The organism is Rhizobium subbaraonis, from assembly GCF_900220975.1.
GTDB lineage: Bacteria > Pseudomonadota > Alphaproteobacteria > Rhizobiales > Rhizobiaceae > Mycoplana > Mycoplana subbaraonis.
In genome coordinates this window covers 1-54,310 of the sequence record NZ_OBQD01000016.1, presented here as the reverse complement: position 1 = coordinate 54,310, position 54,310 = coordinate 1, and the positions used below count along the sequence as shown (strand labels likewise).

Here is a 54,310-nt window from a genome sequence, read left to right as displayed (position 1 = left end):
CTACGCGCTACGACAGATGCCCAATGGTCTTCCTCTCCGCCATCGCTCTCGCTGCAACCGTTATCTTCTGGCTCTGATCAATGAGTCCTGACCCTAACGAGAGAATTACCTTCGTTATTTCGCCGGTCCCGCAGGCAAGCTCGAGAATCTTCTTTTCCCCGTCCCCGAGAATGTTCTGGATAGACGCCATCCACGCATCCTGTTCGGGTCCGGGAGCGATGCGATGCCCGAAGGCGAGGTCAAAGGTCTCCGCTCTGAGGGACCAGTACTCCCGGATGTCTTCTTTGAGATCGTAGTTGCGCGGGTTCACCGGTTTCATTTCCTTAACTAGCGGCCCTGAATCGGCTCTCGCGAGCGTGGTGAATCCGACTGCGCGGGACGAAACGTATGTTACAGCTGCCTTGTCCAATGGGTTCCACTTCGGCCTCGACCCCGAAGACCTCGCGGATACAATCCACCGTCAGAACTTCGGACGGTTTGCCGAGCGCAACCAGCGACCCGTTTTGCATGAGCGCGATCCGGTCGCAGAACAGGGCCGCATGGTTGAGGTCGTGCAATGCCGTGACTACGGTAAGGTCGAGTTTCCCGACAAGATCGAGAAGGTCGATCTGGTGGCCGATGTCGAGATGGTTGGTCGGTTCGTCGAGCAGAAGCACCTTGGGTTCCTGTGCAAGAGCCCGGGCGATGTGAAGCCTCTGGCGCTCGCCGCCCGAGAGAGTGTGCCAGTATCGTTCCGCGAGATGATCCATGTCCACGTTTCGTAGCGCCCGATTCACGGTTTCGGTGTCTTCCTGCGTCCAGGGTGAGTATGCGCCGAGGTGTGGTGTGCGACCAAGCTCGACCGCCTGCCGCGCTGTGAGGCGTTCGCCCGTTTCCGCCTGCTGCTCTACGAGAGCGATATTTCGTGCGACATCGCGTCTTCCGATTTTTGACAGGGGTTGTCCATCCAGTGTCACGCTGCCGACCTGAGGCTTCCGAATTCCCGATAGAAGGGACATGAGCGTCGTTTTTCCCGATCCGTTGGGGCCGACGATGCCGAAAAACTCTCCGTTCGCGACCTCGAAAGAAATAGACTGGAGGAGGGTGTTGCCACCTATGGACCAGGAGAGATCAGTCGCCGATAGCTTCATGCCCGTTCTCTCTTTTTCGATAGAATGACGGCGAACACCGGCGCGCCCACCAGCGCGGTCACCACGCCGACTGGCAGAACCTGTCCGGGGATGAGGGTGCGTGAAAATATGTCCGCGAGGATCATGAAAACCGCCCCGATGAGCGCCGACGCGGGCAGCAGCACACCGTGTCTCACACCTACCAGCATGCGTGCGGCATGGGGTATTACTAGGCCCACAAACCCTATCGAGCCGACGATAGACACCATCGTCGCGGTCATAACGGCTGACGCGCCGATAACGACGATCTGGGTCCGGAGCACGGATATGCCGAGTGACGCCGCCGAGTTCGAGCCGAACGCGAACGCGTCAAGCGCGCGCGAGTGCCTTAGACAGATCACGAGGCCGAGTAGTGTTGCCGGAATAGCCAGGTACGCGTCCGGCCATCTTACGCCGGACAGATTTCCAAGAAGCCAGAACATGATTCCACGCGCCTGCTCGGCGGTAGCTGCCTTTGTTACGATAAAGGACGTCAACGCGTTGAAGAGTTGTGAACCGGCGACCCCTGCCAGGATGATGGCGGTCGTTCCGGTGCCGGTTTTCATGGCGAGGAGGCTTATCAGCAAGAATGCCGTCAGCGCGCCGAGGAAAGCACCGAGGGGCAGGCTCAGCATGCTGGTGCCCAGCCCGAGGATGGCGACACTCACCGCTCCCGTAGAGGCTCCTGCAGAAATACCGAGGATATAGGGATCGGCCAGAGGGTTGCGCAGGAGGGACTGAAGCACTACCCCGGAGATAGCGAGCGCGGAACCGCAACATGCGGCCACGACTGCGCGGCTAAGCCGATAGCTCCATACGATGCCTTCATCGAGCGGGGACACGGCGTATCCGGCCCCCCATAGCCTGTTGGCTATCGTCTGCGCGACGGTCGCAATGGGGATCGCCGTCTCGCCGATCGCGGCCCCCATACAGACGCTTATCAGAAGGATGGCGAGCGCGCCAAGGGCCATTCCGGTCTTGAAGAAAGGCGAGCCCGGACTGGTCATTTCGACAGTCCGGCTTTCTGGACCGCATCCGCCAGTACTTCGATGCCCTCGATGGTCCGTATTGTCGGATTCATGGCCTGCGCATCCATTGGAAAGATGTGGCCTTTCTCGACGGACGGCATCAACTTCGTCACGGGATCGCTTTTGAGGAACGACACCTTCGATTTCAAGCTGTCCATCGGATAGCGACGCCGTTCCATAGATCCGGCGACAATGACAGTAGGGTTCTTCTTGGCGATCGTTTCCCAACCGACCGTCGGCCATTCATCATCGGTCTCAATGACGTTCTTGATACCGAGCGCGGACATTATGTAGCCAGGGGCACCATTTTTCCCTGCGACGTAGGGGTCTGCCTGCGCAGCGCTCGAGAACCAGAACACGGCCGACACTTTTCCGTCCAGTCCGGCGACTTTTGCCCGTGCCGTTTCCTCTCTTTTCTTGAGGTCTGCGACAACCGCTTCTCCCTTGTCGTGGATATCGTAGATCGCGGCCAGGTCACGGATTTCCTGATAGACGAGGTCCATGGTGAAGACCTGATGTCTGACCCCGTCACTTGCCGCCGAATTCTCTTTACCCACACAATCCGAGGGAGATGTGTAGACCGGAATTCCGAGTTCCTCGAACTGTTCGGGTTTCGCCACCACACCTTCAGGTCCCACCTGCCATTGGAATTGGACGGTGATCAAATCCGGCCTTTTCGAGAGAACACTCTCGAAACTCGGATCGTTGTCCGCCAGACGTTCGATCCTGGAGTCGATTTCTTCATATCCTTTGAGAACCGGACCCACCCAGAGAGCGGTACCAACGACTTTGTCCGCCAGACCCAGTTTGTAGAGGATTTCGGTGCTGCTCTGGCCGATCGACACCGTCCTGGTGGGGGCGCTCTTGATCGTGATATCACGCCCGCAATTCTGTATTGTGAGCGGATACGACGTCTCGGCCGCATGCGCTGCGGACGTGAGCGCGCTGGCGAAAAAGATGGGGCAGAGGGCGCGGATAAGGATGTTCACCGAGTTCCCCTTGTCGGTTTTTATGACGCCGTTCCCGGACGCGAGGCGCTTTCGTGCGCCCGCATGCAGAAACAAAAAAACCACGTTCCGCAAAGCGAAAAACGTGGGGCGTCATTACCTTTGATTTGGATGGCATTATTGCCAGCAGAGAAAAGTTAGCTAACACGTACTATGACGTCAACAACTTTTGTTGGCGCGTAGCTTGTACCTCCCGAACGCTTTTCCACTCTATGCCTGCCAACTCGTTGTTGACTCGGGCCAATCTGTATCCTAGTCTTTACCAGATCAGAATGGCAAAGATGCCATCGAAATACGGGTGATGTGACCCCACGCTTTTCGCTTTGCGGAACGTGGGTTTTTTGTGTTCGGTTCTCGCCGGGCAGCTTGTCGGCAACAGAGCCGAATTACACAGGAGGCAAAAAGGCCCCGGAACGGACTGCTCGCGAGCAGGCCGTTCCGGGGCCTTTTTTATTCCTGCAGGGGAGAATGAAACGAAGGCGGAGCGACCGGTCGAACAGGACTTAACGAAGTCCAGTCTACCGCCCCAATCGATGGTGAGGGTCCCTTTCGGGGCGTGAACCCACGTTGGCGCTCCGCAGCAGCAGACGACCGTTTCGCGGGGCGGGCCTCCCACCGCTTCGCGTCCACCGCAACCGAGGCCTGCGTTAACTAGAAATGCAGGCCTCGGAAAACGACCATCCACCAAACCCAGAAATATCAATGTGAGGAGAACGACTATGTACCACGGCGATATCACCAGCAGCAAAGACACGGTCGGCGTTGCCGTCGTGAATTACAAGATGCCAAGGCTTCACACGAAAGCCGAAGTTCTCGAGAACGCGCGCAATATCGCGAACATGATCGAGGGAATGAAAGTCGGCCTCCCGGGCATGGACCTCGTGATCTTCCCGGAATATTCCACCCACGGGATCATGTACGATTCCAAGGAAATGTACGAAACCGCCTCCCAGATTCCCGGCGACGAAACCGCGATCTTCTCCGAGGCATGCCGCAAGGCGAATGTGTGGGGCGTCTTCTCCCTGACGGGCGAACGTCACGAGGAGCATCCCAAGAAGGCTCCCTATAACACGCTCATCCTCATGAACAACAAGGGTGAGATCGTCCAGAAGTACCGGAAAATCATGCCCTGGGTTCCGATCGAGGGCTGGTATCCGGGCGATTGCACATACGTCTCCGAAGGCCCTAAAGGCCTCAAGATCAGCCTTATCATCTGCGATGACGGAAATTATCCCGAGATCTGGCGTGACTGCGCGATGCGCGGCGCGGAACTGATCGTCCGCTGCCAAGGCTACATGTATCCGGCAAAGGACCAGCAGGTCCAGATGTCGAAATCCATGGCATGGGCTAATAACGTCTACGTCGCAGTGGCGAATGCTGCGGGTTTCGACGGCGTCTATTCCTACTTCGGTCATTCCGCCATCGTCGGCTTTGACGGCCGGACGCTCGGCGAATGCGGCACCGAGGAAAACGGCATCCAGTATGCCCAGCTCTCCGTGTCGGCGATCAGGGACGCCCGTAAGAACGGTCAGTCCCAGAACCACCTCTTCAAGCTTCTCCACCGCGGCTACACGGGCCTCATCAACTCGGGTGACGGCGACAAGGGTACGGCTGCATGCCCGTACAACTTCTATGCGAAGTGGATCAGCGATCCGGAGGGCACGCGCGAAATGGTCGAGGCCATGACCCGTGGCACTGTCGGAACGGAGGAATGCCCGATCGAGGGTATTCCCAATTCCACGACCGCCCATCGTTGATGCCGTGAGCGGCACTCTCCCGGCGGGCGGCCTGCCCCCCGGGAGAGTTCATACAAGGATATCAGCATGCAGCCCAGGAACAACCTCGATCAAGCGTCCGTCATACCCGACGCCCTGAAGGATTTCACGATCGTTGAGGAGCCGTTTTACCGAGCTTCGGGTGAGGAAGTCGCGCTGTTCGAGGCCGCTTACCGGATGCGCATCCCCGTCATGCTCAAGGGGCCGACCGGATGTGGCAAGACCCGTTTCGTGGAACATATGGCATGGCGTCTCGGCCAGCCCCTGGTGACCGTTTCCTGCCACGAAGACATGACGGCCGCCGACCTCGTAGGGCGCTTTCTGCTCGACGCCGACGGCACCAAGTGGCACGACGGCCCACTCACCATGGCGGCCCGCCTTGGTGCGATATGCTATCTCGACGAAATAGTGGAAGCGAGGCAGGACACTACCGTCGTTATCCATTCTCTGACCGACGACCGTCGTATTCTCCCGTTGGAGAAAAAGAACGAGGTGGTCCGCGCTCATCCGAATTTCAGGATCGTCGTGTCCTACAATCCCGGATATCAAAGCGTCCTGAAAGACCTCAAGGAATCTACGAAGCAGCGGTTTTCGGCGATCGGCTTCGATTATCCGGACGACTTGGCGGAAGCGGAGATCGTGGCGAAGGAAGCGGGCGTGGACTCCGCTATAGCGAGCGCACTGGTTCGCGTCGCGCAGCGGTCGCGCAATCTACGCGGTCACGGTCTCGACGAGGGGGCATCGACGCGAATGTTGATCCATGCCGCCATGTTGACGAGACAGGGCATTCCGATCGCCCAAGCCTGTCGGATGGCGATCGTTCTCCCTATCACCGACGACCCCGACGTCCGCGAAGCGTTGACCGCCGCCGTATCGGTCTGTTTCTAATGGCTTCGCACGCTGACCTCCTGAATGCCGGGCGATGGGATGACGAGTGGAAGTCGGCTCACGAAAGAATCGACCAAGCCGGGTACGGTGATCTCGTCGCCAGCGCCTACCGTCAACGGGGACCCGAGCTCGCGGATATCGTGGGGCTCGAGCCCGTACTGAGGTTGGGTCGTGCAGTCTCGGAGTTCGCGATCCGGACGGACAAGCGGACCACTTCCATTTTACCGGACAGCGCCGTCGCCGTAGCGGAACTCCTTTACCGACCGGACGCAGTCATCGAATGGCTGCTCATCGTGGAGAATGCGGCGAAGGCCGCTCCCTCAGCGGTCGTCGTGCTGCTGGAGAACAGCGCCAAAATCCTCGACAGGGTCGATCTCGCCGGGTTCAAAGCGTTCGTGTCGATGGGGCTCGCCATCGGACGTCGCCACCCAGAAAGGCAGGCGGCATTCTTCAAAATGGAAGACCCGGAGGCGAGGCGCTTCTTCGATGTCGAGGAGGGTGCAGATCGATACGCCGCCCTGCAGGGAACGCTTAGACCGTACCTACGCGCCGTGTGGGGCATAGAGCCACCCATGCAGGTCGCCGCACCCGACATGCCCGAGCCGATGCGACGCCGCGTGGGGTTCGGCGGCGGAGGCATCCGCATGCCTCCCTCGTTTGCCGGGTTCGACGGTGAAGAGTCGCGTCGTATCTATCGCGCCGCCGTCGCTCACGTAGGCGCTCATCATCACTACACGGAGCAGCTTTTCCCAGTCGGAGCGTTAAAGCCATTTCAGCTCGCCGTCATTTCCGTGATCGAGGACGCTCGCGTAGAACGCCTGGCGATCCGCGAGTTGCCGGGTCTCGCAGAACTTTGGCTGCCTTTTCACGTCGCCAAGCCCGGCGGCCCGCCCTTGGCCACGGCGCTCCTGGCTAGGCTTGCGAGAGCCTTGATCGACGGCGACTACCGCGACCCAGATGGCTGGATCGAAAAGGGACGAACGCTGTTCGAACAAGCAGCGGACTTCGATCTGTCCGACCAGTCACTCAGCAGGACCATCGGCGGTCTCCTCGGCAACGACCTCGGTCAGATGCGTATCCGGTTCGATGCCAAGGGGTATGTCGTCCAGCCCGCATATCGCGACGACAACATCGGTATCTGGGATTTCGGCGACGCCGCGGAACCGGCAATCGAAATGCAGGACATCGTCGAAGGCGCTCGGGTCGAGCAGCAGCAGCGCGACGACGGTAAACCGGATGATGAAGCCGAAGACATAAACGATAGCGAGGCTGTCGGGAAGGTCTCCCTGAACCGCGATGCGTCCGAAGGGATTCTGGTCGCCCGGTATCCCGAATACGATTACCTCGTGCGCAAGGATCGCACCGAATGGTGTTCCGTTCGAGAACACCGGGTTCCGGAAAAGCCGGCCGATGCGATCATTCTCGCCGAGAAGGCACATGCCGATATCTCGTCGAAGCTGGCGAACATGATCCGTGCCGCGCGGACGGGCCGAACCGAACGCTTGCGACGGCAGGCCGACGGCGATGTTATCGACATGGACGCCTGCATCGACGCCGCGATTTCCAGTCGGATGAACGTAGCTCCCGATTTCAGGGTCTACAGCCGCTACGAACGGAGAAGTCGAGACCTTTCCGTCCTGATCTTGCTCGACGTGTCGAACTCCACCGACGATGCCGTTCAGGGCGGGTCGAGGAAAGTCCTCGACGTGGAGCGCGTTTCAACTGCCCTGCTTTCAAGCACGATAGCCGGGCTAGGCGACAAGTTCGCCTTGGCGGCATTCTGTTCGGACACACGTGAAGATGTCCGGTATTTCCGGATCAAGGATTTCGCTGAGCCCTACGATCTCAGGACCAAGATGCGTCTCGCGGGTCTGGATAGCGGGATGTCCACCCGGCTCGGAACGGCTATCAGGCATGCTGCCGAGGACCTTTCGCGGCAACGAAGCTACCGACGCCTGTTGCTCGTGGTCACCGACGGGGAGCCCTCGGATATCGACGTGGACGACGAACGTTACCTCGTGGAGGACGCCCGGGTCGCGGTCCATTCAGTCAATCAGAAGGGCATCGACACGTTCTGCGTGGCGCTCGGCTCCGACGCACCGTCCTACGCCGACCGGATTTTCGGTCGCAAGGGAGCGACGACGGTAACGAGGGTCGAGCAACTGCCGTCCCACCTTCCGGCGATTTTTCACAGGCTGACCCGATAGGGGCGAGCCTGGCCAACACATCAAGAGCATAGTGAGGAGGAGTACCGATGTCACAGAAGGTTTATCCGGTACAGCAACCGGTCAAGGACCGCGCGCTTATCGATAGGACCAAATACGACCAGTGGTACGCGGCAAGCGTTGGCGACCCTGCATTCGCCTGACGCTCCCGGCTCGATTGCAAGGCTCGGGAATAGTGATGACGAAACAGTGGATCAACATGCCGTAAGCCCTGTGCAAAAAAGCGGGCTTCGTGCCCGAACCATTTATTGGGAACGGCGTGTGCGGATCTCATCATGGCCTGGCTGCAACCGCAGCCCACTCGCGAGAGGCCGGATACATTTATGCAACTGGAATCGTCATTTGCGACGTCGCGAACCCTTGCACGGACGGGGCGGACCATACATTCTTTCCCAAAAGGTCTTTCAAAGCCGCATTGTCGAGCATCGCGTCCGCCAATAGCCGCTTCAGCTTCGTGTTCTCGTCCTCCAGCGTCTTCAGTCGTTTGGCTTCCGACACGTCCATGCCGCCGAACTTCGCCTTCCATTTGTAGATGCTGGCATCGCTGACGCCGTGTTTGCGGCAAAGATCCGAGACCGGAGTACCCGCCTCGTGCTCTTTCAGAATGCCGATGATCTGTTCTTCTGTGAAACGGTTGCGCTTCATTCTCTGGTCCTCTCGATGGCCCAGAGCTTACTTCAAAATGGATTAGCTTAGCGGGGCAAGGTCAGCATCCTTGCTGTCATCTAATAAGACGGCAGCTGACAAGCTATAAGACGGGCCAATATAAGTTTTCTTAAAGCTCAGCGTCGCCACTAACGACGGCGCTCGGCGTGCGCACCAGTGCATCCCAGCATCCGCGGAAAAATGCATCCATTGACTTGATAGACCACGTCAGTTACGAAAGTGCGCATATACTTTGGCACTAACGCTACCTGTATATCGATAAAGTGGCCCCGCGTTTTTTTAAAAATCTGGAACGTGGGAATTCTGTGTTCTTGAACAATCGCACCTGATGCGGCAAAAATGCCGTATTAAAATATGGCAATAACGGCCTTGGAACGACCTGTTTCTGACAGATCGAGTCAAGGCTTTTTTATTTTGCAACGACGGAGTTCTTTCAAAATTTACTGCTCCATCGAACGAGCAGTGACGGCCTTTCGACACTACCTTGGCCGGGCAACAGACCGCCTTGTCGTCAGCCTATGTTATGCCATTCAAGTTTGATAGCAAGGAGACAATCGAAGTGCAGCAGCCGAATCGTGTGGAGAAGCTAGTTAGAGATATCGGGGCGGCACCAACAGTCGCAGATGCCCTGCCACTTTTCCAACGTGCGTACGATATCGACTTTGTGACCTACCATCTGGCGCTGACGGTTGCTGATGTCGTGGACACCCCATTTGTGCGCACCACCTACGACCCCAAATGGGTGTCCCGTTACCTTCTTCGTGACTACGTCAAAATCGATCCCATACTTCGTGAAGGTCTCGTCCGACAGATGCCTTTCGATTGGCGCGAAGTCGAAATTCCAAACTCAGCACACGGCTTTCTGCTGGACGCGCATAATCACGGTATTGGCCCGAACGGTTTCTCGATCCCTATCGTCGATAAGGCGCGTCGAGCTCTCTTTTCTGTCAATTCGCACAAAGCCGCCGACGAGTGGGGCGTAACTGTCAAACAATACCGCAATGAATGGCGCGAGCTTGCCGTTCTTATCCATCACAAGGCCATCTTCGAACTTCACGGCGAGCACGATCCAGTGCCGCAGCTATCCAGTCGTGAAATCGAGTGCCTGCATTGGACTGCACTGGGCAAAGACAGTATCGACATTGCGGTGATGCTGAAGCTGTCTGAGCATACGACAAGAGCCTACATCAAGTCGGCTCGCCACAAACTGGGGGGCGGTTCGATCACCTTTACGATCGCGCGAGCGATGCAGCTGCGGCTGATCAATCCATTTGGCAATACCCCCAACTGAGGGTACCATTCTGGGGAATTTATCGGCTCTCTTGAAATCCTCATGGTGCTTTTCATCAAATGATGGAGGCAAACATGTATCTTCTTGTTCAGGCTCACGAATATCATAAGCATGCCGAACTGCTCGATCAATCGTTCCGGCTGAGAAAGCGGGTTTTCGCCGACCAGCTCCGATGGGATGTGGCAGTGTCCGGCCCTTATGAAAGGGATCGCTACGACGACCTTCATCCTGCCTATCTCATATGGTGCAGCGACAATCGACAGATACTCTACGGTTCTGTCCGGCTCATGCCAACCACGGGCCCTACTCTTCTCTACGATGTATTTCGCGAGACATTTCCGAACGCCTGCGATCTCGTTGCGCCCGGCATTTGGGAGGGAACTCGCATGTGCATCGACGAAGACGCTATAGCTTGTAGCTTCACCGATATGCGTCCGGACCGTGCTTTCTGCCTTCTCCTCCTTGCGCTATGCGAAGTGGCTCTCGACAATGGCATTGATACGCTGATCTCGAACTACGAACCCCACATGCGGAGGTTCTACAACCGCGCCGGCGCGGAGTTTGACGAGCTTGGTCGAGCAGACGGCTACGGAAGGTTTGCGGTATGCTGCGGAGCCTTCGAAGTCTCGCAGCGCATCTGCAACAAAATGCGGTTGAGCTTGCAGATTGCCCAGCCCCTATATGCGGGCCGCTCTTTTGCGGCTCGCGAAGCCGAGGTCCCTGTGCTGTTGACCGCGTGAACAAAAGACTGTGGCGAACTGCGCGACTCCTGGAAGGAGTCTCGGCTCGAATAAAGCAAGACAATTCACATATTGGTCATCAGACAATGAATAGCAATGAACGTGCATTTCGAAGGATCGGGTCTATCGGCCTTGTCATTTTCGAGAGAGATGGCACCCTTTTGAGACGGAACAATCCGCCTCGGGATTTCATGTTGGGAGATATCAGCAACGACTTCGTCCTAATGCTACAGCATCTGCGAGGGATCGGCGTAAGGTTCGGGTTCATCTCGGATGCAAGGGGGATGGACGTCGGCTCTCACAGCCCGGAAGAATTCGCGGCCCTCACCGGAAGACTCGACAAATTGCTGCAGATCCGAAACGCGATGCCCGATTTCTGGATGACATGGGGTATTTCTCCACAAGTAAGACGAGAGATACCCCAGGCAGACGAGGCGCAACGAGAAACGGAGGGATTGATCTCCGCAATGATCTTACACGCCGTTGAGTGGTATGGCGTAGACGAGAAGGACGCCATATTTGTCAACAGCACTGCTGTTGGGCTGCTTGCGGCAACCAGCGCCAACATATCGTCTATCCAGTATTCTGGATTGCCCGCGGATCGAACGATCCCGGCTCGGAGAAAAATGGAACGACAATATTTTAATCCGTCCGCGACCGTGAACGCGCAACAGCTTAACACTGAGATTCAACGGGCTTTGGGACTGAGCTGCGAGTCAGCCAAATGCAGTGAACAAGGATGAGTATCATCCACTCAGCGGCTCCGGTCGCGATCCTTTTCCTGAGGCGGACGAAGTTTTATCGATTTCTGCGACTCGTTAGACTGTCGCTGAGCCTTTTCGCGCTTTGGATCTGGCCGATCCGCTTCCGACCTGTCATGTTCGGCGTTGGAGCGCGCGATGCGTGATTGATCGAGCGATCGGTTGTTCGAACTCTTGTTGACGACACCCTGCTCCGCAACATGATCGCGGCCGGCCGCCGATTTCGTCGCCAAACTGTTCACGCTGCTTTTCTGTTGACCCGCGGCATCACGATCGCGGTTTTTGACCACCCGTGAGTCAAGCTGGAGCCCAACGACCTTCCCAATAATTTTCGTCGCCTGTTCGAAGATCAGTCGATCGGAGGGGTTGGCGATCTTCGTGGCCAGACTCACTGCGGTGTTCGCCAGTGTCTCCTTCGCAGCCTTCGCCTGGGCAGCGCTGATAGGTGTCGATCTCAGCATGTGCTCTTCTCCTTTCTCGTTTGTTGGGTCACGACCGGCGCGGACGGCTGTCTCAAGCCGCCGGTATTCACGTTGGAGCCCTATCGACAGGTCCTGGCTAAGTTCGCGCGCCGTGCTGGGCGCCGACCGATTCTTCCCTATCTCTTCCAACATTTTCAGAATGAGCCCAACTGCGCGCCGGCTCTGATCAAGCCGCTTTTGTGCATCCTGCAATCTGGGGGCTGTCGGCGTATCGCGGACCTTCGCCAGAACTTTGTCGACGACGTTACTCGGAGCCGTGGCTCCCATTCGCCGAAACATCTCCCACTCCCAGCGCTTGACGGGCGGTGGGCCAGCCCGCTCAAGACGTTTCTGACGGTCGATCGAGATGCCCCGTTCACGTGCCTTGTCGGCGAAACGGTATCGCCATTCGGTAAAGTCGCGGATGTTGGGATTGAGCATCTTGCCATTGGAGTTTCGTAGAGCAACGATCACATGCATGTGTGGATGCTTGTCGAGAGCATTACGATTATGGACGGCATAGGCATAACGGTGCCCGGCGAATTGTTCTCTTAGAAAATCACGCCCGGCATAGACAAGCTGATCGCGATCGACATTTGCCGGTCCTGACAGCAACAGGTGCATGAAATCTCGTGGCTGACGGGTTTGCATGAGGGCACCGACGACTTTCCCTTCTGCCGTCAGTTGCCTGTGATCCGCTGTGGTGATTTCCCGCTGCCCAGTGCCATGGAGGTAACGTCCGCTCCTGCCTGGACGCTCCTCGACATGCGTCGTCGTCGAAAGCGTTACCTCCGCGCCCCTGCGCTGCATGGCGTGCAGCGTTGCCGTTAACCCCTTTGGACCTGAAGAAAACTCAGCGGGGTATCGGGAAATCGGCGTAATTCCCTCGTTCCGGAGAGCTCGATCCAAGCGTGTGTCGATCGCATGCGCCACGTCGAGTTCTCCTGGAATGCGATTGCTGCTGCTTCGATCCGACCTGTCTTTCTTCTCGTGAGCAATCACCAGGGCGAAATGCAATCTTGTTTGCCCGTTTACGCCGTCGCTCACACTGAAGGCGTAGGTTCGTACAGGGTCGCCGGCTTTATGGAAACCGTCGGCGGCGAGTGAAGCAAGTGCGCGGGCTACGCCTTCCCGGCGGGTGTTTTCAAGCTCGTAAGTCAGACGCAGCACGTCGCTGCTCCCCTTGCGATTGCCGAAATCCCTCTCCCATGAACGCACCGCCTGGTTTAGATCCGATACTTCGCGGCCATCCTGATCGAGCGCCTTTTCTTCCTTGCTCTGGTAGGCGAGCACGTTACGGGCCGAACCCGCGCCGGCGCCATAGGAAAGGACCTTGACCACCACTGCATTGTTGCCTGTAGCCCGACTGATCGCCGAGGCCGCGCCGGCATGTCTCGTCGACGGGCGTTTGCTCTTGCCGGCCGCCGGTCGTTTTCCCCCTCCTCCGCCGCCTCCTCCACGTCGGTGCAGATCGTCTTCGATCAAATCAAGATAGCTCGGCAGTCGCCGACCTTCGGGTCTAGGCTTCGAGGGATTTCTGGAGACCTCGTTCATCGTGTTTCCTGATGAGCTCGACAATGTAAGATGACGGCCGAACAAAGGCGGCATCGCGGACAGCGTCGATGGCCCCCATGACGTCGTCCAGCTTTTGTGCAATCAGCCTGGTACCCTCGGCATGCCTGACCTCTTGTGCGAGAACCGCCTCGTTGCGCCAGGCAAGTTCGCGGAGAAACTGATGCATATTAGCCATTTGCCGATCATGCTCTTCGAGCATCGCCGGAATATGCATGATCTCCCTGGTGACGATCAGCTTGGCGATGATGTTGACGGAGATATCGAGCCGTCCGGCAAGAGCCTCGACATTGCTGAGGATGTGATCAGGCAGACGGAACATGATGGGTGGCTGTCGCATGCGATCTACAACCCCCTCGCCTTCAGCGCCTCGAGGATGAGCCTGTGCGTCGCCGACGACAGTTGCTCATGTTGCTCCAACGAAACTTGGAAGATCTTCGTCAACACGTCGTCGTCGATATAGAGCGATATCCGTTTTCGTTTGCCGGACACGCCAGCCGCCTTTGCGGGCGCCGTCGCCACAGGTCGCTCCTTGCGTTCTTGCCTGGCTGGGGTGTGGGCCTTAGGTACATTGGCCGCAGAAGGCGCGGTTCCCTCTCCCTGGGCATCACCATCAGGCATGAGTGTGTCGAGGTCGATGGTCGTCGGCATGTACGATGTCGCGGCCTCCTGAACATCCTTAGACTCCTCTTCACGGGATCGGGCGAGGGCGAGAATGTTTCCGGCAAGCGTTCTTTCCCTTGGCATCGTTTAGGCGGCCTCCGTCTGCAGAAGTCCGATGAACTCATTGTTGATCCTCTTCACCAGATCGATTGCGTCAAGCACGCTTTCCGACGCCCTGCGCTTGGCCGACGGCGTCAACGACGGATTGTCTGCGATGCCCGCCAGCTTGGAGTAGAGGGAACCATAACCGGCCCCGACATCGCTAAAATGATTGCTTTTGCGCACGACCGTCTCGACCATGGGTATCCGGCCGCTCGTCAGGATGGCGTGAACCTCGGGAAGGGATCGATTGTGTTTGAGGGCGATCATGTCCACGTAGTTCCAAATCGCTGCGTAAGGGATCGGTCCCCTGTCCCGCTTCCGGCCGATCTCGGTCAGGATCGTGGCCACCTTGATGGCTGAGGTCGCAGCCGTTGGTTCGGGAATGACCGGGATGAGGATTGCATCGCACTCGTGGTAAACCTCGATCGCGCGCTGATGCACGTAGCCGCCGACATCGTAGATCCGTATGTCCGAGTCCGGGGCCTTGTCAAGCCGTTCACGAAACCTGTCTCCGGGCGCTACGCGCAAATGTAACAACGTTCCGTCGGTCGGCAAAAGCCCCCGCTTCATGGAGACATTATACCAGCGCGTCGATGATTCCTGCTCGTCGCAATCGATCAGAAGCGTCCTGTGGCCTTGTTGCGCAAACTCCGCAGCAAGATTGACGTTCAGAGTCGACTTTCCGGCGCCGCCCTTGAAGGTCGATATGGCGAGCGAGAGAGGTTTGACAGTCATAAAATCCTCACCCTTTTGAGCCGAAGCCGATGTTACGATCAACCGATTCCGCTCACGCGTTCGAAAGCGGAAGATCGAAATCCGTTCAATTCGACAAGTTGCTTTCGTTCCCCACATGACAAGAGGGAAACGCGTTCTTTACCGGCCGCGAAGCTTTGCCAGTGCTTCATCCTGACGTCGGGCTGCGATTACTCCCTCATTGAGCCGCATCATTTCGCGCTTACGTGCTGCCTCGACAATTGAATCTTCGCCCGGCCAAAACCGAAGGATCGGCAGAATGAGCAGCAAGTACGCGACGATCGTCGCGGCCTTGAACCATACCGATTGCTCATAAAGATCGGACGCCCACTGCCAAATGTTCTCGGTCGTTTCAAGCGGCAGAAAGGCATAGGAAAGCGTCAAGACTACCCAGTAGCCGACGAAGGCCGCAACTAGGATGCATGCCGCTGACACCAGTAAAAAACACGCAATCTGTATCAACAACCAGACAGCACGGAATGGAAGAGTGAAGACCGTGAGTGCCTTCCGATACATCGCCATCCTCTTATCCCCACACACAAATCGAACGTCTGAACAACCTTACCTCAATTTTCAGAACTTTTCCATACTTGCACTACAGTACAATTTCGTGCATATTCAAAAAAGTCAACAGATGACGGATGCGAACATGAAGAATGGCGCATGGCGATCTTCTCGCCACCTCATTTACAGCCTTTTGGGTGCTCTGGTCTCGTTGCCCGAGACGGTTAGGGCGGACACGACTGAAGAGTTCGTCAGCCACTACCAGCAGGCTTATGTGCAGGGGCGAGACCTGATCCCCGCGTCGCCAACACCATTCGACACGTCCTCGATCACAACGCGACTTGATCTTGAAAGTGTCACCCCAAAAGCCGCGTTGAGCGGCAGCGCATTTTTTGCGGCGGATGGAACGATCATCAAACTTGCAGGGGTTCAAGGCTGCCTTTCGACCGAGCCGCTCGAATATGCGAGTGTCATTGCCACCTGTACCATTATCTCACTTGCAGCGATGACGGCGACCATCGGTGAGGTACAGGCTATCGCTGGCACTGCATTCCCCTGCCATGAACTTGGACGGAACTCCGGCCAGCCGACGGTACGATATGCGGAATGCTTTTTCATGGACGGAGACACGGTGCGGTCGCTCTCTGAGGAACTCATTCGCAAAGGCGTAGCGTTTGCTTTCCGTGATCGTGCTGGCCAGCCGATCTTCCCGGAATATGCTCGGGCGGAACAAGTCGCGCGAGAAGCGAAAGCCGGCATCTGGGCCAGCGCCCATTTCTTCCATCCCTACGGTGAGCGTTACCGCGCCAATCCGACAATGCACTGATGCAGATCGGAACATTGATGCTCATTTCCACGATCGCAGTCTCCGGCTTCTACGCAGGCTTCGTCATAATGCCGATGCTGGCCGGCAGTGAAGTCCCACATACGCAACCGCCTTGGCTGCCGGTCGTCCCCGTTCAGACGTCGCAAGCTGACGCTCCTGCCACGGAAGACGTGGCGCTTCCGCCATCTTCCGCCTTCGCACCATTCCCGACGCATGCAGAGTTCGAGACCGGCGATAGCTGGGTCTCAAACGGGCAACGGTATCGGCTCTATGGCCTCCAGTCATGCCTTCGCGGGACCGCCGTTACCGTATCCCAGGGAAGCTCGCGCGACTGCGGTGAATTCAACGTGATCATGATGCAGGCGCTGGTCAGGGATACAAAGCCCGTCTGCGCCACCATTCAGATGATCGACCAGAACAATGCCGTGGTTGCATGCCAGACGACTGCCGGGGAGCACCGATATGATCTTGCGACCTACGTTATCGCGCAAGGATGGGGATTTGCGGCAGTCGACAGCACCGGCCAAGTCATTGTTCCCGGATACAGGGTTGCTGAGGAAAGCGCCCGCACCGCCCGCGCGGGTCTTTGGGACTATCCAGATATGCCGCACCCCGTCTCTGTTCTGATGCAACAAGCCGGAGTGTCGCGATGAAGCTTGCCACCATCTCGACGATTGTCGTCGCTCACATCCCGACAGGGACGCTGGCGCAAGCCCGCCCATCCGATGTTCCCCGTCAGATATACGGCAAGGTTCAGGTCATTGATGGCACCACATTCGAGTTTATCAAGACCCGTCAGCTCGTCCGTCTTGCTGGTTATGAAGCTCCTCAGCTGTTGCAGAACGCGACGACCGAAGGTGTGACATGGCCTGTCGGTCAGGTCTCGCGCGCGTGGATGATCCTTCGAACGCTCGGCCAGAATGTCAATTGCGCACCGGTCGGGCGCGACGACAACAAGCGCCTGATCGCCCATTGTTTTGTAGGCGAGACCAATCTGGCGGCGACGGCGGTAGCCGAAGGGATCGGCTACGCCTTCAACTATCCCAACGAGCCCCCGGTTCGTGCCTATTTCGACATTGAGAGGAAGGCGAGAGGGCTTGGCTTTGGCATCTGGTCGTCGCCGGACTTATCTCCGCCCTGGCTTTACAACGGATCGCCAGAGTCCGGTGAGAAATCTGATGGCCCCACGCCAGCCACCCAAGAGGGGCTTCCCCTGCCCCTGCCCGTCACTCCCGACAAAGCACTGTCGTTCACGCAGGTGCACGGAGGTTAAATGAAACGCCCTTTCGAAACTTCGACCATTATTGCCATTCTACTGGCTGTTTCTCCGGTTGCCGCCGGCGCGCAGGACGGCGCCACGCAAACCCAGGTCGAACAACGCGATCCGGACTTTTGCGGTGCGGGCGGTGCGGGCTGCGATCCGGCAGACGTGCAGCAATGGAAGGCGGTTGGCAACAGGCTTGCAGACCTGTCTTCGGCAGACCTTAGCCAATACGCCTACGCCTGCGCCAAGCATCGCGAATGGAAATCGGAGTGCGAAACCAATCCGATCGCGATCCTGAAACGCCTCGGGATCGAAGGATATTAAGGTTGCCGATGAAGAAGCTCGACTACGGATCGCTTGTCGCCGCCGGTATTGCTTTCGTCGTGGGATCTGCTGGCGGGTATACGATCAACGAGTTTGAACGGGCCGACAGGATAATGGAACTTGAACAGGAGGTCGCGCGGCTCGAGAGTGAGCTTCAACGGCAGCCGGCGTTTGACTTTCCCGACGACAGGCAAGCGAGTGCAGCGATCGCCAAATCGGGCCGCACGATCCGTATCTCGGAGTGCAAACCTCGTCAGGCCGTACCCGGTGTCACCTGCACCGGCATCATCACAACAACAAGCGGTTCCTTCGCGGGTACGACGCAGCCCGGCACCCTGTCGTTCGCGAAAATCGACAACACCTGGGTACAAATCCAGTAGGCCACTCAAAGGAGACGCACTGTGAAGGCGATCATGTTATTGTCCGCTGGCTTGATAGGCGCGCTTTCGGCGGCGCCAGCAAAGGCCGAAGACGCCGAATGGGGATGTCAGGTTCTGCTGTGCGCCGCATCGAAAAACCCATCCTGGCACGGTGTCTCCTACTGCGTGCCGCCAATGCGCAAACTCATCACCGCCATGTCCAGACCCGGCTTCTCCTGGCCCATCTGCCATGAGGCGAAGGCGGGAAAGCCTGGTCGTGAAACCTACGAGGATTGCCCTGCCGGCACCACGGTGGGCTACTCCTCGCGAGGTGGCGACAACAATTGGCGGGGAGAACCTGATCAATGCATCGAAACGGTCAATGTCTGCCGGGCGTCGGGCCAGTACGATGGCAACACCAGCTCAGCAGGGTTGACGATCAATCGGCGCTTCGGCCGAGATGGCGAAAGCTGCATCCAGCAGATTGCCACTCCGCGGCCTCGCCGCGCGGATCCCTACTATTTCGATATTCCGAACGACAACGGGGTGAAAGAAAGGTTCTGGTTTAACCTGAACCACTAGGGCTTTTCCTGCCACCGCTGGGGCGACCTCAGCATCACGAGTCGGTCGCGGCGCCTCTCTGTTTCTTTCGGCGGGCTTTCCAAACCGCTATCCGATGGAGGTCGGCTTCGGTGATCCTGAGCAAATCCTCGATGACAACATTCCACTCGCGCTGCATCTTGTCGAGTGTCGATAGCTTGACGTCTCGCATGGCACGCGTCACCTGCGATATGTATGCTTCGTGTACGCCGAGCTGCTCAGCAAGCTCCCGATTCGTCAATTTGCGTTCGGCCTTCAATCGTTCGAGACCGATAGCAAGCCTCTCCTGGAAAGACAACGTGTCGATCGTCGAAATGTCCACGGCCTCCACCGGGGGCTGGCGTTTCAGACGGGGCATTGGTCGCCATCCCCAGCCCCGATCGGACTCACGCAGCGACAGTCAAACATGCCGCCAAGGTAATGGCAGGGCGCACCACGATGGCGCATTGAAACTCTCCTTGAAACTCTTTTGCTCATCCGTCACCCGATATCGACTACAAACTACACCACCCAAGCGTAAACCAATTGTTGTCCATAGTTCAAATTGGGCATTTCACAACCCCTTTACGCTTCGTACACCGGCGCGATCCGCCCATGCAAGCGGGGCTGCTCGGACCGCAGGGCCGGAGGAAGGTCTGCATCCTCCTGTTTCGCAAAATTCATGCGCATAGTTGTCAGAAACGGCCCCGCTCACGGCCTGGCAGAGCTTACCGAGGAAGAGGCGGCTGCACTTCGGGCGTGGTATGGTAACGCTGCTTCCAATGCTGAGAAGTCAATCGCCCTCGCTGTGATCCGGCAAGCCAAGGTGATGAACGGCTGGATCGAGTGCGATTGCCTCACCGGTCGGCTCCAGCCCCTCCTCGCCCCGATCCGGCAACAGCACACCTATACGCTGCGGCGACTGACGTCGAAAGACGAAGACCCTGTTCGCCATAAGGAGCGGCCAAACCACACAATCAGTTGCCCATTTCACGTGGATAAGGACGCCACGCCGGCGCTCATCGATCGTAGCTACCACATTCGGCCTCTGCGAAAGTCCGATCGGAGTTATATCGACGCATTGCCGGCCATCCCCGACCGTCTTGCTGACGTCGCCGACCACGACATCAACCGCTCGACCGAGCGAAACGACAGACCGTCGAGGCTCGGCGGCATCCTGTGGCGGTTGCTCGACGACGCTGGCGTGAACGTCGTTTCTCCCCTGCAGGATGAGTACGGTCTCACACTGCGAAATCAGTTGTCAAAGCTGCGCGCCGCCGCCAAAGAACTTCGAGTCTTGAGAACATGGTCATTCAACGCTCTTCTGTCGACGTGGGCGGCTGACTACCAGGAGGCTGACAGCCGCTGGCAACGCCTGCTCGAAACATCGCGTCCAGACTGGCCCGGAACGCTTCGTCGCACGGGCTTCATGCTGCTGTTTGCGAAATCCATATCCGTTCAGACAATCTTGCCGGCATCGTCCTCGCGACCAATCGACGTGATCGGGAAAGTGCGACAGCCGCTGCGCGGCGACCCGGCTCGTCGCGGCCCATTCCTTACTTTGCTGAACGTGGACTTCGGCGACGATGACGAGGGACCAGCCAGGGCTGTCCAGGCCTATGCCCAACCGGTCTACAATGGCGACACGTTATATCCGGTGGAATCCGGTTTTGAAAGAGATGTGTGCCATCTCCTGTTCTGGCTTCAGGGGTCCCTGTTGGAAGGCGTTCCTGATCTCCGCGTCAAGATCACCAAGCCGCTTTTTGCGACCGAAACACCGCTCGGCCCGTGCCGGCCGGATTTCATAGTGGAGGCAACCTACAAGGACCATACGCCCGCAACTTTGATCGTCGAGGCCTTCGGCATGGAAACTGATGAGTATCGCGAGGCCAAGGAAAAAACCGTTCCGCGCATGAAGCAGCTCGGACCGATATTCAGTATCGTTCCCGAGGATCTAACGGAGGCAAATGCGCAAGCGACAGCGAAGCGCCTGCAAGGTTGGGTCATCGACAATGTCCGGCACGTATGAAGCGCAATAGTAAGCGTATCAGGGCATGCACAACCAACCGAAAAACAGGCTATGGGCTGATTTTCATCGTGACTATATCAGGCTATAGCCGTAGTTTAATACATTCCATTTCATGTTATAAACTGATCTCAGGTTCGTGGAAATCAGCTGGTAAGGCCCTGGGCGGATTCGCACTGGGAAACTATCCCTTGTAAGTAATGTCCAAGCCTGTGCGCCACGAGTTCGTCCAACCGCTATCAATGCCTGTAGGTCAGTCCGAAACGAACTGGTCGGCTCTACGGATACTCATCCAGTTCGCGCTTTGCCGCAGCCAGCAGGGCATTCTGAACCGGCACCAGCATGTCTCGAGGGCAACTCCCGAACATACGCGTTACAAGCTCGTCCGCGAGATCAGAAAGTGTTGGCTTAAGCCTCTTCGGAGACAGATGGTCGATTTCGCTGTCGTCAGCAGCGAGGCGCCTGAGCTCGGCGCGCATCGTTCTCAGTTCCATTTCGCGCTCCTTCACCATCAGCCAGAAGCCCGGGTCGGCCCGTGCCGCGGAAACGATCCGTTCGAGATGACGTTTATCGGCGATATAAAGCGTCGAGAGGCGCTCGATTTTGGCCATGGTTGTTGTTCTCCTGATGCTCGGGCACCGCGACCTGACTTGGTCTGGCCCTGTGAACTACGATTGGTCTGAGGCCAGGCGATTAGTCGTTCCCCGGCCTGCTATCGGGCGGCGCCCCATCTTCGCGCAAAGGATCGCGCGCCGTGTCTGCGAATTCACGTAGCCATGCCCTCGAACTGTCCTCCGTCAGCTTGCCCGAGAGGGTGTCTATGAGGAGCTCAACGTCCGCGTTCAGCGCTTGTGGCTCAACTACATTTTCCGCAGCCTGCCGGAAGATGACGTCATTCAAAGCCTGAAGTTCGCCTCCGAATGCTTCTCTTACTTCCTGGCGTCGGAGAATAGGTGAACCGGATGCGCCATCCGGATAATTCTGCCGCCTTGTCGGAGATCCTGGGTAGAAAGATTGGCCAAGCTTTTCTTCATCGACATCGAGATCAATGCTATCGGCGTCTTCAACGGGGGCTTCCTTCGGCTCACCGCGTTTCTCTTTCCGGCCAGCCGCACCATGCGCGGGTTTACGTCCCGGCTGCGGCTCATTACCAAATTCTTCTTCGACCAGGCCTGCGGCGCGAGTCTCATCGAGGTTCAGCCGGCGACGCAGCTCGTCAAGAGAGGAAATATAAACGTGACGAACGCCGTCCTTCACGATGTAGCGCAGATCTTGCGGCTTCCGGACCCGCTCGATGGCAGCCAGATCGATGTCAGTTCCGAATTTCAAGCTGGCCTGATCGCTGGGCGCGGCTATATCCGGTACAGCTGGCGTGACGGACTCGAGACAGTCACTGTCGGTGATCGTCCACTCAACAGGCTTCAGACAGGGTTTCGACACCATCTTGAACTTGCGGACTTTCGCGAACATACGCTCGCCGCCGGCGTCCAGTTTCATGATCCGCATCAGCGGCATGCCGGTGACCTGCAGGATCGCCTCTTCCGGTTTCATCATCATCAACGTGTTCACCGGAAGGAGATCGACTGACATCGGCACCTTCGAGATTGATCGCTGACGACGGCCATGGCGATGGGAATAGGACGATTGTTCGACCCATTCCGTCGTCTTTCCGGCCGCGAGCGAGACCGCCATTGCATCGTCCTGGTTCTGGAAGTTCATGAAGACCTTGATCGTCGATGCTCCCATCAGAATCTTCTGTCCGGACCGCTGGTACAATCGCTCCAGCTGGGCGCCGTCCTGAAGGATAAAGACGAACCGCACCCCGTTCTTGCGGATCAAGGGGGCGAGCGTCAGCACCGTGTCAATGCGGCCTCCATTGCCAAACTCGTCAAGCATCATCATCACTTCGTGCTCGCCATCGGGCAAAGGACCCATTTGAACAAGCTTGTCGGCCATTTGCTGGATGAACATCGAGATCAGCCGCTCATAGATCTGGATGGCATTCCAGTCGGCCTGGATATAGATCACCAGCTTGCGCTTCCGTATGGTATCGACCGGAATGGTGGTGATTGATGTCAACGCCTCCACGAGCGGGTTCTGCAGGAAGTTGAGCTTGGCGACGATTTCGGCCGCAATCCCCTCACCCAGCTTTTCGTGCCGGCCGGCAAATTTGGTGAGCTGCATACGGGTCTGATCGGAAAGGACCGTTTCGTAGTTCTCCAGCAGCTGAACAATTGCCGTACGCTCGTCAGACATCGAGTTAAGGATACGGTAGAGCTCGCTTAGCGACTTGCGGGTGTCGGGGCATTCGAGCACGAAGCCAAGCATGGCGGTGAGCAGAATCCGGGCGCTCTCCTCCCAGAAATCGGAAGAATCGGAGCGAAGCCGCTCCGGCAGCAGCATCTGCGTCAATTTCTGAAGGTCGGTGATGCGCTGGTGTGGGTCCGTACTGATCAGGTCGAGCGGGTTGTAACCGTCGGTAAATTTCGATCCTGGCGCCAGCAGAAAAGTCTCAAATCCTTTGTCCTTCAGAAAACCGGAGGTCTCCTCGAACAGCTCACCGCTCATGTCGAGCACCACCTGCGAGCCCTCGAAACTCATCATGGAGGGGATAACAAAGCCACGCGACTTTCCCTGTCCGGGGGAGCCGATCAGCATCACATGCTGGTCACCATCGTTGCGCAGAAGAAGTCCTTGCTTGAGCCCAAGCACGATCCCGTGTTTGTCGCGCAAGCGAAAGTCTGCCGCATCCTTGAGGGTGGCAAGGCGGGCCTTGCCCATGATCATCTGCTGACGCTTCTGGATTGCCGCACCGATCGGAAACCCCACCAGCGCGCAGGCGGCGGCAAGCCCCACGAGTGTAGCCTGGACCGTCTGCCGGGATGGCCGCTGGTAGCCACCGGCTGCATCGGTCGTCCCGAACGGCGCCTGATACATGGCGGCGAGATGGCTACCATAATAGCTGGCGATATCGGCATGTTCGCCAGCCTTCGAGGCGACGAGATAAAAGGCGAAGCCGTAGATGAAAGCACCAGCCCAGGCCGCGGCAAATATCAGCGCGGTCATCGCAATCAGGCTGAACATCGAACGGACATGCAGGAGATAAAGGATCTTGCGCGACAGCGCCCTTCCGCCCTTGAGCATCCAGATGCACATCAGAAAGAACAGGAAGGGTGATGCAAGCGCGAATGCCAGAAGCGACAAACCAACCGTGTTGCGCGTATGGATGATCGACCAGGTGTAGCGGGCGGCATCAGCGAACCGCGCGTGGCCCACATAGTCGAAATACGACAGTGAACCGAAAGAAACGACATAGGCGTCGTAGATCAAGGTGAAGAAGGCAAGCCATATGCAGACCACGCCAACCAGCGCGACAGGCAGGGTGAGAAAAGACAGTTTCTGGAGGCCCGTCCATTTCGGGCGATCAATCTCTCCGTCTGTGAATACGCTGGCCATGTTCATCAACCTCGTCGGCAAAATAGATCTCGCTGACACCGCGCCCGCCGGCGGCATCGCTCTTCTTCAACTGGACTACGATCGGGATGATCGAGCGGATGTAGCGGATGATATCGTCGCGCTCCATGCGGACATTGCTGTTGAGCACCAGCGTCGAGAGGCGGTTGAAGGCATGGTGCGGCGAGTTGGCGTGGATGGTTGACATCGAGCCAGGGTGACCGGTGTTGATGGCGTTCAGAAAATCGAAGGCCTCGTCGCCGCGCAGCTCGCCCATGAAGATGCGGTCGGGCCGGAGGCGAAGCGCCGTGGCAAGGAGGTCGCCCATCGTCACCCTCGCCTCCCCTTGTCCGCCCTTCGACACGAGCAACGAAACAACATTCTCCTGCAACGGCTCGAGCTCGGCCGTGTCCTGCATCAGGATGAAGCGCTCGTGGTTCGGGATGGCGGTGAGCATCGTGTTGAGAAAGGTCGTCTTCCCGGTGGATGTTCCGCCCGAGATCAGGATGCTCCGATGGTTGGCGGCGGCCAGTTCCAGGAATGCCCGCGCCTTCCCGATCCGCAACAATCGCGAGAGCTCGATATCGACATCATCGAGATAATCGTCACCGGTGACCTTGGTGAAGCGAAAGGCGCCCGCCTCCTCATAGTCGTTGAGGTCGAACCGTCGGATAAACTGCTTGCGGATCGAGAAGGCGTGACCGGTTGCCGAGGTCGGGCTCAAGACAAACTGGACGCGCTCGCCGCCCGTCAGTGTCGCCGACAGAAGCGGATTCTCCGCATTGATCGTCTGCTTTGTGAATGAGGCGGCACGAGCCGCCATGTGGCGGATGACATCCTGGTCCAGTCCCTCGATCTCATGGCGCACCATCCGGAGCTGCCCGATCTTCTCCAGCCAGACCTCGTTGCTGCGCTGGCAAGAGATTTCGACGACAGCGGGATCGTCGAGGAATGACCGGATCGGTTCCAGCGCCTCGGTCAGAAAGTGCTGTTCAGCTGAAATCTGGGGGCGTGCGTTCATTTGCCGTATCTCACCTTGCGCAGTCGCTCGAACTCTTGGCGGACCGGGTCGGGATAGAGGCCGGCAAAATCGAGATCACGCGTCACGAAGACGTTGATATCGGACCCTTGCGGAATATGGATGGTCGGACGGATGTTGCGGGAATCCTCAAATGCCGTTGCTGCCATTTGCTGGATGCCCGATGCGATGGTCTCGGCGGCAATCGCGCGGGCGCGATCTTGAGGCGTCTCGCCATTGTCCTGCGGAATGCGGGTGACGCTGCCGTTGTCGTTGACGATGGTGATGTAGCGATCTTGCCTCTGTCCAAGCTGCGCGATGTATTGTGTCGCGCCGCCGATCAGCGTCATCAGCGCCGGCGGTCCGAACCTCTCCCAGTTCTTGCGGTCGACGATGCCTGTCATGCCCGAGCGGCCGAGGCGATCGGTGCCATAGGAGCCAAGCTGCACGGAAACGCCGTCGCCGCGGATCATCCGCGTCCAGACAATCAGGATGCGCTCCTGCCCCCTTTGGACGCCGGACTTGTACTCGCCGATCAGCGAGGATCCGGCCGGAATGAGAATACGCCGACCGTCGAAGGAATAGACATCCTCGCGCACAATCCCTTTCACCATGCCGGCGAGATCGGAGTTGATGGCTGTTTCGAGCGTTCCGCGGATCATCGTGCCCTGCGGTATCCAGGCATCGATGCGACGGTTCTCGGTTGCGACCGACACCTCCACACCCTGTCCGCCCATCGCCTTCAAGAAGGCACGATCACCATCGACAGCAGCGCCGGCTTCTCCATTCACGGCCGTGGATGCACCCGGCGTGCCGTTTGCCCCGAACAGACCCGATCCCGATGTATCGGACGACGTCGCCGACGCGCCCCTGGTCTGGTCGGATTGATCGAAGACCATCGCGGATGAGCGGACGCGTTCAAGCAATTTGGCCTTCCGCTCCAGCTCGATACATTTCGGGTCGTCGGGATTTTTGCCCCGGGAGCAATCGATCTCGGCGGGCGGTGCGACAGGGGCCGCGGCCGGCACACGCGGCGCCGGTGGCGGCGGAGGTGGGGGTGGTGCTTCCGGAATTTCGACCGTGGGCAGCGGCGGCGGTGACGGCGCCCGGAACCCCTCGTTTCGCGGTGTCTGGACCGGCCGGAATTCCTCGCGAGGCGTCGTATCGATCGGCGGCTCCGCCTCCCCGCCAGCCAGAAGGAAATAAAGGACAGCGCCAACGCCCGCAATGCCCGCGACGACGGCAAACGGGCGCATGAGACCTATGCCACCGCGCCTCACCTCTCCACCGATGGAGGTATCGGTGTCGATCGAATGGTAATTGGGATCGGACATGGCGTGCCTCCTATCTTGACTGCGATTGCTGGTTGGATGTTCCGCTGCCAATTCGCTTCGGCGCGACCGCACCCTCGATCGGTGCGGGCACATCGGCAGGGGCGGTCCGGAGATTGAAGAGGCAGGTCTCGCTCTCGGTGCCAAACCGAAGCGTCCACTGCCGCGACACCTTGTCGATCACGATGTAATCGGCCTCGCGGCGGTAGTTCACGAGGCTTTCACGACGTTTGGCGTCAACAATGAAGATTGCCGGGATGTCGCCGGTGAATTTCATGAAGGTCTTCAATCCATCGTCGAAGACCCAGAGCGGTTTGGCTCCGTCGCTGCCCTTGAACCCGTAGTCGTAATTGACCTTGTCGCGGCGAATGTTCTTGATGTTGGGATTGCGCTGCGCATCCTGCGCCTGTTTCCAGAGTTCTGCCGTGCCTTTGAGACCCGCGTCTTCCGGATAGGTGAAGCGCAACTTGAAGGTCTGGTTCTGCATCGCCTTGGTGTCGTTGACACGCAGGTCGAAGGAGTAGGTTCGCTTCGTTGTGACCACCGACAGATTGGTGGCCGCGTCCTTCTCCATCGGTTTCAGGGTGAGTGAGCGCCGGTCGGCCGAGGTGAGGATCTGCCAGGAGACGGTATCGCCGGCGACAACCTGGGTTATGTCCTCGTCGGCTCCGAAGAGGATCGTTGTCACCAGCCCGTAGGTGCCCGTTACGAGGAAGACCTGCTCGGCCGAATAGGGAAGTGAGCGGATTCTGGGGTCGAGGCGACCCGGCCTGGCAACCAGTTCAGCATGTGCAGCCAGCGGCCCGAGCACTACCAGAAGGGAAATTGCTGCCATCCGCCTCATCATGGCGTGATCCCCGACGGCATGGTTTCGGGAACCCTCGCATATTCGGTCACGACAAAACCGAGAGGATTATAGAGACGGACCCGGTTGCTGGCGGGCAGGTTGATCTGCCGGTAGCGTATGGTCGCCGACCAGCGCGTGACGACCTCGCCGCCACGGCGACGTTCGCGTGTCTCGAAGCGAACGGCCATGGTCGAGGGATTGAGAGGATTGACCGAGAGGATTTCCGGACGAATTTCGCCGGTTGCACCGAGCGTCTTGACCGGCCCCCTCGGATTGGAGGGGTTCATCCAGGCCTCGTAGTCCTTGAAAGCCTGCGAGCCGGGTTCTGACCACAGCGCAATCATGTCGAAATTATCCGACAGATAGCGGGGATCGTAGGTTTCGCGGCGGATGACGTAGTTGCCGGCGAAGGCGGCGCGCACGGCCTGGTTTTCCGAAACCGTCGCACGGTCTTTATTGAGCGTGGTCACCGTCTCCATGTAACCTGTGTTCCGGTCGACGATCAGCGGAACGACCTCGGTGCGAACGAGCGGAAAGAGCTGCGCCACCGAAAACGACAACACGCCTGCAACAGCCCAGCCGGCCAGGGCAAACCCCAGCAGGATGATGCCGATCAGGGTGCGAAGCGAACGGTTCTTCTCACCCCAGGAAAGGTGCTGGTCGTAGATGTCCTGCGGCCCGGCAACCTGGTCGGTTGGTGCGGCTCGCAATTGCCTTCTGAACAATGCCACGTTCTATCCCCAAAATCATGATCGTCATGGATGTTTGCCAATTGTGTTGTCGGCAAATCCGGTTTCCGTATGCAAAACCCAGGCTTGACCAGCGCATATTTCGCCTCATTCGCCGTTCCGCCGGCGCATGGTCAGCATTCGGCCGAGCGCACCAGCGCCAGCCATTCCGCCGCGGCCGGCAAGTGCCGCCGCGGTCAACGCGCCTTTTGGCCCTGCCATCATGCCAAGGGCCAATGCGGCGGCCTGCCCGCTTCTGGAAGTGCTGGAACCGAGTCTCGCGCGAGCCGCGCCATATATCGTGCTGGCTCCGCCTCCGCCGGGAGTACCTGACGTCATCGTGCCGTAGGCAAATGTTCTCGCGAAATCAGGAACCTGAAAAATGAAATAGGAGATCAGCGCCAGGTAGAGCACCATCGCCAGCACGATCGCGAGCGCATTTTCCTTGGTCGCCATGTCGCCACTGATCGTGTCCATCATGCCGATCAGAAAGCCGAACGACAGCCCGGCCATGACATAGGTGAAAAGCAGCATGAACATGCCGTAGGCGATACCTCTCACCCACGCATCGAAGACGAAACGCGTGATACCGAAGAAATAGGAAAGGATGGCGATCGGGCCGATAGCCAGCATGACTGCGGTGATCATCTTGGCGAACAGCGTCACGCCGGTCAGAATGAGCAGCATCGGCAGCAGGCCAAAGACCAGTACGATGAAGACCACCACTGCACCGGTGACGTTCGGCAGCCATCCGGATTCATAGGAATTGAAGAGCTGCATGGCGAAGTCGTAGACCTTGCGCGACATGCTGGCGACTTGGCTGGCAAGTTCGGAGCCGGCGGATTGCCCTCCCATCGCCGAAGAAATGGCAGCCCCAAGATCCTGCGGTGACGTCAGCACGAACTGGCCGATATTGTCGTAGAAGGTCGCCCAGGACATGACCAGCGCATAGGCAAGCGCGAGTTTCGAGGCCGTGATCGCCATATCCTGAAGAGATACGCTCGACAGGCCGAGCGCGCCCCAAAGAAAGTAGAGAATGAGAAATAGCGCCAGTATAGACGAGACGAGATTACCGTTCTCGGCGAACAATCCCCAGGCTTTCTCTAGGGATGCCTCGTTGATCTTGTCGAAGTATGAGAGTGCGTCGCCATAAAAATTGACCGCATAGCTGACCGGATCCATCATCCCCCCTGAAAGGAGTTGACGGGTCGCATCGGACCGCAATCGTTGTTGACGATGTCCGCGAGCGCTTGCTCCGGTGCCGTCGGCTTCTGCCCTGCCTCGTAGGCGAGAGACGGTATGGGGTTCTCATCAGCCGAGCATTTCGCCAGCTGTTCGAACTTGCCCGCGCATCCGGATAAGATGATAAGGGCGAGGACCGGCGCCGGGAGAAACCTCACTGGTTCTGCTCCTCGAATGCCTGCAGCTGCTCGCGAATCGAAGCCTCGCCCGCGCCACCACCGCCATCGCGCATCACGCTGTCGGGAAGCGTTGCGAACGTCTTGAGGTTCTGGGATGAGGTTGCAAGGGCCGCCTTATACTGCTGGTTCAGCAGCATCACCTGGTTGTTGAGCGAGCCGACGGCCTCGTTGGCGGTCTGGTTGCCCTGCAGCACCATCTGCGTGTTCTGTTCGAGCGCGCCCTTCAGATCCTGTGCCGTGCCGATCTGCTCCGTCGCCTGCATGAAGGCGTTCTGCCGGTCCTTGGTGGCGCTGTTCATTGCGTCGGTCAGGGCAGTCAGCGTCGTCAGCGCGTTGATGCCTTGCGAATAGGCCTTATTGGCGCCCGACAGCTCGCCTCCCTTGACGGTATCGACAACCATTTTCACCAGATTGAGCCCATTGATCAGCTTGGCGGCGGTGTTCTGGAATTCACCGCTGATGCCGCCGAACAACGCTTCGTTTCCCGACAGGATGCTGTTGAAATCAGGCGCCTGGCCCATACTGAACCCATTGCCGGTGGCGAGCCTGGCAAACTGGCTTGCATCCTGTGACCGGTCGCCAGTGATCGCCTGAAGCGTCTTGATCGTATTGTCCTTGACGATCGACGTGTCGCCCTGGATCTGCTTCGAGAGCTTTTCGATCTCCTGGCTTATCGCGATATTGGCCGCGTCTTTGACCGGGACCTGCGCAAAGGCGTGCGACATACTGGTGATACTGAGCGCTGCGGCAACAACGATTTTCTTCATCTGCCTGTCCTCTCTCTCTTCCTGTTCAATTTGCAGTTGGCCTGGCGTCGACAACTGTCACGAGCCCGAGCGCCGGGTCCTCCAACACCGAAAAGGTCGCGACATCGCCACTGGCGCGTGCCTGCTCCTGAAGGTCCTCGAGCCAACGCTGAATCTGATCTGTGGTGGCGGTTGTTGGCACCGCAAAGCATCGGGTGCTGCCGGTATCAATGATGGTCGAGGGGCACTGGACTTCAGCCATGACGAGCGAACCATCGTGGTCCTTGGCGTTGCCGCCTCCCGAGCCGCGCAAGGCCGCAGAAGAAGACTGGAGCCCAGCCTGCAGACGCTGCAAATATTGCTGGTTTGCCGCTAGCGATTTTCCGAGCAGCTCGTTCCAGACTGAACCACGTTCGACCTGCGCCTGAGTATTGCGGTCGACGGCCTTTTTCAGCTGCTCCCCGCATCCGCGCGCATCACTGACGGTTTCCGTCTCGACATCATCGCCCGACGGGGTCCGGTCGCCGTTCTCAGCCTTGTTCCGGCTGTAGTAGGCCGAGACTTTTTTGACGTAATCCTGTGTCTCGGGAATATTGGGTATCCGTCCGTTCTGGAGGGACTGACGGTAAGGCCCGGCATTGTATCCGGCGGCGATCAGGTCATAGCGATTGCCGAACATGCCCTGCAATTGCTTGATGTATTTGACGCCGCCGCGGATATTGTCGCGCAGGTCGTAAGGGTTGACGCCGAGACCCGCCGCGGTCCCGGGCATGAGTTGCATGACGCCGGTCGCGCCAACCGGCGAGCGCGCCGATTGGCGGAAGCGTGACTCCTGCTCGGCGATCGCCAGCGCGAAATTGGGATCGACCCCCTGGCGGATCGCCTCGTCCGTCACCATACGGGCAACTTCCTGCTGGCTATGCGTGCGCTTCGACGGGCTGGCAGGCGTGGTCTCACCGGCCATGCCATCGGCCGAGCAATCCGCCGGCGCACCGGATCCCTGCCCGGGCGCTACGCTGTCTGTCGTGCCGCCTGACGCACCCTTCAACGCTTGCGTGTCCGACTGATAGGTCTTGTACCAGTTCTCCGTCGCCTGCTGGATCTTCCGGCGGGCGTTATCGATTACCGGCACTTGCGCAAAGACGGGTGCGGATGTGAGTAAAGTGGAGAGCACGATAGCGCCGACGGTCGCCAGTTCAGGAAATCTTGCGTTGGTCATCTGACGCATCCCCCTCCCAGTCGCAGAATTTCGACAGCCAGTTCTTCGGATCGTTGCCATATTCGTCGAGCAGCATCTCGACCTCGCGGACGGTCTCCTCGCGGCCGGACAGCACCCTGATGAATTCTGGCATATGGGACATGTCGACACGGGCGATCACGCTGCTCTTCGCCTGCTTGATCAGCATGAAGCGGGAGGCCGGGTCGCCATTCTTGACCCAATCGAACTCAGCCCTCGAAAGCCCGAAATGCTCCATGTAGGAGTTTTCGTCGGCTTTCGGATTGGCGAAGAAGATGTTGGTCGATGTCTGTTCGATGATCGTCCGGCTGACGCTCGACTGCACCACGTCGTCGGCCGACTGGGTGCCGAAGATAACGAGGCCATTCCGTTTACGAATGGTCTTGAAGTAATCCTTCATGGTGCGCTTGAACTCGTCGTCGTCGAGCAGCTTCCAGGCTTCGTCCATGAGATTGATGATCGGTGCCTTGCCGTCATAGACCTCATCGAGCCGATGGAACATGTAAAGGAGTGCTGCGGTTCGCACCGGGGGATCGTCGAGGATCGACGTCATGTCGAAGCCAATCATCGGCCGGGAGATATCGAGATTGTCGTCGGCATTGTCGAAGAGCCACGCATAGGGTCCGTGATCAACCCACTTGTCGAGCCGCGCGATCAGGCTTCCCTCGGTCCGCTCACTGCCCGCCAGCAGGGCGCGGAGTGACGACAGGCGGCGATAGGATCGGTCCTTTGTCTTCAAGACCGACTTGATCGCGGTGCGGATGATGATCTCTTCCTGTGGCGTCAGGCTCTCGCCTTCCTTCGCCGGCTTCAACATGAAGCTTAAGAGACGATAGAGGAAAACGCGGTTCTCCTCGGTATCGTCGAGGAGCAATGGGTTCCAACCGGACGGCTCGCCAGGTTCGAGCGTCATATAGGTTCCGCCGGCCGCCCGTACCATGATGTCGAGACCGCGGTCCTTGTCGAAGACGATCGTTTTCAGGCGCGGGCTGACGCGGTAGGCCTGAAGGATCAGGAAGGCCATGATCACGGTCTTGCCGGAACCCGTCGGTCCGAACACCGTTGTGTGCCCGACATCGCCCTGGTGAAAGTTGAAGAAGAACGGCGTGCCTGACGTCGTTTCGAAAATGGTGATCGCTGGACCCCAATGATTGCCGTCCGGCTTGCCGTAGGGATAGGCGTGAAAGCTGCTCAGGCCCGCGCAATTGAGCGTCGAGATTACGGCACGTCGGGCGATATAGGCCTGATTGCCAGGGAGCTGCGCCCAATAGGCCGGTTCCGCGTTCAGATCTTCGCGGACATAGGAGGCACCCAGCGCACCAAGTTCGTTGCCAATCAGGGCGACACCATCGTCGAGTTGGGCCGCCGATCTCGCCACTGGCATGACGGTGAGATGATGCTCGGCGAAGGCAACGCGTTTCCTCGCCAGTTCATCACGCGCAAGATCGAGATTGGCGTGCACGCTGGAACCACCCTCGTCTGCCTTCGACAGCTGCCGGTCGAGGCGCTCGATCCTGCTTCTCGCGGCCATGTCGTCAATGAAAGACATGGATTGGGCAAGCACCATCTCGAATGGGAGCTTGAGAATGTAATCGAGCATGCCGGCGCCCGTCTCGGGCGGATATTCCTTCAAGGACACCACCGCGGCATAGCGGTCATCGCCAGGCGTATCGCCCTGAAGATGGATGGTTCGGTTGCCGATCGATGTGCGGCGCGCTGGCAGCATCGCGTCTATGGGGAGGTTGCCGAGCCGGATCGGTCGGACACGGCCGCCATTCAGCAGCGTGTAGAAGAACTCGCATTGTTCCGAAAACCAGATTTTTTGAGTCCCCTCCTCGACCTCCATGTTTTCGGAAAAGTCGCGGTAGATCGTCTTGCCGTTGCCAAGATCCACCTGGATGCGCTGTACGTCGCGCAGGACTTTGGGACCGTAAGCGGCAAGCGACTTCTCGAGCGCCTTGGTGGCTTCAACCAATTTGTCTCGCATCGAGCGAAACTGCTCCTTGCGAACGACATCGCCACCGATGCCCATGATGCGGGAAAGCGCGGATCCTTGTTTGAACAGCGGGCGCACGACGAGCGAGATGTAGGTGTCGTTGACGAACATCTCGTTGCGCGAGATGCTCGCCTGATAGACATCGTCCAGACGCTGGATAAAGGGGTCGGTAAAGGTTGCCGGCAAGGACGGTGCGACCTTGCGCCTGACAACATGGGTGTAGAGCGCAAAATTGCCAATCGAGGAAATGGCGCGGAAAGCCGAGTTTCGCTGCCGCTGCAGCATGTTGATCGTTTCAATGTCGGCCGTTTCGAACGAAAAACCTGTGAGACGCAGGGTCGAGACCAGGCAATCGTTCTTCAGCCGGATAATGCCGTTTTCGATCGGAACGTAGAAGGGAACATGGGTCGAGATACTGCGATCGGCGAAGATCTCCCAACCCTTCGACAAACTTCCCTTCAGCGATCTTGCCATCGTGCTCATCGGTCAGGCTCCGTAGGTCCGGATACCCCCGCCAAGTCTGCGGCCGAGGGGATTTATGCCGCACATGCTGAGACGGCCGAGGATGTCGAAGAACCAGAGATCGAGTTTGACCGTCAGCACATAAAGAATCCCGTGCAGGATGACGAAGGAGACGGGAAACCAGAGGATGGAGCCCAGCACCATGAACACCATCAGCGAGACGAAGCATTCCGCCAGGAAGTAGGTGTAAGGGATCCCCATCACCGTCGGCGGCCGCGTGAGGGCCAGGATGACGGGATAGGATTCGATATAGTCGTCACCGCCTGACGTCTTGTTGCCGGAGTTCGCCATGATTACGATCCCGCCCCAGCTAAGAAGTCGACAAGCTCAGCGGCAGCGAACATGCCGGCGAGGCTTCCACCGACCCGCAGAAGCGCGCCCCAGGACCAGAAGCCAAAGGCCGCTGCCAGGAACATACCGATGAACGCGATCGCGCCGACGGAGCGACCGAATGCGCCAGTGAAGAACTGTACCAGTCTGTCGGCAGCATTCTCCAGGGCATCGAGGCTCTGCGCTGCCGCCGGCTCGTATTGACTGACGAACAGCACCGAGGCGGCAAGCAGCACCATCGCGGCATGGCCGGCCCACTTGCGTTTGACCAGGGAGCGGCAGGTTACGCTGCCAACAAGAATTGCCATGACCACTATGTTCATTGAAGTACCTCTTCCTTGACGATTTTGACCGGACCGCCGAGTTGCGCCGCTTTCAGCGGCTGCGGGTAGCGGCTGTCCGAAGCGAGCGGGCTTGCAGCTGAGAAAACAAGCATCGGGGACCTTGCCCGGTCGGCCGGGCCTGATCGGCGGTGCTGATTGGATTGAGAGTCAGGTGTCGGAGCAGGTGTCGGAGGCTGGGAGCTTGCCGACTTGCCGGTGTAGTAGCCGACAACACGTGTCACATAGTCCGCGGTTTCGCGGATCAGCGGCAGGGATTGATGCGCGTCAACGCGGGGTTCTCCAGCATTGTATGCGGAGGCGATCAGCACAGGGTTGCTATACTTGTCGATGAGCACCCGCAGGAAACGCGTGCCCGCGCGAATGTTCGGTTCGGGGTCGGTGAGGTCATGGACGCCAAAGGCCTCGCCGATCTTCGGCATGACCTGCATCAAACCGATGGCGCCGGCCGAACTGACAAGGCCGGGATCGAACCTTGCGTTTTCCGCCCGCATGATCGACAGAACCCAGTTCGGATCGACGTCCTCCTCGGCTGCGATTGTCAACGCAAGGGCTGCGTAGTCTTCAGGTACGCCGGAAAGCAGGTCGGGACGGGCTTGCGTCACTGTCCGATCGGAAGACGTGCGTGCTTCGACGGCTGGATTGGTAGACCGATGGACGGTGCCTGCGTCAGACGAGAAAACGCTGATGGGCGAGAGCACGGCGCGGTCGCGCCGTGCTCTCATGCTGCCGGCCGCTTCTCCCGGTAGCTCTGTGTTACTGTCGTCGGCTTCAATCGCTGCTTCTGCAACAAATGAAAGAATTGCGGGAATTGCGTTGGTATTGGCCTGTCCCCCAAAACGCTCATTGAAACTGGTAAGGTCGATGCTTGGCGGTGGGTGTGGGTCAGCGTCGACGGCGAGTGCTGACAGCGCATCGGGCTCACTTGAGGTTTCACCCGCGAACCGGAACGACCAATCGGTATGGTCATGGTTCTCGCCGATCTTGAGTGGGTCGCTCTCGGCGGACGTTGCGGCAAGACATGTAGCCAGGAGCACAGACGTCACCGCAGGCCAGACTGCCCTTCGTAACACTCTGGATCGCGGTCTAATCACAGAAGAAAGCAGGCTGTCATCCATTCCGAACCAGTCCATAACTTGTACTTCAATACAAGTTATGGACTGCAATCCGCGCCGGAAATCAACTGAAAAATATAACTGGAGTACAAGTTTTATCCCAAAGGCCGATATCGCCTTCAGAAATACTACACAAAATCAATCCTTTAGCCGCGACCACCGATCCGGCTTCCATCGATACTCGATCTGGTCTCGATCGCCAAGAATTTGAGCCAAACGAACAGCGGTTCCCCCTTTGACCAGCACGAAACCGGCGTCGGCACCTGACTGTCCTTGATAGATTCGGCACGTAAAATTTGGCAGTTCCCGCTGGATCCTGGATACCGGCCAGCAAGAAGAAACCTGATAACGAGAACCATCAAGATTCGGCGCGAAGCCACGTGAGACCTGCTGCACCGGCCCAAGACGATGGCGCCCGAACGACGTGCCATACTCCAGCTGGCACTCGGTGATATTTCTGGGATAGTTCCTGCAGGCTGTGAGGCTGAGATAGGCATACGGCGCTGGCGGCAGCGGCCGGGGCGGCTGCTCAAGCCGCCCGCATGCGGCCAAGGGAATTGCGACGGCCATAGGCCAAAACAGCGCCTTCAAGATTTGCACGGCTCACCTCCTAAGTTTCCTGCTGATATCCGGCATGTTCGAGGGCTTCGAGAAAGAGATCCCGTGCGAGCCCGCAATAGGGCGACGAAGGCTGCGCCAGATGCAATTTGGTCAGGACCAACCCAAGCGTTCCAATGGTCGTGGTTACCTCTTTGAGGTCATCATTCAGGCCATCGCGAAACAGTTCACGTCCATCATGGCCCTTGACGACGATCGCATAGTCGTTGCGGGCAATGCTGTGCCACAGTTCGACGGTACCGGTTTCGCCGTCCTGGGTTTCCGTGTCGCAGGTGAGCATCATCGCGTAGTCTGGAAGAGGAACGTCGCACTCCTCGATCCAGGTCCCGCAAGCAAACTCCGTAAGAGCCACCACAGACGAGAACAGCAGCAAACGTTCGTTTACCAGCAGCCGCCGTTGCCCGAGGCGCACAAAGCCGTTCATAACACCCGAACGGACGAGATTTGGCGCGAGACCTTCCTCGCAGTGCTCGCAGATCTGCACCAACTGATCGTTCCGGACAGAGAACGTGTTGTGAAAACGACCGAGAACCAAGCGTTCGATGTTTTCGGTGCGGCCGCCAAGCGACTCGACGAATGCGAACGCGCCAAACCGCGTCCAGGCTTGCTTGACATCACTCTCAGCCGATAACTCTGCGGTGCTCACCAGACTGGATGGGCCAGCCACGATACCTGCGGTCCGCGTCTCAGCACCGCAGTGCGGGCAATCAATGCTGACCGGTACACGGTACCATTCCTTCGTCAGTAGAGATCGGTGGCTTGTCAGTGGGAAACCCGTCTTGCTATTTTGCTGGTGGGACTTGCGGATATCAGTGCATAGCCGGCGCTCATCGCCTTGCAGCAAGAAAGAAATGTCATCGAACATAGTGAGAGCACAGCGACGCGACTTGCACTTCAATACAAGTTTGTAGCAGTCATAGTCGAAACGCTCAAGATGGGGAAGTCAGGTTTGGTGGTGGAACCGGCCAAAGCAATCCGGTCGTGTCCCCCCTGAGATTCGCGGGTGGTTGCGCCGACAGCCTTGGCGCTGGAAAACTACCGTTCGGACACATCCTCGACAGCTGCGCATATTACCGGCCAACGCGGCTCGCCCGACGGAGTTCGCCGGACGTCAATGTCTCGACCTCAAGCCCAAGCTGGACAGCACATTCAAATAGCAGCAGAAACATTCCTTCCAGAACACTGGGTCATTTCAGGTCGAACAGAACTAACGCATCGGAAACAAGAACGGCCACCGTTCAAGCCGCCACCTGGTCCAGCCTCCGGTCGAGTTCGCGAACGGAAATACCGAGCAGTTCAGCAGCCCGCGATTCACCGATTACCCCCTCAGCTAGGGCGCGGAAGCACAGGCGCTCGAAGCGCCTTGGTTCTTCTACTTCAGGAGCCAAGCTTTCCGGCTCCTCATAGGGCGCATCGCGCCATCCTCTTTCTGAAAAGACCTTGAAGAGTCGTGTGCAAGCGGCCTGGCTGATAATGCCGAGATCCTGACAACGGTATGCAAGCGCCTGGACGCTCACACCGAAACGTTTCTTCAGCGCAACCAGCTCTCCAATGCTGATCGACGATCGATGCGCGCCAACCTCTGCACGCAAAACATCGGCCGGCATTAGAAAGGCGCCAGCGAAGCGATGTGCGGCTTTTTCCTCGTCAACCCCGTCGCACGGCGCAATGACCATGTGCCCCAATTCATGTGCAAGGTTGAATCTTTTGCGCTCGGACCAAGTGCTGCGCTTGACGACAATCACTCGCGCAGCTTCGCGCTCCTTACGTCGAACCTTGGCGGCGAGCCCATCCACATTGTCGAGATCGAGTGATAAAACCTTTATTCCTCGCTCTTCAAGCAACTCTGCAAGCTGTGGAATCGGATCGTTGCCGAGACCCCAATCGTCGCGGACGGATCGGGCTGCATCCTCGGCATCGCGAACGTCGGTGACTGGATGCGGCGCGCTCCGTGGCTGCTCCCACTCTACGCTCCGCAAGTGAAGCAGGTCTTCAACGGCAAGATAGCGCTCCAGCATGTGGATGGCACGGGCCTCCAGCGTTGCTACTTCCTTGGAGGACGTTCCCAATTTTTTTCGGAAATCTACACCCTCGAGCGAAAGCTCATCGTCCCTGAGAAGGTATTCTTCCGAGACGGCGAGGGCCTTGGCCAACGCCATCAGAATTCCAGAACTTGGCATGTCCTCGTTTCGTTCATATTTTCCAATGGCTTGCGCAGAAACGATCCGGTCCATAGCATCCGCAAGAGCGCGCAACGAGAATCCCGATGCCGATCGGGCAACCTTAAGCTTGTTTCCGATCATAATGGCCTCCTTGTAACAGTCGGTTTCCATAACTATGTGTACAACTTATTTTTGTAAACTAAGTTCCCTTGCAGGGTGAAAAATGCACTCCCATATCCCGAGCGCTGCGGCGTTTGGCGCACCTTTGTAAACCGGACCATAGGGCGCCGCGACTGCCGCCGCTATGGCGAGTTGCAGGCGGACAAGACGACAAATGGAGCTGGATATGGCGGGTACTGACGATCAGGTTGAGAGATTTCTTCAGGCGATGGCGGAGGAACTGGCCATTCCGGAGTCCCGGTATGAGCAGGCGGAAAGAAGCTACAAGTCTCTAGGCGACTGGTTTCATCGGCCTGAAAGCACGGTTCGCAATTTTGATCCGACCGCTTACGTGCAGGGATCGTTTCGACTCGGAACCGCAATCCGGCCGATAAACGATTCCGAGGAGTATGACGTCGACTCGGTTTGCGAGCTCAAGAAGCTTGCGAAAGGTGACCTTACCCAGTTCGACCTGAAACAGCTCCTAGGTTATGAAATCAAAGCCTATCATGATGCCAAAGGCATGACGAAGCCTGTGGAAGAGGGTAGACGCTGCTGGGTGCTTTCCTATGCCGACGGTGCGCAATTCCACATGGATATCGTGCCTGCCCTTCCTAACGGGATGGAGCAGCGACTTCTCCTGGAGCGTGCCCATTTCGACGTACGTTGGGCAGATACTGCCATCGCCATCACCGACCGGGAAGTCCCGACCTACAGGCAGAAGACGTATGATTGGCCGCGCTCCAATCCTAAGGGGTACGGTGAATGGTTCAAGTCACGAATGGCCGTGGTCCTCGCGCGGCGGAAGCGGGAGCTGGTGGAATCGTTGCGCCAGCGAGGCGTGACGGCGAGCGTCGAGCAACTTCCGGACTTCCGCGTACGCACACCGCTGCAAGCCGCGGTGATGATTTTGAAGCGGCATCGCGACAATATGTTCGCCCAAGAGGCCGACTTGAAACCTATTTCCGTCATCATCACGACCCTGTCTGGTCACGCCTACGTTCAGGAAGACACCATTGCCGGCGCTCTCTTCTCCATCCTCAACGGAATGGATCGATATATCCAGCATGACGGGTCCAAATTCATCATTCCAAACCCGACCGACCCTTTCGAAAATTTTGCTGACAAGTGGGAAAAGAACCCGCGCAAGGCCGAGGCCTTCTTCCGATGGCTCAACCAAGCACGGGAAGACTTCGGTCGCGCTGCCCGTGCCGCGACGTTGCAGGGTATGAACGAGGCGGTGTCGGCCCGTATGGGCGCAGCATTGTCGGATCGGGCCACGCGCCGCATCGGCGGCGGCGGCGGGCTCCTGAGGGCGGCGTCGGTGGCTCCCATCGCGCCGGTCGCAGCGATTCCGTCTTTTGGAAATGCCGCTCGGGTTCCCACTACGCCGAAGGGATTTGCATGAGCTGGTGGCTTACCGACGTTGCCCGTGCGAAAGCCGAGCGAACTGCGATCGCGCAATTGTCTGAACGCGATGGCTGGTTGTCGGGTATCTCCTGGCGGCTGGGAGATGATCTTCATCTGATCGTGGATTTCGACGTGCAACATGGCGCAGAGACGTTTGGTCTTTCCATGATATATCCGTCCACCTTTCCCGACACACCACCAATGGTGCAGCCCCGCGATGAACGGCGCCTTTCCTGGCATCAGTACGGCCCCGGCGGTGAGCTTTGCCTCGAGTTCAGGCCGGACAACTGGGCTCCTTCGATCACCGGCGCAATGATGGTTGAAAGCGCCCATCGTCTTCTGTCAGGAGAGCGGCCAGGCGAAAACGAGCCCGGCATCGTCCGCTCAGCGCATCAGGCATCAATCGGCAGGGAGACCCGTGGCGAATTTACGCGCTTCATTCTTGACGACAGCGCCGCGACGGTTCTTGCAGCTTTGCCCGTCGATGTTCCGACAGCCATCACCGTCTGGGATCGGCTCGCCAAGCCAACATGGGTCGCATCGCTCATGAGCGTAGGTGAAGAAGGGATATTGTGGGCCCAGAATGCGCCGCAACCCTCGCACTCCTCGATCGCAAATGGGTTCGTTATCCGGACAACGCGAAACGTTGACCGCTTCCGCCTAAGCCCCAAAGATTTCGCCGACGTGATGCCGGTAGAGTTTCCCGACCTGCTGGCAAAACTTCCCAAGAACCCATTCGATGGTTTTGTGTTGCTTGGAGATGAAAACCATTGGGTCGCGCTAAATCTTTACCCCTATGAGGGCAAACAGAGTGTCTTTGGCTATAAGATAATTGTCGCCCCAAGCGTCTCTGGAAGGCTGCCTGCAGGTTACGACAGCTTGGCGCAAAAGCGGATAGCAATCGTTGGCTGCGGTTCTGTGGGTTCAAAAATCGCAGGCACGCTCGCGCGATCTGGCGTACGCAATTTCACGCTGGTCGATGACGATGTCTTTTTCCAGGCAAACCTTGTCAGGAATGATCTTGATGCGCAGGCAATCGGTCAACACAAAGTCGATGCCCTTGGAGCCCGCCTGCAGAATCTGGTGGCAAACGCAGACATCTCCGTTCGGCGGATTGCACTCGGTCAGCAGGAGAGTGCGGGATCGACAGAGTCCGTTATGGAGGAGTTGGTCCAAGCCGACCTATTGGTCGACGCGACGGCAGACCCCCGAGCGTTCAACCTCGTTGCAGCTGTTGCCCGTCGTCATAGCAAACCCATGGTCTGGTGTCAGGTCTTTGCGGGTGGGATCGGCGGCATCATTGCTAGGGTCCGCCCGGGGTTTGATCCGATCCCTACCGAAGCGCGCAGCCAAATCCGCGCATGGTGCGATAGTCATAACGTGCCGTGGATCGCCGCAACCGAGACGGACTATGGCATCGAGCGAGATAACGCCCAACCGTTGATCGCCGATGACGCTGATGTCAGCGTAATTGCCAACCATGCGTCCAGGTTCATTCTGGATTTTCTCACGCGCGAGCAAAGCGTCTTTCCTTGCTCTGCCTACGCGATCGGACTGGTGGCCGAATGGATTTTCCATGCGCCCTTTGATACCTGGCCAATCGATCTTCGGCAGGAAGGTGACTGGGGTGGTGCGCAGGAACTGGCTTCGTCCGAAGAGCTCAAAGAGCTCCTTACATCGCTGTTTCCGAAGGTGAATGCGTGATCAGGGTGACACTCTCCAGACAGATCCGTGATCGCATGAAGTTACCGTTGAGGCGAGCCGGATCGCGTGAAATCGGCGGCATTCTCATGGGACAGGAGATTGCAAGCGGGCATTTCTCCGTTCTAGACTTCTCGGTGGACGAAGCGTCAGGAGCCGATGCCCACTTTGTGCGTGATGCTGATCATCACCGCCATGCGCTGGATGCGTTCTTCGACCGAACAGGTCACAATTATCAAGCATTCAACTACTTGGGCGAATGGCATTCCCATCCAAGTTTCCCGGTTCGACCAAGCCTCACTGACGTGCGCTCCATGCAGGAACTGGTTGACGGTGAAAGAGGTATCGGTTTTGCCGTGCTCCTGATTGTGAAGCTTGGGTTTTGGGGCCGTTTCAATGCATCAGCGAGCCTGCACCGGCGTGCACTCCCGCCTGAAATGATCGACCTGCGCGCAAATTGAAGGGCATCGCGATGAACTGGAATACATTGGATTTTGTCGTTCGATCGTTGGTCTCGTGGTTCGTGCGAGCCCGTCATGCTGAAAGCTGGATTTTCCGCGGAGCCGTTGCGGTCTTGGTTGCAATCCACGGGGCAAACTGGGTCTTCAAATATTCCGGTACCATCGGAGGGGAGTCCGGATCGATAGAGTTCGGAACGGCAGGTGCTGTGCCCGATAGTATTCTCTGGATCATCACGGTCGTCTGCATTGCCCTCATGTTGGGATCGGCCATGTGGGCCTGGATACGTTATGCGAACGAGCAAAAGCGTCTTGCGCGGAAAAAGGTCTTTGTCATCGAAGGGAGAGGTTTGCGCGATGACGATGGATCATCGCTCAAATCCGCCGTACCCGAAAGCATAACGGGCACGCGTATCGACTACATGCTCGATCTGCGGCAGCGTAAGGATGGCGTAATCGTCGAGCCGGAAGATCTCCTTCCACCTGTTGCCGCAATGAAAACCTGGGTCCATCAGGCGCAGAAGGGCAACGAACGTAGCGACCTTACGACAGTCTACGGCGGCCTTACGGCCGTCCCATTGACCTTTTTGACCGGTCTGCTTCTGGACGACGAAGGCGATATTGTCGTCATGGATTGGGATCGGGTTGCAAGCCGTTGGCGCCTGCTTGACGGTCAAGACGATGCATCACGTTTTGAAATTACCGGTATGGAACAGGCCGGGGCACAGCGGGAAGTCGTTCTCGCGATCTCAGCTTCGTATATGGTGAAAACCGAAGATCTCGCGACGACGTTTAACTGCCCGATTGTCAGAATGACATTGCCTGACCTGCAATCATCTCATTGGTCTCAGGCGAGGCAGTCAGAGCTAGCCGATCAGTTCCTCGGCGTCTTGAAACAGCTCGATGCAATAGGCGTGGAGCAAGTCCATCTGGTTCTGGCAGCCCAGAACAGTGTCGTGTTCAATCTTGCTCGTCGCTATGACAAGCGAAATCTACCGAGGGTCGCGGTCTATCAGTTTGAACGTTCCCAGGAAAGGCGATACCCGTGGGGGATCGAGATGCCTGTTGCCGGGGTAAATGTTGCCCGTGTGATTCAGACGGATGAAGGCGCTGCGCGATTTCCGGAACGGACGTAAGGGCGAGCCTCGAGGACAGCTGGGATATGGCGAACACCTGAGCGTATGGTGTCCTGACACTTGAGAAGTTTTGGCTCATCTTCGGACCGGGCGCTGACCTCAAGGCCGACCTCGATAGGAGCCGGTCTATTCCGCGTGGGGATCAACAGTCTCGCGGTCCTGCTGCAAGAGGTGATGGGGATGGACCGGCTTGCCCATCATCCGTGCGTTCAGCAATCGCCAGCGTGACCGCTTGAAACTTTTGTTCTTTGAACGGTGTTGTATCGCAACCGATGCTAGCTGGAACAGCCCCGCATCGCTGCATTGGTGGGGCCTGGTCAGTGTATCACGTATTGGGACAAGGTTGCCATGTGTCGGGTTTTTGCATATATTCAGTGTCGGGTTTTTGTAACGGGAAACCGATCATGGATCAGACATTGAAGCAACGGATCAGGACGAGAGTTAGCCGGACGAAGAAGACCGACGTCTTCATTCCGCGCGACTTTGCTGACCTGAGCGGCGGCGATCAGGTTCTTCGGGCCCTGAGGGCGTTGGTGAAGGATGGCGCGCTCATACGCTTGGGCTATGGTGTCTATGCCCGGGCCGTACGGTCACGGCTGTCGGGGCGCGTTATGGTCTCCAGTTCAAACGGGTTTCACGGTGCTGCCCTCCAGGCCCTGAACAAACTTGGGGTCCCTTGGGAGCAAGGTGACAGCACCCAGGCCTATAATCTGGGGCAGTCCACCCAGGTCCCGGTTAATCTTACCGTCAAGGTCGGGAAACGCTTCAGCCGCCGGCTATCCGACGGCCGTACGGAGCTTCGCGTTGAGCGATAAGCCGGACCTGCAGACGCTGCTCGAGGTGCAGGACCACTTCGCCCTGCCCTCGACGGCCCTCGTCGAAAAGGATTGGTTCGTCGTGCGTGCCCTCGCGGCGATCCACGACGTAGAGGTCGACGGATTGACGTTGGCTTTCGGTGGCGGGACGGCGCTTGGCCGGGCATATCGTCTGCTCGAACGCATGTCAGAAGACATAGACTTGCGCATCGTAGGGGAAAATGCCGGTGAGCGCGGGTCCCTCAAGCGTATGAGACGCGCGGTCAGCAAACGTCTGGAAGACGCCGGCTTCACGGTTGAAGGGCACGTGCGGGTACTCCAGAACGGCTCTTATGTACGATACGACCTGCCCTACGATCCGATCGCCAAGGGCGAGGGTGTCCTACGCCCGGAGATCAAGATCGAAATTGCGGCTTTTCCGATCTGCACCGCCCCGGAGTTGTGTTCGGTCACCTCATTCGTCGGGGAAGCCACCGGTCGGCCGGCCGAGGCCAACGATGTTAAATGCGTTCGTCTGGTGGAAACGGCTGCCGACAAGTTCGTCGCGCTCGGGCGCCGGGCAGGCTTTGCTTTTGCCGGGCACGAGCCGCTAGACCACACGCTGGTCCGTCATGTCTATGACATTTCACGCATGGACGGTAAGTACGACCTAGATACAGCAGCTGCAATTGCACTGGATACGATGGTGGCCGAGGCAAAAGGTGACCGGGCGGACAAATACCCGGACTACAAGTCAGATCCTCGCGCTGAGACGCTCAAGACGTTTGAGATCATGGCGACACATGCCGAATTCGCCGCGCACTACGAAAAGCTCATGGGCGACATGGTATACGGCGCGCGGCCAAGTTTCGCGGAGGCCTTCACCGTTGTAGAACGCTTTGCGCAGAAAGTCCGCGAAGCGTAAGGTCGGTTTCGCCGATGCAGACTGGAACATTGACCGGAAACGCAGAGCTCATCGACAGGCGCCTTGTAAGGCCGGTGTTGCTACCGGGTCCCCCGACCTAAAATGGCGGCAATAGGGCCGCAGGCTGCCTGACAAGCCTGTCCCGTTGATGCTCGCTTGCAATTCTTGAAGCTTGCCTAGTCTCAGGAGGCTGATGCCGACAAAGCTGCATCGAGCGACCTGCCCCCACTGCCCGCAAGCCAGGACCTGAAAGTGAGCAGGTCGGGGTTTATTTCGCGCATGAGTTCCAGATCGACCTGCTCGGCGAGCGGCCCGCCTTCCAGACTCTCCGCCATATGCGCGAGATCAGCGTTTGCAGCCAGTACGCCGTCGGGAAACCGTTCGTAGCGTATCGGGCGACCGGATGCTTCACTGAGTAGAACCTCAAGCTCGCGCCCGGTCAGGCGGTCGCTGGCGATCTTAAGTGTTGCGCCGCCAAAGCGGGACTTGTCGGCAAGCACGGCAGCAACGAACCGGCCGATGTCTTCCACGGCGATTAGCTGAATGGAATGATCCGGTCGGATCAGGGAAACCAAACGGCCCTCATCCAGACCGAAACCGGGTCGTAAGAGCATTTCCATGAAAATCATCGGCCGGATGATGGTGGTCGTCATGTCGAGTTGTCGAACATGGGCTTCGATACGGGGCTTGGCGTCGAAGCGCGGAACACCTGTCAGTTCATTCCCAACACTGTAAGCGGCAAGGAGACCCCATCTGGCGCTGCTGATGCTGGGCAGGGTATTTCGGACATACGACTTCTCTGAATGTGAGGATCTATGTCTAGACCTGCGGCTAGCCTTGGATTGATGCGTATGATCGAGGCGGTGCCCGATCGTCTTGACGGCTCGCCGCGACAGTTGCGGCGTTTCTGGTCTGACGAGTTCAAGGCGACAGCGGTCGAGCAAGCCTGTCAGCCCGGCGTGAACGTCTCAGCAGTTGCGCGTCAGATCGGGATCCTTCCGTCTCAGCTCTATCGCTGGCGCAGAGAACTCCTGGGAAATGATGAGCCTGGGCAAGCAGCAGCGACAGTGGATCCACAGAGCGTTGTATCCGACCCCGACCCCGTCGTCGAAATCATCATTGGCGGTATCGTCGTGCGGGCAGGCCAGCATGTCGACGAGGCGCATCTGCAGCGTGTGATCCGCGCGGTGCGGGCGGCATGATCCCCGCAGGTGTAAAGGTCTTCCTCGCCAGCCATCCCATCGACTTCCGCAAGGGGCCGGACAGCCTGCTGTCGCTGGTGCGCGATGCTGGCAGTGATCCGTTCAACGGCTCGCTTTATCTCTTCCGGGCGAAGCGGGCGGACCGGGTCAAGATCGTCTGGTGGGATGGATCAGGCGTCTGCCTCTATTCCAAACGGCTGGAGAAGGCGCGGTTCTGCTGGCCGCGGATCGGCCATAACCGGGTGCAGCTCAACCATGCCCAGCTCATGGCGCTCGTTGATGGCATGGATTGGAGACGGGTTCGCTCTGTGGCGGTGAAGCCGCCGGAGATCGTGGGGTAGATGCCTGCGGCGAAGTGAATCAACCGTCTGAAAGGGCAGGAAAACCTGAGCACAATATGCTCTGGTAGGCCTCATGACGCCGCCCGATCTGCTGCTCCCTGATGATGTCGAGACCCTGAAAGCCATGGTCCTTGCCATGGCCGAGAAGGCAGCGCGCACCGATGCTCTTGAGAGCGAGGTCGCAGACCTGAAGGCCAGAAACGCCGATGCCGATGAACGCATCGAGCGACTGACCCAGATCCTGAGAGCCTTCGATCGGGCCCGCTTCGGCCGGCGATCGGAGAAGCTTGGCTCCCCAACCGTCGACGACGAGCAGCAGGCTTTTGTCTTCGAGGAGATCGAGACCGGCATCGCTGCGATCCGAGCCCAGGTCACCAAGGGCACAGCCCATCCGGATGGCAAACGTCAGCCGCGGCCGCGCAAAGGCTTCGCACCTCACCTGGAGCGGGTCGAGGTGGTGATCGAGCCAGATGAACTGCCCGAACACGCCGGCAAGCAGAAGGTGCTGATCGGGGAAGACGTCTCGGAACGGCTGGATGTCGTGCCAGCGAAGTTCCGGGTCATCGTCACCCGCCGGCCGAAGTATGCCTTCAAAAACGAAGACGGCGTCATTCAGGCAGCCGCACCCGCGCACATCATCGAGGGTGGCATTCCGACGGAAGCGCTTCTCGCCCAGATCGCGGTCTCGAAGTATGCAGACGGCCTTCCGCTCTATCGGCAGGAGGCAATCTATGCCCGCGACAAGGTTGAGCTTGACCGGAAGCTGATGGCTCAATGGATGGGGAAGCTCGGCTTCGAGCTCGATATCCTGGCCGACTATATCCTCGCCGAGATCAAGAAGGCTGAGCGGATCTTCGCTGACGAGACGACGTTGCCCACGCTCGCGCCCGGATCCGGATCGGCAAAGACGGCCTGGCTATGGGCCTATGCCAGAGATGACAGACCCTTCGGCGGCAGTGGTCCGCCGATGGTCGCCTATCGCTTCGAAGATAGCCGCGCTGGCGATCGTGTCGCCCGGCACCTGAATGGCTATCGCGGTATTCTCCAAGTTGACGGGTATGGTGCCTACAACAAGCTTGCCCGATCTGACGGCGGCAATGACGGTGTGATGCTGGCCGGCTGCTGGTCCCACAGCAGGCGCAAGTTCTACGAGCTCCACGCCTCCGAAAGCTCAAAGATCGCCACCGAAACGGTGGAGCTCATGGCAAAGCTCTGGCAGGTCGAAGAGACGGTGCGTGGGCAAAGCCCTGACGCTCGTGTCGCGGCGCGCCAGAAGACATCTGACGCTGTTGTCACTGAGCTCTTCGCCCTCTGGCAGAGGACCCTACCGCGGATCTCTGGCAAATCGAAGCTCGCAGAGGCGATCCGCTATGCTACCTCACGTCGCTCTATCTTCGAACGCTTCCTCGCCGACGGCCGCATTGAGCTCGATTCCAACATCGTTGAGCGCGCTATCAGGCCCCAGGCAATTACCAGAAAGAACAGTCTATTCGCCGGCAGCGACGGCGGGGGCAAGACCTGGGCGACAATCGCCACGCTCCTGCAGACGGCGAAGATGAACAACGTCGATCCGCAGGCATGGCTCACCCAGACCCTCGAGCGCATAGCCAACGGCTGGCCCAGCAGCGAAATCGACGCACTCATGCCGTGGAATTACACAGCCTGAACGGCCTCGGCTTGTCGCTTACCCAACACTCGCGCCTGACGTATAAACAAAATGATTGATGTCGGCTTCGGCAGCTATATCTGCAATCGATATACCATAACGAATTTCGTCCTCGGCGGCCAGGTTGGCTGGCAACACGCTAAAGACGCCATAGGCGTCTTTCATCGCTGAGCGGATAACATTGGTCTCTTCAAATGAACCCTGCACTAGCTCGACGCCCGCATTCCGCAATTGCACAGATGCAGCTTTGCTGGAATCCTGAACGAGCGCGCGAACGGGCCATCCCGCCTTCAGCAAAGCATTGGCGACAGATCCTCCCTGTCTTCCGGTAGCGCCGAAAACCAGAATGGGTTGCTTGCTATTGGTCACTTGAAGCCCTCGCGTTAAAACAAGGACCGTCTATATATACGAATGTAATTCTGCCGGAAGACGGCACATTTTTCAGCATCAGGCACAAGGATGACACCCTTGGAAGAACAGATCGATGCCGGCCCATCGCGCGGATCAGAAAACGACAGACAGTTCAGGCCGATCCCGTCAAACGGGGTCTGCAGCCTGCTGAGCGACAAATGGACTGTGCCGGTTCTTTGGCGTCTTTCTCTCGCGGAAGGTCATCGGCTTCGCTTTTCGACCTTGAGAAAAGAGGTCGGTGAGATCACCCAGCGCATGCTGACGCTCACGCTGCGCAATCTCGAGCGCGACGGCTTTGTTGTGCGTCACTATTTTCCCGAAGTGCCACCACGCGTCGAATACGAACTGACAGAGATCGCCCATGGAGCTTTGCGCGCCCTCGAGGGATTTAACTTCTGGGTCCACGACAATCTGGACTCCATCAAGGCGCGCCGGCGCGCTTACGACCGGGCAGAGTCATAGATCAGCCCCCGAAAAGAGCTGAGGTGAAGAGATCGCTCCAGGTAACCGTTTCGCCACGCCCGCTTTCCGCGTTATCGGTTCCTCGTTCAACGGCTGCATTCAAGGTCGCAAGCCCTATTTTGTGATCTGTTGTTGTTGATCGTGCCGACGGGGATGTTTGGGCCTGTCGTATCAAAACGACAGTTCGCTCATTGACCTATTTGCCGATTGGAGCTTTCGCCGGTTTGCTCAATGACAGAACAACCTGTTGACGGTTTCACCTCTTCGCGCAACCGGTGTTTCACCGCTTCTCTTCTTTGCTGATCGACCGATTCTCCGGTTGGCGTAAACACCGATTCGCTCATTCACCGACTTGCCCAATCACGGATTCGCCTGGTCGCGCATCCGCCGGTTCACTGCTTTACCTATTCGGCGAATAGGCGTTGCGTCATTTCGCCGATACGCTTCTTTGCCGATCTGCTGATTTACCTATTCAGCCAAGCACCGAGCCACTCAATCGCTTATTTGCCGATGCACTCACTCGGCAAAGCACTCATTCACACCATCGCTCAGCCGCGGATTCGCTGAACCACCTGCCCACTTATTCGCTTATTCACTTAACCGCACAATCGCCGATCACCGGGATATCTCCAGCCGGATGAAGGCTCCGGGAACCCCTCAAAACAGGCGCAACCGCCCTCCTCACTTCCGGACGTACATCGATCGCTCACACCCGTCGTTCTTGTCCAATTCTGGCAAAAGTTTGCAGATCACGGAGACGCCCGGTCGCCCTGGCGACCATCGCCCCTCGGGCGAAACGGCTAGCGGTATACCGTTAGCCTATCCTGCCATCTCTCACCATCATGTCCGGCCCACGTGCCCGACCCGCCAATGCTGTTGCGAGTCGTCAGACGATGCAACAGCGATCACAGGTGTATCGCCTGTGATCCGCGGAGGAGGAACAGCGCGAGGGCCGGACATGATGGTGAGATGCTGAAGCGAGCCGCCCTCGGGAGCAGTCGGGATGCCCGTGACCGAAGGGGAACGGACATCGATGACATGCGAACGATGGGGCGGCGAGCACACCGCAGGAGAGGATGATCGTCTGGAGCGGATGCCCGAAGCATGAGGGCGCAGCGCAGGACGATCATCCTCTCCGTATTGTTTGGGGAAGTCGCGGCAGCGTCCGTTTACCGGCCCGAAAGGCCGGGCGGGGCTTGCCCCGCGCCACAGGGAGAGGGGTGTTTGGGGGGAGAGGCGGCAAGTCTCTCCCCTCAAGACCGCGCGCAGGCTCGATGCCGGCAAGCGGTCAGGACTACGCGGAAAAGACGAGAGGCGACCGTGCCGCCTCTCGTCTGCATGTCAGTCGGTCCCCAGTTCGCGGATCACGGCGGCGACAGGCCAGTCGCCGAAATGGGTCCGGCGTTGGGCAACGAGGATGTCGACGGCCGTCTCATTGGCTTCGATGGCTCGGATTGCCTCATCCATATCGTCATAGGGGCCGAGATTTTCGACCGGCTCATAGTCGCCATAGTCTTCGTCCCAGCTGCCGGCAATGTATTGCGGCGCGTTTTTGACACGGATCAGTGCCCGTTCTGCCTCGCGGATGAGACGGAACCCCTCGGTGCGCTGCCGCCAGTATTCCGGGCTTCCACCATCGATGTATTTGATCTTGCGCTGTGTCATAGGAAGTCTCCTTTCGTTTTCTGACGGAAGGAGGCCGCACGATAGCCGCGAGGGGTCAGGGATCGCGGCACGCGACCGCCGGAGGCGGCAAGCGGGGGAGCCGATTTTCTGATGGCGCCATAGACGACGGCTGAAAATGGGAACCGCGCAGTCCTTGACGCCGGAGTGGCGGGTGCAAAATGGGAAGTCAGAGAAGAAGAGCCCATGGCGCCGAAGGCGCCGTGTCCGTGTGGAGGGAGAGTGTGAGAGGGCCAGGCCCTCTTTCCGTCGGGCGGGCCGGTCGATCCCGACCACCCGGCGAAGCTGCGACGACAGGGCCGCAACACCCGAAGCTCCATGGCGCCTAGGATAGAGTGAACGGGGACGGGATTGCCCGCCCCCTTCTGCCGCCGTCACGCCGTGGCGATCACGTCCGGATTGGCGGCCTTCAACGTGGCGGTAAAACCGCTGACGCGGCTGCCGAAGACGTGCGGTCCGCTGATTGCTTCGAAAGTCGGTGATAGAACCGGGAACCGGATTGTCAGGATGGCGGCAAAATCCTCGATAGGCCGTTTCGGTGATACGGTTTCGCCAAACTGGTCGGTGCCGATGATCAGGAGCTTCCCGGCCAGTGGACTTGCATAATCGGCAACCTCGGTGAAGCATGGGATCTCGTCCATCAGTCCGTTGTCGTCAACGATGATGCAATGGTTCCGGTCGATCCTCACCATGTCGATGAGGTTGCATCCGATATGACGGCGAATGTCGGCAAGGCTGTTTGCCGGATCGATCGCCACCATGCGGATGCTGCGGGTTTCGACTTCGACAAGATAGGCATTGAGGGTCATTTTGAAGCTCCTTCGGTTCGCGAAGCGATGGGCCTTTGGTCAGGAAGCAGGCCCCGCTCCTGCTTCCCGAGCGCGCGCGGAGCGGCGGGTGAGAGGGGGGCAAGGCGCAGGCGCCGGAGGGGGATCACCCGTCCTGCACAAGCAGGCGCGGAAGGACGGGGAGACCGGCGCTTGGACCTTGCTGGGGAGAGAGGGCGGCGCCCTCTTTTCCCGACCAGACCGGGATGAATCGCCAGAGGCGATTTCCATCGGCGCAGCCGAGCGAGAGGATCGTCACCGGGATCGGCGGAGACCGCCTGCGGGCTCCGTTCGCGCAGCGAATAGAGCCGTCCGCGAAGCGGGTCGCCCTGAATGCCCTTTCATTCCGTTGATATTTGGATAAGGCGGGAAACGAAAACAGATTGCGAGGACCGGCAGGCATTGAACAAAATCGTCAAGCTCGATGAAGAGCGAAGCAAACGAACTGAAAAGCGGAAACCAGCCGCCACGGCTGAAAGGAGACCGCCGAAACGGCCGAGGTGGAAACCCAGCCGTATCCGACCCAGCAGCATTGTATTGGCGACCATCATCGCTTTGGTGGCGCTTGGTGGATATCTTGTTGCGACGCAGGACATCACCGCTGATCTCGGACCGCCGATAACCGCACGGGCAAGCGGTTCGATTTTGGTTCGCTTCGGCATCTGTCCGGATGGGCTTCACCGCGACTGCGTGGTCGACGGCGACACGTTCTGGCTTGGTGATCAGAAGATCAGGATTGCGGATATCGACACACCGGAGCTCAGCCCGCCGCGGTGCGAGGCGGAAAGGATCAAGGGCGAGACGGCGAAGATACGTTTGCTCGACCTTCTCAATGGCGGAGCATTTTCGCTTGAGGCGGGTGATCGGGACGAGGACAGGTATGGCCGGAAGTTGCGCAGGGTTGTCCGCGATGGGCAGTCCATCGGCGAGATCCTCATTTCGGAAGGTCTAGCGCGGCGTTGGGACGGCGCGCGCCATCCCTGGTGCGGTTGATCCATCACCATGATGAATCGGTCGGGCCTGACCGATTCAAATCTCTGGTTGGACGCGGAATCGGCAATCGACGATTCTGTCGTCATGATTGCGCAGCCCTATCAGCTTTATATCGAACGCAAGGACGCCTCGATGAACATGGCGCGTTACTATGCCATGGATATCTCGGAAACCCTGTTTGGAGAGACCCGGCTGACGCGCCGCTGGGGACGCATCGGCGCGCGCGGCCAGTCAAAAGCGCATATCTTCCAGCGTGAAGAGGAGGCGGTGCTGCTGTTTCTCGATCTCGCTCGCCAGAAGCGGACACGCGGCTATCGCCCGGCGGGACGACAGGTGGAACGAGGCCCGCGCGAGCGGGCCTCGACAGGCGCCTTATCGGCGCCGGTCCCAGTCCGTCTCGAAGGCGATCTCGATCTCGACGAAGAACGGGATCTTGATTGCGAGCTTGAGGCCGAGTTTGCCTTTGCGGAAGAAATGGCCGGCGACTTTGCCGAGTGCGCGCAGCCGGCGACCGGTGGCGGTGAGGAATTGGGCGAGTTGGCGCATGATGTTTACTCCTTTCGATAACGTGTCATTGCGGGGATAGGCCGCGGCCCGGAAAGGCGTGCTGCACCCGAAAGGGCCACAGCGCATGCGGAGGACCTGCCGGCGACGGAATTTTGCGGCGCGAGGAGCCGCAGGCTAAGGAAAATTCTGTTGGCGGCAGGTTGCGGTACGACCACCGGGCTGCAACATCCCCGATGCCGATGACAGGGGATCGAAAGGAAGGACGCGGCTACGTCCCCGATCTCTTCCGGTGGGATGCAGGCTGCGGTGTTGGTGTGGTCGGTGGCGAAGCGAAGCGTCGGGCCCTGGCCGCCGGTCGATCCGGCGGGCTGGGCCGGCAACTGCGGCAGAAAGCCTCCGTCAAAACGGAGGCTCCGAGGAATGGCTGCCGTCCTGTTCGGCAAGCGCGGCGGCCAGTTCGGCCTGAGCGAGTTCGAGCTCGGCCTTGATCTGACGGCGCTCTGCGGCATCGACTACGGCCCGCATCTCGGCGCGCAACTCTTCAACCTGGATTTCGAGGGCATAGGTCATCGTCGTCTCCTTGACGTTTGTGAAAGACGAGGACCCGCGGCGTGAGGGGATGGCGGGGTCAAGGATCGCGGCACGCGACCGGCGGAGCCGGCGTATGGGGGAGCCGATTTTCTGACCCGGCCCTTCGGGACGGGGCTGAAAATTGATGATGTGGACGGCCCTCCGAACCCGTCGCGCGAGATGCTAAGATCATTCTGCGCAACTCAGAGAAGGAACCGTGTCATGACTTTCGAGAAGA

The 54,310-nt window shown here is 58.5% G+C and carries 54 protein-coding genes and 4 pseudogenes; 26 read left to right on the top strand and 32 right to left on the bottom strand.

From position 1 onward, the window contains the following. Positions 1 to 77, top strand: a pseudogene (locus tag CRO48_RS33520) (transposase); the annotation flags it as partial. 246 nt (positions 78 to 323) lie between these two features. Here the strand turns inward: CRO48_RS33520 and CRO48_RS22375 are convergent. The 3 genes and pseudogenes from CRO48_RS22375 to CRO48_RS22365 form a co-directional block, all read right to left on the bottom strand. Beyond that, positions 324 to 1,130 (bottom strand): ABC transporter ATP-binding protein, encoded by an 807-nt coding sequence (locus CRO48_RS22375; protein WP_052820943.1) that lies wholly within the window; start codon positions 1,128 to 1,130, stop codon positions 324 to 326. Then, positions 1,127 to 2,119, bottom strand: coding sequence for a FecCD family ABC transporter permease (locus tag CRO48_RS22370; RefSeq protein ID WP_374705094.1), 993 nt, complete (start codon positions 2,117 to 2,119; stop codon positions 1,127 to 1,129). The genes CRO48_RS22375 and CRO48_RS22370 overlap by 4 nt, the downstream gene beginning before the upstream one ends. A 32-nt stretch (positions 2,120 to 2,151) precedes the next feature. Beyond that, a pseudogene (locus CRO48_RS22365) lies at positions 2,152 to 3,099 on the bottom strand (ABC transporter substrate-binding protein); the annotation flags it as partial. An 803-nt stretch (positions 3,100 to 3,902) separates the two neighbouring features. Between CRO48_RS22365 and CRO48_RS22360 the strand changes: the two are divergent. From CRO48_RS22360 to CRO48_RS22350, 3 genes are all read left to right on the top strand, one after another. Beyond that, the gene (locus CRO48_RS22360) at positions 3,903 to 4,940 is read left to right on the top strand and encodes an aliphatic amidase (RefSeq protein ID WP_052820941.1); all 1,038 of its coding nucleotides are present in this window, start codon (positions 3,903 to 3,905) and stop codon (positions 4,938 to 4,940) included. A 66-nt stretch (positions 4,941 to 5,006) separates the two neighbouring features. Next, positions 5,007 to 5,846 (top strand): CbbQ/NirQ/NorQ/GpvN family protein, encoded by an 840-nt coding sequence (locus CRO48_RS22355; RefSeq protein WP_082179045.1) that lies wholly within the window; start codon positions 5,007 to 5,009, stop codon positions 5,844 to 5,846. Then, positions 5,846 to 8,053, top strand: coding sequence for a nitric oxide reductase activation protein NorD (locus CRO48_RS22350; RefSeq protein WP_052820940.1), 2,208 nt, complete (start codon positions 5,846 to 5,848; stop codon positions 8,051 to 8,053). Before CRO48_RS22355 ends, CRO48_RS22350 begins: the two co-directional genes overlap by 1 nt. Before the next feature lie 399 nt (positions 8,054 to 8,452). Here the strand turns inward: CRO48_RS22350 and CRO48_RS22345 are convergent. Next, positions 8,453 to 8,716, bottom strand: a pseudogene (locus tag CRO48_RS22345) (transposase); the annotation flags it as partial. Between the two features lie 544 nt (positions 8,717 to 9,260). Here CRO48_RS22345 and CRO48_RS22340 point away from each other — a divergent pair. The 3 genes from CRO48_RS22340 to CRO48_RS22330 all read left to right on the top strand — a co-directional run bounded on the left by CRO48_RS22340 (position 9,261) and on the right by CRO48_RS22330 (position 11,511). Next, the gene (locus CRO48_RS22340) at positions 9,261 to 10,028 is read left to right on the top strand and encodes a helix-turn-helix transcriptional regulator (RefSeq protein WP_082179044.1); all 768 of its coding nucleotides are present in this window, start codon (positions 9,261 to 9,263) and stop codon (positions 10,026 to 10,028) included. A 74-nt stretch (positions 10,029 to 10,102) separates the two neighbouring features. Beyond that, a complete protein-coding gene (locus CRO48_RS22335; RefSeq protein ID WP_052820955.1) occupies positions 10,103 to 10,768 on the top strand; it encodes an acyl-homoserine-lactone synthase in 666 nt (221 codons plus the stop codon). A gap of 284 nt (positions 10,769 to 11,052) precedes the next feature. Further along, positions 11,053 to 11,511, top strand: a complete 459-nt coding sequence (locus CRO48_RS22330) for a hypothetical protein (RefSeq protein ID WP_141402096.1) — start codon at positions 11,053 to 11,055, stop codon at positions 11,509 to 11,511. 11 nt (positions 11,512 to 11,522) lie between these two features. Here the strand turns inward: CRO48_RS22330 and CRO48_RS22325 are convergent, their stop codons facing one another. From CRO48_RS22325 to CRO48_RS22305, 5 genes are all read right to left on the bottom strand, one after another. Then, on the bottom strand, positions 11,523 to 13,544 hold the full coding sequence (locus CRO48_RS22325; protein ID WP_097142044.1) for a relaxase/mobilization nuclease domain-containing protein: 2,022 nt from the start codon (positions 13,542 to 13,544) through the stop codon (positions 11,523 to 11,525). Next, positions 13,510 to 13,902, bottom strand: coding sequence for a hypothetical protein (locus tag CRO48_RS22320; RefSeq protein WP_052820936.1), 393 nt, complete (start codon positions 13,900 to 13,902; stop codon positions 13,510 to 13,512). The genes CRO48_RS22325 and CRO48_RS22320 overlap by 35 nt, the downstream gene beginning before the upstream one ends. 5 nt (positions 13,903 to 13,907) lie before the next feature. Continuing rightward, positions 13,908 to 14,213, bottom strand: a complete 306-nt coding sequence (locus CRO48_RS22315; RefSeq protein ID WP_237681239.1) for a hypothetical protein — start codon at positions 14,211 to 14,213, stop codon at positions 13,908 to 13,910. Positions 14,214 to 14,312: 99 nt separating this feature from the next. Next, entirely contained in the window at positions 14,313 to 15,062 is a 750-nt protein-coding gene (locus CRO48_RS22310; protein WP_052820934.1) for a ParA family protein, read from the bottom strand. Between the two features lie 138 nt (positions 15,063 to 15,200). Continuing rightward, positions 15,201 to 15,602, bottom strand: a complete 402-nt coding sequence (locus CRO48_RS22305) for a hypothetical protein (RefSeq protein WP_052820933.1) — start codon at positions 15,600 to 15,602, stop codon at positions 15,201 to 15,203. A gap of 127 nt (positions 15,603 to 15,729) precedes the next feature. Between CRO48_RS22305 and CRO48_RS22300 the strand changes: the two genes are divergently transcribed. Genes CRO48_RS22300 through CRO48_RS22275 form a run of 6 tightly spaced genes read left to right on the top strand, consistent with a single transcriptional unit; the run spans position 15,730 to position 18,939 of the window. Then, a complete protein-coding gene (locus CRO48_RS22300; protein ID WP_052820954.1) occupies positions 15,730 to 16,410 on the top strand; it encodes a thermonuclease family protein in 681 nt (226 codons plus the stop codon). Beyond that, positions 16,410 to 17,063, top strand: coding sequence for a thermonuclease family protein (locus CRO48_RS22295; RefSeq protein ID WP_237681238.1), 654 nt, complete (start codon positions 16,410 to 16,412; stop codon positions 17,061 to 17,063). The genes CRO48_RS22300 and CRO48_RS22295 overlap by 1 nt, the downstream gene beginning before the upstream one ends. Further along, positions 17,060 to 17,683 carry a thermonuclease family protein gene (locus CRO48_RS22290; protein WP_052820931.1) on the top strand — a complete coding sequence of 208 codons (624 nt, stop codon included), beginning with the start codon at positions 17,060 to 17,062 and terminating at the stop codon, positions 17,681 to 17,683. The genes CRO48_RS22295 and CRO48_RS22290 overlap by 4 nt, the downstream gene beginning before the upstream one ends. Continuing rightward, positions 17,684 to 17,998, top strand: a complete 315-nt coding sequence (locus tag CRO48_RS22285) for a hypothetical protein (RefSeq protein WP_052820930.1) — start codon at positions 17,684 to 17,686, stop codon at positions 17,996 to 17,998. Positions 17,999 to 18,006: 8 nt separating this feature from the next. Then, positions 18,007 to 18,378, top strand: coding sequence for a hypothetical protein (locus CRO48_RS22280; protein WP_052820929.1), 372 nt, complete (start codon positions 18,007 to 18,009; stop codon positions 18,376 to 18,378). A gap of 33 nt (positions 18,379 to 18,411) precedes the next feature. Then, positions 18,412 to 18,939, top strand: coding sequence for a hypothetical protein (locus CRO48_RS22275; RefSeq protein ID WP_052820953.1), 528 nt, complete (start codon positions 18,412 to 18,414; stop codon positions 18,937 to 18,939). Between the two features lie 34 nt (positions 18,940 to 18,973). Here CRO48_RS22275 and CRO48_RS22270 read toward each other — a convergent pair whose 3' ends face one another. Then, complete coding sequence (locus CRO48_RS22270) at positions 18,974 to 19,279, bottom strand: helix-turn-helix domain-containing protein (RefSeq protein ID WP_237681275.1); 306 nt, start codon at positions 19,277 to 19,279, stop codon at positions 18,974 to 18,976. 339 nt (positions 19,280 to 19,618) lie between these two features. On the opposite strand from CRO48_RS22270, the gene CRO48_RS22265 reads away from it, so the two are divergent. After that, positions 19,619 to 20,965 carry a hypothetical protein gene (locus CRO48_RS22265; protein ID WP_052820927.1) on the top strand — a complete coding sequence of 449 codons (1,347 nt, stop codon included), beginning with the start codon at positions 19,619 to 19,621 and terminating at the stop codon, positions 20,963 to 20,965. Positions 20,966 to 21,240: 275 nt separating this feature from the next. On the opposite strand, the gene CRO48_RS22260 is transcribed toward CRO48_RS22265, so the two are convergent. From CRO48_RS22260 to CRO48_RS22185, 16 genes are all read right to left on the bottom strand, one after another. Continuing rightward, entirely contained in the window at positions 21,241 to 21,573 is a 333-nt protein-coding gene (locus CRO48_RS22260; protein ID WP_052820926.1) for a hypothetical protein, read from the bottom strand. An 82-nt stretch (positions 21,574 to 21,655) separates the two neighbouring features. Further along, complete coding sequence (locus CRO48_RS22255; protein WP_097142042.1) at positions 21,656 to 24,418, bottom strand: type IV secretory system conjugative DNA transfer family protein; 2,763 nt, start codon at positions 24,416 to 24,418, stop codon at positions 21,656 to 21,658. Next, complete coding sequence (gene virB11 / locus CRO48_RS22250; RefSeq protein WP_036588717.1) at positions 24,387 to 25,436, bottom strand: P-type DNA transfer ATPase VirB11; 1,050 nt, start codon at positions 25,434 to 25,436, stop codon at positions 24,387 to 24,389. The genes CRO48_RS22255 and virB11 overlap by 32 nt, the downstream gene beginning before the upstream one ends. Beyond that, a complete protein-coding gene (gene virB10, locus CRO48_RS22245) occupies positions 25,433 to 26,767 on the bottom strand; it encodes a type IV secretion system protein VirB10 (protein WP_036588719.1) in 1,335 nt (444 codons plus the stop codon). Before virB10 ends, virB11 begins: the two co-directional genes overlap by 4 nt. Before the next feature lie 10 nt (positions 26,768 to 26,777). Beyond that, on the bottom strand, positions 26,778 to 27,599 hold the full coding sequence (locus tag CRO48_RS22240; RefSeq protein WP_234797306.1) for a TrbG/VirB9 family P-type conjugative transfer protein: 822 nt from the start codon (positions 27,597 to 27,599) through the stop codon (positions 26,778 to 26,780). A gap of 8 nt (positions 27,600 to 27,607) precedes the next feature. Then, the gene (locus CRO48_RS22235; protein WP_036588721.1) at positions 27,608 to 28,342 is read right to left on the bottom strand and encodes a virB8 family protein; all 735 of its coding nucleotides are present in this window, start codon (positions 28,340 to 28,342) and stop codon (positions 27,608 to 27,610) included. A gap of 105 nt (positions 28,343 to 28,447) precedes the next feature. Next, positions 28,448 to 29,521, bottom strand: a complete 1,074-nt coding sequence (locus CRO48_RS22230) for a type IV secretion system protein (protein WP_097142065.1) — start codon at positions 29,519 to 29,521, stop codon at positions 28,448 to 28,450. 214 nt (positions 29,522 to 29,735) lie between these two features. Continuing rightward, positions 29,736 to 30,527, bottom strand: a complete 792-nt coding sequence (locus CRO48_RS22220; protein WP_097142041.1) for a conjugal transfer protein — start codon at positions 30,525 to 30,527, stop codon at positions 29,736 to 29,738. Between the two features lie 25 nt (positions 30,528 to 30,552). Further along, positions 30,553 to 31,725 carry a lytic transglycosylase domain-containing protein gene (locus CRO48_RS22215; RefSeq protein WP_052820917.1) on the bottom strand — a complete coding sequence of 391 codons (1,173 nt, stop codon included), beginning with the start codon at positions 31,723 to 31,725 and terminating at the stop codon, positions 30,553 to 30,555. Further along, a complete protein-coding gene (locus CRO48_RS22210; protein WP_052820916.1) occupies positions 31,703 to 34,222 on the bottom strand; it encodes a VirB4 family type IV secretion/conjugal transfer ATPase in 2,520 nt (839 codons plus the stop codon). The genes CRO48_RS22215 and CRO48_RS22210 overlap by 23 nt, the downstream gene beginning before the upstream one ends. A gap of 3 nt (positions 34,223 to 34,225) precedes the next feature. Then, entirely contained in the window at positions 34,226 to 34,552 is a 327-nt protein-coding gene (locus CRO48_RS22205) for a VirB3 family type IV secretion system protein (RefSeq protein WP_052820915.1), read from the bottom strand. A 2-nt stretch (positions 34,553 to 34,554) separates the two neighbouring features. Next, a complete protein-coding gene (locus CRO48_RS22200) occupies positions 34,555 to 34,914 on the bottom strand; it encodes a TrbC/VirB2 family protein (RefSeq protein WP_051517880.1) in 360 nt (119 codons plus the stop codon). After that, positions 34,911 to 36,050 carry a lytic transglycosylase domain-containing protein gene (locus CRO48_RS22195; protein WP_052820952.1) on the bottom strand — a complete coding sequence of 380 codons (1,140 nt, stop codon included), beginning with the start codon at positions 36,048 to 36,050 and terminating at the stop codon, positions 34,911 to 34,913. The genes CRO48_RS22200 and CRO48_RS22195 overlap by 4 nt, the downstream gene beginning before the upstream one ends. Positions 36,051 to 36,185: 135 nt before the next feature. After that, positions 36,186 to 36,647: a hypothetical protein gene (locus CRO48_RS31855; RefSeq protein WP_141402095.1), complete on the bottom strand. Its 462-nt coding sequence runs from the start codon at positions 36,645 to 36,647 to the stop codon at positions 36,186 to 36,188. 10 nt (positions 36,648 to 36,657) lie between these two features. Beyond that, positions 36,658 to 37,530: a hypothetical protein gene (locus CRO48_RS22190; RefSeq protein WP_237681278.1), complete on the bottom strand. Its 873-nt coding sequence runs from the start codon at positions 37,528 to 37,530 to the stop codon at positions 36,658 to 36,660. 373 nt (positions 37,531 to 37,903) lie between these two features. After that, positions 37,904 to 38,968, bottom strand: a complete 1,065-nt coding sequence (locus CRO48_RS22185) for a helix-turn-helix domain-containing protein (RefSeq protein WP_052820950.1) — start codon at positions 38,966 to 38,968, stop codon at positions 37,904 to 37,906. Positions 38,969 to 39,161: 193 nt separating this feature from the next. On the opposite strand from CRO48_RS22185, the gene CRO48_RS22180 reads away from it, so the two are divergent. The 6 genes from CRO48_RS22180 (at position 39,162) to CRO48_RS22155 (ending at position 45,410) form a co-directional block, all read left to right on the top strand. Then, positions 39,162 to 40,394, top strand: a complete 1,233-nt coding sequence (locus CRO48_RS22180) for a nucleotidyltransferase domain-containing protein (protein ID WP_210202018.1) — start codon at positions 39,162 to 39,164, stop codon at positions 40,392 to 40,394. Then, positions 40,391 to 42,100: a ThiF family adenylyltransferase gene (locus tag CRO48_RS22175; RefSeq protein ID WP_052820913.1), complete on the top strand. Its 1,710-nt coding sequence runs from the start codon at positions 40,391 to 40,393 to the stop codon at positions 42,098 to 42,100. The genes CRO48_RS22180 and CRO48_RS22175 overlap by 4 nt, the downstream gene beginning before the upstream one ends. Next, on the top strand, positions 42,097 to 42,558 hold the full coding sequence (locus tag CRO48_RS22170) for a Mov34/MPN/PAD-1 family protein (RefSeq protein ID WP_197283355.1): 462 nt from the start codon (positions 42,097 to 42,099) through the stop codon (positions 42,556 to 42,558). The genes CRO48_RS22175 and CRO48_RS22170 overlap by 4 nt, the downstream gene beginning before the upstream one ends. An 11-nt stretch (positions 42,559 to 42,569) precedes the next feature. Further along, entirely contained in the window at positions 42,570 to 43,691 is a 1,122-nt protein-coding gene (locus tag CRO48_RS22165; RefSeq protein WP_141402094.1) for an SAVED domain-containing protein, read from the top strand. Positions 43,692 to 44,095: 404 nt separating this feature from the next. Continuing rightward, a complete protein-coding gene (locus tag CRO48_RS22160; protein ID WP_052820911.1) occupies positions 44,096 to 44,506 on the top strand; it encodes a DUF6088 family protein in 411 nt (136 codons plus the stop codon). Beyond that, complete coding sequence (locus CRO48_RS22155; RefSeq protein WP_234905345.1) at positions 44,496 to 45,410, top strand: nucleotidyl transferase AbiEii/AbiGii toxin family protein; 915 nt, start codon at positions 44,496 to 44,498, stop codon at positions 45,408 to 45,410. The genes CRO48_RS22160 and CRO48_RS22155 overlap by 11 nt, the downstream gene beginning before the upstream one ends. 182 nt (positions 45,411 to 45,592) lie before the next feature. Here CRO48_RS22155 and CRO48_RS22150 read toward each other — a convergent pair whose 3' ends face one another. Further along, on the bottom strand, positions 45,593 to 46,354 hold the full coding sequence (locus CRO48_RS22150) for an NmrA family NAD(P)-binding protein (protein WP_237681279.1): 762 nt from the start codon (positions 46,352 to 46,354) through the stop codon (positions 45,593 to 45,595). Here CRO48_RS22150 and CRO48_RS22145 point away from each other — a divergent pair. From CRO48_RS22145 to tnpC, 3 genes are all read left to right on the top strand, one after another. Next, positions 46,262 to 46,612, top strand: coding sequence for a transposase (locus tag CRO48_RS22145; RefSeq protein ID WP_176526848.1), 351 nt, complete (start codon positions 46,262 to 46,264; stop codon positions 46,610 to 46,612). The two genes, CRO48_RS22150 and CRO48_RS22145, sit on opposite strands and share 93 nt — an antisense overlap. Further along, the gene (gene tnpB, locus CRO48_RS22140) at positions 46,609 to 46,953 is read left to right on the top strand and encodes an IS66 family insertion sequence element accessory protein TnpB (protein WP_052820910.1); all 345 of its coding nucleotides are present in this window, start codon (positions 46,609 to 46,611) and stop codon (positions 46,951 to 46,953) included. Before CRO48_RS22145 ends, tnpB begins: the two co-directional genes overlap by 4 nt. 73 nt (positions 46,954 to 47,026) lie before the next feature. Continuing rightward, positions 47,027 to 48,619, top strand: coding sequence for an IS66 family transposase (tnpC, locus tag CRO48_RS22135; RefSeq protein WP_052820909.1), 1,593 nt, complete (start codon positions 47,027 to 47,029; stop codon positions 48,617 to 48,619). Between the two features lie 18 nt (positions 48,620 to 48,637). Here the strand turns inward: tnpC and CRO48_RS22130 are convergent, their stop codons facing one another. Next, positions 48,638 to 48,988, bottom strand: coding sequence for an NmrA family NAD(P)-binding protein (locus CRO48_RS22130; protein ID WP_082179043.1), 351 nt, complete (start codon positions 48,986 to 48,988; stop codon positions 48,638 to 48,640). Between the two features lie 90 nt (positions 48,989 to 49,078). Here CRO48_RS22130 and CRO48_RS22125 point away from each other — a divergent pair, with 90 nt between their 5' ends. After that, a complete protein-coding gene (locus tag CRO48_RS22125) occupies positions 49,079 to 49,492 on the top strand; it encodes a winged helix-turn-helix transcriptional regulator (RefSeq protein WP_052820907.1) in 414 nt (137 codons plus the stop codon). Between the two features lie 188 nt (positions 49,493 to 49,680). Here the strand turns inward: CRO48_RS22125 and CRO48_RS32330 are convergent, their stop codons facing one another. From CRO48_RS32330 to CRO48_RS22115, 3 genes are all read right to left on the bottom strand, one after another. Then, a complete protein-coding gene (locus CRO48_RS32330) occupies positions 49,681 to 49,836 on the bottom strand; it encodes a hypothetical protein (RefSeq protein ID WP_156316089.1) in 156 nt (51 codons plus the stop codon). 997 nt (positions 49,837 to 50,833) lie between these two features. Next, the gene (locus CRO48_RS22120; RefSeq protein WP_011982970.1) at positions 50,834 to 51,157 is read right to left on the bottom strand and encodes a hypothetical protein; all 324 of its coding nucleotides are present in this window, start codon (positions 51,155 to 51,157) and stop codon (positions 50,834 to 50,836) included. 392 nt (positions 51,158 to 51,549) lie between these two features. Further along, on the bottom strand, positions 51,550 to 51,984 hold the full coding sequence (locus CRO48_RS22115) for a DUF3846 domain-containing protein (RefSeq protein WP_052760284.1): 435 nt from the start codon (positions 51,982 to 51,984) through the stop codon (positions 51,550 to 51,552). 573 nt (positions 51,985 to 52,557) lie between these two features. Between CRO48_RS22115 and CRO48_RS22110 the strand changes: the two genes are divergently transcribed. Beyond that, positions 52,558 to 52,995 (top strand): thermonuclease family protein, encoded by a 438-nt coding sequence (locus tag CRO48_RS22110; protein ID WP_407071949.1) that lies wholly within the window; start codon positions 52,558 to 52,560, stop codon positions 52,993 to 52,995. Between the two features lie 9 nt (positions 52,996 to 53,004). Continuing rightward, positions 53,005 to 53,265 (top strand): annotated as a pseudogene (locus CRO48_RS32980) (WGR domain-containing protein); the annotation flags it as partial. Positions 53,266 to 53,901: 636 nt separating this feature from the next. Here the strand turns inward: CRO48_RS32980 and CRO48_RS32325 are convergent. Beyond that, the gene (locus tag CRO48_RS32325) at positions 53,902 to 54,072 is read right to left on the bottom strand and encodes a hypothetical protein (protein ID WP_011982966.1); all 171 of its coding nucleotides are present in this window, start codon (positions 54,070 to 54,072) and stop codon (positions 53,902 to 53,904) included. Between the last annotated feature and the right edge of the window lie 238 nt (positions 54,073 to 54,310).

Coding starts and splice junctions, on each gene's coding strand:
- CRO48_RS22255 (WP_097142042.1), bottom strand. CDS start 24,418: ATGGCCAGCGTATTCACAGACGGAGAGATTGATCGCCCGAAATGGACG.
- CRO48_RS22360 (WP_052820941.1), top strand. CDS start 3,903: ATGTACCACGGCGATATCACCAGCAGCAAAGACACGGTCGGCGTTGCC.
- CRO48_RS22210 (WP_052820916.1), bottom strand. CDS start 34,222: ATGAGCACGATGGCAAGATCGCTGAAGGGAAGTTTGTCGAAGGGTTGG.
- CRO48_RS22265 (WP_052820927.1), top strand. CDS start 19,619: ATGCGCATAGTTGTCAGAAACGGCCCCGCTCACGGCCTGGCAGAGCTT.
- CRO48_RS22325 (WP_097142044.1), bottom strand. CDS start 13,544: ATGAACGAGGTCTCCAGAAATCCCTCGAAGCCTAGACCCGAAGGTCGG.
- tnpB (WP_052820910.1), top strand. CDS start 46,609: ATGATCCCCGCAGGTGTAAAGGTCTTCCTCGCCAGCCATCCCATCGAC.
- CRO48_RS22350 (WP_052820940.1), top strand. CDS start 5,846: ATGGCTTCGCACGCTGACCTCCTGAATGCCGGGCGATGGGATGACGAG.
- CRO48_RS22285 (WP_052820930.1), top strand. CDS start 17,684: ATGAAACGCCCTTTCGAAACTTCGACCATTATTGCCATTCTACTGGCT.
- CRO48_RS22175 (WP_052820913.1), top strand. CDS start 40,391: ATGAGCTGGTGGCTTACCGACGTTGCCCGTGCGAAAGCCGAGCGAACT.
- CRO48_RS22160 (WP_052820911.1), top strand. CDS start 44,096: ATGGATCAGACATTGAAGCAACGGATCAGGACGAGAGTTAGCCGGACG.
- CRO48_RS22300 (WP_052820954.1), top strand. CDS start 15,730: ATGAAGAATGGCGCATGGCGATCTTCTCGCCACCTCATTTACAGCCTT.
- CRO48_RS22355 (WP_082179045.1), top strand. CDS start 5,007: ATGCAGCCCAGGAACAACCTCGATCAAGCGTCCGTCATACCCGACGCC.
- CRO48_RS22220 (WP_097142041.1), bottom strand. CDS start 30,527: ATGAAGAAAATCGTTGTTGCCGCAGCGCTCAGTATCACCAGTATGTCG.
- CRO48_RS22125 (WP_052820907.1), top strand. CDS start 49,079: ATGACACCCTTGGAAGAACAGATCGATGCCGGCCCATCGCGCGGATCA.
- CRO48_RS22340 (WP_082179044.1), top strand. CDS start 9,261: ATGCCATTCAAGTTTGATAGCAAGGAGACAATCGAAGTGCAGCAGCCG.
- CRO48_RS22335 (WP_052820955.1), top strand. CDS start 10,103: ATGTATCTTCTTGTTCAGGCTCACGAATATCATAAGCATGCCGAACTG.
- CRO48_RS22260 (WP_052820926.1), bottom strand. CDS start 21,573: ATGGCCAAAATCGAGCGCCTCTCGACGCTTTATATCGCCGATAAACGT.
- CRO48_RS32330 (WP_156316089.1), bottom strand. CDS start 49,836: ATGAGCGAATCGGTGTTTACGCCAACCGGAGAATCGGTCGATCAGCAA.
- CRO48_RS22195 (WP_052820952.1), bottom strand. CDS start 36,050: ATGGATGACAGCCTGCTTTCTTCTGTGATTAGACCGCGATCCAGAGTG.
- CRO48_RS22120 (WP_011982970.1), bottom strand. CDS start 51,157: ATGACACAGCGCAAGATCAAATACATCGATGGTGGAAGCCCGGAATAC.
- CRO48_RS22240 (WP_234797306.1), bottom strand. CDS start 27,599: ATGGCAGCAATTTCCCTTCTGGTAGTGCTCGGGCCGCTGGCTGCACAT.
- CRO48_RS22115 (WP_052760284.1), bottom strand. CDS start 51,984: ATGACCCTCAATGCCTATCTTGTCGAAGTCGAAACCCGCAGCATCCGC.
- virB11 (WP_036588717.1), bottom strand. CDS start 25,436: ATGAACGCACGCCCCCAGATTTCAGCTGAACAGCACTTTCTGACCGAG.
- CRO48_RS22330 (WP_141402096.1), top strand. CDS start 11,053: ATGGACGTCGGCTCTCACAGCCCGGAAGAATTCGCGGCCCTCACCGGA.
- CRO48_RS22190 (WP_237681278.1), bottom strand. CDS start 37,530: ATGTTCGATGACATTTCTTTCTTGCTGCAAGGCGATGAGCGCCGGCTA.
- CRO48_RS22375 (WP_052820943.1), bottom strand. CDS start 1,130: ATGAAGCTATCGGCGACTGATCTCTCCTGGTCCATAGGTGGCAACACC.
- CRO48_RS22165 (WP_141402094.1), top strand. CDS start 42,570: ATGAACTGGAATACATTGGATTTTGTCGTTCGATCGTTGGTCTCGTGG.
- CRO48_RS22310 (WP_052820934.1), bottom strand. CDS start 15,062: ATGACTGTCAAACCTCTCTCGCTCGCCATATCGACCTTCAAGGGCGGC.
- tnpC (WP_052820909.1), top strand. CDS start 47,027: ATGACGCCGCCCGATCTGCTGCTCCCTGATGATGTCGAGACCCTGAAA.
- CRO48_RS22185 (WP_052820950.1), bottom strand. CDS start 38,968: ATGATCGGAAACAAGCTTAAGGTTGCCCGATCGGCATCGGGATTCTCG.
- CRO48_RS22280 (WP_052820929.1), top strand. CDS start 18,007: ATGAAGAAGCTCGACTACGGATCGCTTGTCGCCGCCGGTATTGCTTTC.
- CRO48_RS22290 (WP_052820931.1), top strand. CDS start 17,060: ATGAAGCTTGCCACCATCTCGACGATTGTCGTCGCTCACATCCCGACA.
- CRO48_RS22275 (WP_052820953.1), top strand. CDS start 18,412: ATGTTATTGTCCGCTGGCTTGATAGGCGCGCTTTCGGCGGCGCCAGCA.
- CRO48_RS22200 (WP_051517880.1), bottom strand. CDS start 34,914: ATGAACATAGTGGTCATGGCAATTCTTGTTGGCAGCGTAACCTGCCGC.
- virB10 (WP_036588719.1), bottom strand. CDS start 26,767: ATGTCCGATCCCAATTACCATTCGATCGACACCGATACCTCCATCGGT.
- CRO48_RS22205 (WP_052820915.1), bottom strand. CDS start 34,552: ATGGCGAACTCCGGCAACAAGACGTCAGGCGGTGACGACTATATCGAA.
- CRO48_RS22180 (WP_210202018.1), top strand. CDS start 39,162: ATGGAGCTGGATATGGCGGGTACTGACGATCAGGTTGAGAGATTTCTT.
- CRO48_RS22305 (WP_052820933.1), bottom strand. CDS start 15,602: ATGGCGATGTATCGGAAGGCACTCACGGTCTTCACTCTTCCATTCCGT.
- CRO48_RS22315 (WP_237681239.1), bottom strand. CDS start 14,213: ATGCCGACGACCATCGACCTCGACACACTCATGCCTGATGGTGATGCC.
- CRO48_RS22145 (WP_176526848.1), top strand. CDS start 46,262: ATGATCGAGGCGGTGCCCGATCGTCTTGACGGCTCGCCGCGACAGTTG.
- CRO48_RS22370 (WP_374705094.1), bottom strand. CDS start 2,119: ATGGCCCTTGGCGCGCTCGCCATCCTTCTGATAAGCGTCTGTATGGGG.
- CRO48_RS22295 (WP_237681238.1), top strand. CDS start 16,410: ATGCAGATCGGAACATTGATGCTCATTTCCACGATCGCAGTCTCCGGC.
- CRO48_RS22230 (WP_097142065.1), bottom strand. CDS start 29,521: ATGGATCCGGTCAGCTATGCGGTCAATTTTTATGGCGACGCACTCTCA.
- CRO48_RS22215 (WP_052820917.1), bottom strand. CDS start 31,725: ATGACCAACGCAAGATTTCCTGAACTGGCGACCGTCGGCGCTATCGTG.
- CRO48_RS22320 (WP_052820936.1), bottom strand. CDS start 13,902: ATGCGACAGCCACCCATCATGTTCCGTCTGCCTGATCACATCCTCAGC.
- CRO48_RS32325 (WP_011982966.1), bottom strand. CDS start 54,072: ATGACCTATGCCCTCGAAATCCAGGTTGAAGAGTTGCGCGCCGAGATG.